The organism is Rathayibacter sp. AY1A3 (assembly GCF_002930975.1).
Taxonomy (GTDB): Bacteria; Actinomycetota; Actinomycetes; order Actinomycetales; family Microbacteriaceae; genus Rathayibacter.
In genome coordinates this window covers 1-52,834 of sequence record NZ_PSTO01000023.1, presented here as the reverse complement: position 1 = coordinate 52,834, position 52,834 = coordinate 1, and the positions used below count along the sequence as shown (strand labels likewise).

Sequence of the window (52,834 nt, the reverse complement as noted above, 5' to 3'; positions counted from 1 at the left end):
ACCCCCGCCCCCCCCGTCGAGAAGGACACGCCATGCCAGCAATCGTCATCACCGGCGCCCAGTGGGGCGACGAGGGCAAGGGACGCGCCACCGACCTCCTCGGCAGCCGCGTCGACTACGTCGTGAAGTTCAACGGCGGCAACAACGCCGGGCACACCGTCGTGGTGGGCGACGAGAAGTATGCCCTGCACCTGCTCCCCTCCGGCATCCTCACCCCGGGCGTCGTCCCGGTCATCGCGAACGGCGTCGTCGTCGACATCGAGGTGCTGTTCCACGAGCTCGAGGCGCTGAGCGCGCGCGGGGTCGACGTGTCGAAGCTGCTCGTCAGCGCCAACGCGCACGTCATCACCAGCTACCACCGCATACTCGACAAGGTGACGGAGCGCTTCCTCGGCAAGCGCCAGATCGGCACCACCGGCCGCGGCATCGGCCCGGCGTACGCCGACAAGATCAACCGCGTCGGCATCCGCATCCAGGACCTCTTCGACGAGAACATCCTCCGCCAGAAGGTCGAGGGCGCCCTCGACCAGAAGAACCACCTGCTGGTGAAGGTCTACAACCGCCGCGCGATCCTGGTCGAGCAGGTGCTGGAGGACCTGCTGCAGTACACCGAGCGCCTCCGCCCGATGGTCGCCGACACGTCGCTCGTCCTCTCGCAGGCGCTCGACGCCGGCAGGACGGTGCTGTTCGAGGCCGGCCAGGCCACGATGCTCGACGTCGACCACGGCACCTACCCGTTCGTCACCTCCTCCAACGCGACCTCGGGAGGAGCGGCCACCGGGTCCGGAGTCGCGCCGAACCGCATCGACCGCGTCATCGCGGTGATCAAGGCGTACACGACCCGCGTCGGCGCCGGACCGTTCCCGACCGAGCTCTTCGACGAGTGGGGCGAGTACCTCCGCCGGCAGGGCTTCGAGTTCGGCACCACGACCGGCCGCCCGCGCCGCTGCGGCTGGTACGACGCCCCGATCGCCCGCTACTCGGCGCGGATCAACGGGGTCACCGACTTCGTCCTCACCAAGCTCGACGTGCTCTCGGGCCTCGAGACCATCCCCGTCTGCGTCGCCTACGACGTCGACGGCGTGCGCCACGACGAGGTCCCGGTCTCGCAGAGCGACTTCCACCACGCGAAGCCGATCTACGAGGAGTTCCCCGGCTGGCAGGAGGACATCTCCGGCTGCCGCGAGTTCTCGGACCTGCCGCAGACCGCGCAGGACTACGTGCGCGCGCTCGAGGCGATGAGCGGCGCCCGGTTCTCGGCGATCGGCGTCGGGCCGGAGCGCGAGCAGGTCGTCGTGCTGCACGACCTGCTCGACTAGAAGCGGCGAGGAGTCGAGCCGGGCAGCCCTCTCGGAGGCGGCCGACGTGTTCACAACCGAGGAAGAACGTCGGGGACCTCGCGGAGTGACGCGGATCCCGGGCCCTCTCGACGAATCCTTCCTCCGGTGTGGACACGCCCGCCGCCGAGCGCGCCGGATAATCGGCGCATGCAGATCTACGCCGACCTCCCGGCCGTCCGCGCGCGGCAGATCCTGGCCGACGCCCTCGCTCTCGGCGTGGCCGTCGTGGCGATCGCCGCGGGGATCGCGGTCGGCTCGCTGATCGCCGGCCTGGCCGAGATCGGCCGTCGGCTCGAGAGCGCCGGCAGCGGCTTCGGCTCGACCATGAGCGACGCCGGGACCACCCTCGGCGGCATCCCCCTGCTCGGCGACGCCGTGCGCGCGCCGTTCGACGAGGCGAGCGGGGCCGGCTCCGTGCTCGCCGCCGCCGGACGCGACCAGCAGCAGCTCGCGAGCGCCCTGGCCGTGGTCGCCGGGCTCGCCGTCGGGGGCCTCCCGCTCCTGCTCCTGGCCGTGCTCTGGCTCCGGCCCCGGCTCCGCTTCGCCCGCCGGACCGCCGAGCTGCGCGCCCTCGGCTCGACCGGCGGCGGAACCGAGCTGCTGGCCCTGCGCGCGCTCACCCAGGCGTCCCCCCGCGACATCCTCGCCGCGCACCCGGAGGCCGCCGCGGGCTGGCGGACCGGCGACCCCGCCGTCACCGCCGCGCTGGCGGCCCTCGCCCTCCGCCGGGCGGGGCTCCGGCCCCGCTGACCCCGCAGGACCACCGCGGGTCCGCCGGAGGGATGACGCCGCGAGCCACTGCGGACGACGCCGGCGACACGGGTGCCTCCGTAGCGTCGAGGACATGCAGAACCAGACCTCCTCCGTCGTGGCGCGCGTCGAGGGCGTGCGCAAGCTCTACGGCAGCACGCCGCCCGTCGTCGCCCTCGACGACGTCACGCTCTCGATCGAGCGGGGCGAGTTCACCGCGGTGATGGGCCCCAGCGGATCCGGCAAGTCGACGCTCATGCACGTCCTCGCCGGCCTCGACACCGCCTCCTCCGGCCGCGTGTTCCTCGGGGACGCCGAGATCACCTCGATGAGCGACGCCGAGCTGACCGTGCTCCGCCGCCGCAGCGTCGGCTTCGTCTTCCAGGCCTTCAACCTCGTCCCCACGCTCGACGTGCGCGGAAACATCCGCCTCCCGTTCGAGCTCGACGGCCGCTCCGTGACCGGCGACGAGGAGCAGTGGATCGCCCGGCTGATCGAGTCCCTCGGGCTCCGCGAGCGCCTCACGCACCGGCCCCACGAGCTCTCGGGCGGGCAGCAGCAGCGCGTGGCGATCGCCCGCGCCCTCGCCACCCGGCCGCAGCTGATCTTCGCCGACGAGCCCACCGGCAACCTGGACTCGCGCACCGGCCGCGAGGTCCTCAGCCTGCTCCGGGCCTCCACCCGCGAGTACGGCCAGTCGATCGCCATGGTCACCCATGACCCGATCGCGGCGGCCTACGCCGACCGCATCGTCTTCCTCCGCGACGGGGCCGTCGTCGACGACCGCCGCGGGATGAGCGCCGAGGAGATCTCGCGCGCGATGCTCACGATGGAGGGCGCGGCGTGAGCGGCGTGCGCACGGGCTCGAGCCAGGGCGGGGGCGCCATCGTCACCGTCGCCGCACTCGCCGCGGCGTTCGGCGCCGTGCTGGTGCAGGTCATCGCCGACATGGTCGCGGCCTTCGCGGCGGCGGGGATCGACGGCATCGGCCAGGTCGCCCTCATGCTCGGGATGGTCGGCGCCGTCTTCTTCGGCATCGCGGTGTTCGTGGGCGGGATCGTCACGGCCAACGCGGTCTCGACCGTCATCGCCGGGCGCACCCGCGAGATCGCCCTGCTGCGCCTGCTCGGCGCCTCCGGCCGGTCGCTGCGCAGCGGGATCGTCCGCACGGGCCTCCTGCAGGGGCTCCTCGGAGCGGCGATCGGCCTGGTCGCCGGCGTCGCTCTCGTGGCGCTCGCGGCGGAGATCGCCATCCGGAGCGGCACCCTGCCCCGCTTCGACTACCCGCTCGTCTCGCCCGGCCTCGTGCTGCCGCTGATCGCCGTGGTCGCCTCGACGGTCATCGCCTCGTGGTCCGGATCGCGCCGCGTGCTCGCGGTCGCGCCGTCGCAGGCCGCCGGATCCTCCGCCGAGCCCCGCTACGAGGAGCTGCGCGGCCGCACCGCCCGCAACGTCACGGCGATCGTCTTCGTCGTGGTCGGCGCGCTGCTGCTCGCCGCCGGCGTGGTGTTCGGGCTCGCCAACCCCGGTGGCGTCCTGCTCGGGCTGGTCGGAGGCATGGCGTCCTTCACCGGCGTGATCCTCGGGGCGCCCGTCCTGCTCCCTCCGCTCACGGCCCTCGTGGGCCGCGCCTTCGGCCGGGGCCCCGTCGCCCGACTGGCGTCCGCCAACGCCGTCCGCAATCCGGCGCGCAGCGCCCGCGCCGTCATCGGACTGGTCATCGGAGTGTCGCTGGTCACGATGTTCGCGGTCGCCGCCGCCACCTTCGGCACGATCATGGAGCGCTCGGGCGAGACGAACCCCGAGGTGATCGCGGCGTTCGAGCAGTTCATCCAGGTGAGCACCGCGGTGATGAGCGTCCTGCTCGGCTTCTCGGTCGTCCTGGCCGCCGTCGGCATGGTCAACACGCTGTCGCTCAGCGTGCTGCAGCGCCGGCGCGAGCTGGGCCTGCTCCGCGCGCTCGGCTTCACCGGCTCGCAGGTGCGGTCGATGGTGGTGCTCGAGGCGGCGCAGATGATCATCGCTGCCGCGGTGCTCGGCATCGTGCTCGGGATCGTCTACGGCTGGTGCGGCGCGATCTCGGTGTTCGGCTCGCTGCCGGGCATCGGACTGATCCCGCCGACCGTCCCGGTGCCGATCCTGGTGGCGGTGCTCGTGGTGGGCGTCGTGATCACGGTCGTCTCGGCCGTGCTGCCCGCCCGCCGCGCCACGAAGGTGTCGCCGGTCGCCGCTCTCGCCGTGGCCTGAGGGCCGGCGCCGCGGAGGACCCGCAGCCGGAGGGCCGGCGCCCTCACACCACCGAGAACCCCGCGGCGAGGGGCTCCCGCCCGCTCAGCGCGAGCAGGAGCTCCTCGCCGCGTCCGGCTCGAGCGGCCAGCCCACCGGTCAGCGCGCAGCACGCCTCGACGGCCTCGGCGGGCAGCACGTGCGGGATCCCGGTGGCCCGCGAGAGGTCGAGCGTGTGCACGACCAGCTCGAGCAGCCGGGTCCGGAGGTACTCGTCCAGCTCGATCGCGTGGCCGCCCACGGCGACGAGGCGGCCGGGACGCTGGGCGGCGACCAGCTCGACCGCGCGGCCCGCCGCCTCCGCCAGCGCCTGAGCCGGCCTGTCGCCGAGCAGCAGCCCCGCCTCGACCCCGCGCCGCGCCACCGCCGCGGGGTCGGCGACGTTCCCGGCCAGCGCGGCGTAGTAGTCGAGCGCGTCCTCGATGGTCGGCTCGGGCGGCTCCGGAGCGAGGAGGTACGCCTCGACCGTCAGCACCGCCCGCGACGCGTGGCCCGCGAGGCCGCGGACGTCCCAGACGCCGAGCCCCGGCTGCTCCCACTGGTCCTCCCGCACCTGCGCGAGCAGGCCGACGAGGGCGGCGGCGGCGGACTCGAACAGCGCGGCGGTGCTCATGGAGCCATGCTGGCACGGTGCCCCACACTGATCGCATGAGCAGCCCCCGCCGCCCCGGTCCCGTCACGCTCGTCGGCCGCTCGATCGTCCTCGAGCCGCTCGCCGTCGAGCACGTCGAGCCGCTCGGGCGGGCGATCGGGCGTCCGGAGGTGTTCGCCGGCGGCTACGGAGGAGGACCGTCCGGCCTCCCCGGCACCCCGGAGGAGTTCCGCGCCTTCGTCGACCGCTACTACCCCTGGGGCACGGGCCTGCCGTTCGCCGTGCTGCAGGAGGGACGCGTCGTCGGCACGACCTCGCTGGCCGACTTCGACGAGGCGCGCGAGGCGGCCCACCTCGGCTGGACGGCCTACGCGCCCGAGACGTGGGGCACCGTCGTGAACCCGCAGGCGAAGCGGCTGGTGCTCGGGCTCGCCTTCGACAGCGGCTACGAGCGGGTGAAGCTCCAGGCGGATGCGGTGAACGCGCGCTCGCGGGCCGCGATCCTCCGTCTCGGCGCCGTGTTCGAGGGGGTGCTCCGCCACGACCAGCGGCGGGCCGACGGCTCGTGGCGCGACACTGCCGTCCACTCGATCCTCGCGGCCGAGTGGCCGGCCGTCCGCGACGCGCTCGACCGCCGGATCGACGCGGCGCTAGCGCTCCCCGCCTCGACCGCGCAACCGCTGACCGGGCGGCCGCCCGAGGAGTAGGAAGGAGGCATGGAACGCATCCACTACGCCGGCAGCTCCGTGCTGACGGGTACCGCCATCGCGCGGTCGCTGCTGGCCTACGCGGAGGCGCTGGCGCTCACCAAGGGGTCGATCACGGTCGACATCCCGATCCGCCAGGAGTCCGGCCGGCCCGGACGGGCGGCGCTGCTGATCGGACCGGCGAGCCAGCTGTTCTCGGAGTCCGAGGACGACGGAGCCGAGGAGCTCCTCGACGAGGAGCTCGTCGAGCGCTTCACCCGCGAGACGGCCCGCCTGGGCGTCTCGCACCCCGTGGCCGAGGAGGACGGCGGCGCCGGGCCCCTCTCCGCCGTCGACACCGAGATCCCGCACTTCCACGGCGAGGACGACTCCTGGTGAGCATCCGGGGCGCCGGTAGGATCGACACTCACGACTCCGCCCGATCCTTCGCGGACGGGCGACTTCCCGAACGGAGAACCGCCTGATGGGGCGACTGATCTACGACTCGACCCTCGAGGCCGACTTCGACGACCGTCTGCTGGCGCACCTGCAGATCGTGATCGGCTCGAAGCTCGCGCGCAACGAGTCCTTCTACTTCTCGTGGAAGGACTCGCAGGCGGTCGGCGACGGACGCACCTCGATCTGGCTGCACCCCGCCATCCCGTTGCGCTTCAAGTACCACGGCGGCCGTGCCCCGAACATCAACCCGGACTGGATCCGACAGCTGCTCGCCGACTCGCACACGGCGCACGGGCTGCGGATCAGCGAGGAGCCCCACGGGACCGCCCGTCAGAGCGAGGAGAGCATGCTGTGAAGCGCGTCGAGATCATCTACGGCGGAGCGCCGTTCAGCCTGAGCGAGACGTCGGCCGCGGAGGTGCGCGAGAGCATCGACCGCGCCCTGGACGGCTCCGCGTCGCGCTGGATCACGGTGAACCAGGGCGAGGGCGAGCCCCGCGAGACCTCGATCCTGATCACGCCGGGAGTGGCGTTCTCGGTCGCCGACGTCGCGCACTGAGGTCGACGCCGCGGTCACGGTGACCGCCGGGGCTCGCGCTGCAGGCTCGGTCCGGGGCGCTCGCACCGCCGGCCCGCCTCGGAACGACTGCCGTCCTCAGCGCACCCGCGCCGTTCAGCCCGCCAGCACGCGCGGGAACTCCCCCGGGATCTCGCTCGCGAGGTACCCGGCCGGGCCGATCCGTGCGGAGAGGCGCGTGTCCGCCTCCGTGTGCAGGAACGCGCCCCACGCGGCCGCGCCCATCGGATCGACGCCGCGCCCGCGCAGGCCCGCCGTCGTTCCGGCGAGCACGTCGCCGCTGCCAGCGGTGGCCAGCCCGGGGTGCTCGCCCTCGATCCGCACCGCGTCGCCGTCGGGCGAGGCGATCGTGTTGAACAGGCTCACCACCGCGCCGTAGCGCTCGGCGACCGCGAGGGCGGCCCGCTCGACGTCGTCGACCTCCTCGCCGAGGAGCCGGGACGCCTCCTCCGAGTTCGGGGTCAACAGGAGCCTGCCCGCGAGCCTCCGCGCGAGACGGCGCTGCCCGGGCAGGACCCCGAGCGGGAAGGCGTCGAGGTGCACGGCCGGCACGTCGTCGAGGAGCGGAGCGAGGGCACGGAGGGTCGCGGCGGTCGCGCGCGGGTCGTCCAGGCCGGGTCCGATCAGGGCGACGTCGGCGGAGGAGAGCTCGCCGGCCAGGACGTCGAGCCCGCGGCCCGAGACGGAGCCGGTGCGCGTCTCCGCGAGCGGGACCACTCCGCACTCCGGCAGCGCGGCCGCGGTGGCCGACGCGACCGACTCGGCGACGCAGAGCGTGATGCGACCCGCGCCGGTCCGCAGCGCGGCGATCCCCGCGAGGATCGCGGCGCCGGGCGTCTTGCGGGCGCCGCCGACGACGACCACGTCGCCGCGGGAGTGCTTCGAGCCTCCGGGCTCCGGGAGGGGCCAGCGCTGCTCGAGCAGGGCGCGGGAGACGAGGTCACTCATGAGGGTCTCCTTCTCCGGCCGCGCGGTCGTCGTGCCGGGTGACGGGTGCGCCGGAGCGCTCGAGGTGGGACGTGCGGTTGAAGAGCTCGAGGCGCCACGCGTCGCCGTCGCGGACGAGACGGGTGACGGAGCCGTTGGCGACGGGCGTCGAAGCGCCGATGTCGAGCAGCTCGTGCTCGGAGAGGCCCTCGAGGACGTAGCGGAGGACGAGGACGACCGCGTCGTGGCAGAAGAGGATCGCCGGCCCGGGAGGCGCGGCGACGGCGAGGTGGTCGACGAAGGCGCGGACGCGGAGCGCGAGGTCCGTCCAGGCCTCGCCTCCCGGCGGTCGGTAGTAGAACTTGCCGAGCCACTCGCGCCGCGCCGCCTCCTCGGGCATCCGGGCCCGCACGCCGGCGGAGGTGAGGCGGTCGGTGACGCCGAGGTCGCGGTCGCGCAGGCGCTCGTCGGGGCGCAGCCGCAGGTCGATGCCGGCCTCGCCGAGGGCGAGGCGGGCGGTCGCGGAGGCGCGGCGGTAGGGCGACGTCCAGGCGGAGGCGGGTCGCGCCTCCTCGGCCAGCCAGCGGCCGAGCGCGCGCGCCTGCTCCTCGCCGGCGGGGGAGAGCTCGACGTCGGGGTCGCGGCGGTCGACGGCGATCTCGTGAGCCCCCGAGGCCTCGGCGGCGCTCGCCGCGATGTTGGCGAGGCTCTCGCCGTGACGGACGAGGAGGAGCTCGGTCGGGCCGGTGGAGGAGGCGGGCATGGCTCCACGCTCCGCCTCGCGGGCCGGAGGCGCCAGGGGGTTCCGCCGCGGCGACGCGGGTTGCTACGGAGGGGTTCCGCCGCCGTCAGGGCGCCTCTCCGTCGGCGCGCTCCTCCGCAGAGACCGCCGTGACGACCGCGGTGAGCGTCTCGGGGTCGCTCAGGATGCGGAAGTGCCCGCCGGTCTCGATCCGGACGTTGACCGCGCCCTCGAGCATGCTGCCCTCGGGGATGTGCGGATCGAAGAGGCCGAACACGGAGGTGATCCGCGCGTTCGCTCCGGAGCGGCTCGACAGCAGCAGGGTCGTGGCGTCGCGCGGCGAGAAGGCGCGCAGGCTCCGGAGGACCAGGTAGGGCGCGTAGCGGGAGCCGCCGAACGGGGTCGCCACGGCGACCATCCGGTCGACCCGGCCGTCCGGGTCGAGCTCGGTCATCACGTACTTGCCGATCAGTCCGCCCTTGCTGTGGGCGACGATCACCACGTCGCGGAGCCCGTGCTCGGCGAGGTAGGCGGCCACGTCCTCGGCCGTCCGGGCGACCGGGCGGCCGTTGCGGCCGAGGCTCGTCAGCACGTGGAGAGGGTGCCCGCGCTCGTGCAGCGGATCGATGATCGGGCGGAGGAAGGACCAGGTCTCCCAGATCCCCGGCAGGACCACGACGGGCCGCCGGTCGCCGTCGAGGTAGTCGTCCGGGGCACGGCGCGAGAGGACGCCGCGCACCTGCCAGGCGACGGCGTAGGCGTAGTCGCGGATCCACCAGACGGCGTCGCGCACCAGGCGCCGGAGCCGGCTCATGCGGCAGGCTCCGACCGGAGGGGCAGCGGGGCGGCGGGCCTCTCGCCGAGCGCAGCGGCGAAGCGGAGGATCTCGCGGGCGAGCGCTCCGGGCTCGGTGCGGGGGACGACGTGGCGCGAGCCGGCGAACTCGACGAGCCGCCCCTCGCGCGCGCGGGCCGTGAGCCGCTCGCACCAGTCCCGGGTGGCGATCGGGTCGTCGTGGCCGCGGGCGACGAGGACCGGCACCTCCAGCTCGGCGACGCGCTCCTGCACCGGATGCCGCAGCATCTCGGGCAGCTGGCGCAGGTACCAGCGCAGGCCGCCGCGCAGGTAGTCGGCCAGCAGGATCGCGTCGACGCCCACCGGCTCGCCGAGGCAGTCCCGCAGCAGCGCGAGCCCCTGGCGGACCGCTCCGGGCCGCTGCGGATCCACCACCGGCCCGATGAGCACCGCACCGCCGACCAGGCCGGGCGCGCGCAGCCCCAGCTCGACCGCCACCTGCGACCCCATCGAGTGACCGACGACGACCGCGCGCGAGACGCCCAGTCCGCGGAGGACCTGCTCGACCTGCCGCGCGTGGTCCTCGAGGCCGATCCTCCGCCGCGGTCGCGCGTTCGCGCCGAAGCCGGCGAGGTCGACGCCGATCACCCGGCCGTGCCGCTTCAGGCGGGCGGCGAGCGGCGAGAAGGTGTGGTGCGACATCCCGATCCCGTGGATCAGGACGAACACCGCGCCCGCTCCGGCCGGACCGGTGTCGACCGTCCGCAGCGTGACGCCCTCGACCTCGTGTCGCACGGGGAGGACGCGGCGGGGCGGTGTCGGCAGCATCGTCCCAGGCTAGGGATCGTCGGCCGGCCGCGCGGGGGGATGCGCCCGCTCCCGCCGTGGTCTAGGCCGCATCCGCCCTGGGGAGGAGCGTTCACCCCGCCGGCCGCCGGCGGTCCCCGCCGAGCGTCCCGTCGTCCCCGCTGTCAAGCGGCTCCTCCCCGGCGGCGCCCCTGCCTAGCCTCGGAGGAGGGGGTCGGCGCGCGCCGCTCCCGGAGGGATGACGCCATGCGGATCGCGATCGTCGGGGCGACCGGCAACCTGGGGACGGCGCTGCTGCGGCGCCTGCACGGCGAAGCCGGGGTGGAGGAGATCGTGGGCATCGCCCGCCGGGCCCCTCGGCTCCGCTCGGAGGAGTACCGCGACGTGCGCTGGGTCGAGATCGACCTCGCGTCGAGCGTCGCCCCGCGGCGGCTCCGCGAGGCCTTCGCCGGCGTCGACGCCGTCGTGCACCTCGCCTGGGCGCTGCAGCCCAGCCACGACGAGCCGTTCCAGCGGCTGGTCGACGTCGGAGGCACTGCGGCCGTGCTCGAGGCGGTCGCCGCCGCGGGAGTCGGCCAGGTCGCCGTCGCCTCGTCCGTGGGCGCCTACAGCGCCGCGCCGAAGTCGATCCGGGTGACCGAGGACTGGCCCACGGGCGGCCTGCACACCTCGACCTACAGCCGCCACAAGGCCGCGAACGAGCGGCAGCTCGACGCCTTCGAGGAGCGGCACCCCGAGATCGTCGTCACACGCCTGCGCCCGGGGCTCGTCTTCCAGCGCGGAGCGGCGACGGAGATCGCCGGGCTCTTCGCCGGTCCCCACTACCCGACGCGGTGGCTGAAGGCGGTCCGGATCCCGGTCCTGCCGCTGCCGCGGAGCATCGTCTTCCAGGGCGTGCACGCCGACGACGTGGCCGACGCCTTCTGGCGCGCGCTCGACCGGCGCGCCGGCGGGGCCTTCAACATCGCGGCCGAGCCGGTCCTCACTCCGGAGCGGCTGGCGCACGCCTTCGGCGCCCGCCTGGTCACGGTGCCGTTCGGGCTGCTCCGCTCCGTCGTCACCGCGACCTGGCACCTGCGCCTGCAGCGCACCGACGCGGGCTGGCTCGACATCGCGGGCAACGTCCCGGTGATGTCGACCGAGCGCGCCCGCGCCGAGCTCGGCTGGGCGCCGACCCGCACGGCCGAGGAGGCGCTCGCCGAGCTCGTGGCCGGCCTGGCCGACCGCTCGACCGTCCCGGGCTCGCCCCCGCTCCGGGGATGATCCGGCCGGTCGTCGATCGGAGGCGAGCCCTCCCGGTCAGTCGGCGACGCGGATGAGCACCTTTCCCGTCGCGCCCTGCTCGACCGCGTCGTGGGCGGCCGCGGTCTCCTCGAGCGGGAACCAGGTCAGCGGGAGGCCCGCCTCCTCGCCCACCGGGAGCGCGCCGTCGACGAGGGCCGCGGTGATGTCCTCGGCCGCGGCCTGCAGCGCCTCCTCGCCCACGGTGTAGAGCAGCAGGCCCTGCCAGCGGGCGTTCTTCGCGAAGCTCGCGACGATCGGCACGGTGAACTCGTCGCCGTTGTTGTTCGCGTAGTACCCGATGCTGCCGTGGTTGGCGAGCACCTCGACGTCGAGCGCGGCGTTCTGAGCCGGGGCGACCTCGACCACGTGCTGGACGCCCTCGGGGGCGAGCTCGCGGATCCGGTCGGCGAGCGCGTCGTCCGGGTACTGCAGTACGTGCTGCGCGCCGGCCGCACGGGCGAGCCGCTCCTTGGAGTCACTGCTCACCGTCGCGATGACGGTCGCCCCGGCCCAGACCGCGAGCTGGATCGCGGCGTGCCCGACGGCTCCGGCGCCGCCCTGGACCAGGACGGTGCGGCCGGCGAGGGCGCCAGGCGCGAGGCGGGAGGGGCCGTGCTCGTGCACGGTGAGGGCGCGGTGGGCGGTCATCGCGGGGACGCCGAGGCTCGCGGCGACGTCGATGCCGACGCCCTCGGGCAGGCGCACGACGTGCTCAGCGGCGAGCACCGCCGACTCCTGCGCGGTACCGGTGGGGCGGCGGTGCGCGGAGAGGTACATCCAGACCCGGTCGCCGACGGCCAGGCCCTCGACGCCCTCGCCGACCGCCTCGACGACACCGGCGCCGTCCTGGTTCGGCACGACCTCGTCGAACGCGAGGTCGCCGTCTGCGCGCGCCTTCCAGTCGGTCGGATTCACGCCCGACGCCAGGACGCGGACGCGGACCTCGCCGGCGCCCGGCGCCCGCTCCTCCCGGTCGACGAGGGAGAGGACGGAGGAGTCACCGGTGCGGGAGTAGACGATCGATCGCATACGGAGGGCAAGGAGCGCGGGCGGCGGTGTATTCCCGGCGGCACGACGAAGGGCGGCGGGCCCGGAGGCCCACCGCCCTGTCAGCGCCGACGGATCAGTGCTGCACGTCCTCCTGGACGGCGTGCTTGGCCTCGCGGGCCGAGTCCTTCACGTCGTCGGTGGCGGAGGTGCCCGCCTCCTTGACGTTCTGCGCGGCGTCGGTCGCGGTCTCCTTGACGGAGGCGAACGCCTGCTGCGCGGGCTCGCGGAGCTCGCTCGCCGCCTCCTTGGCCGCGTCGGTCACCTTGTCGACGACCGGCTGGGCCTGCTCCTTGACGCGGCTCGCCGCCTCCTTCTCCTTGCTGGAGGCGGGGATGAGCGAGGCGACGAGGAGTCCGGCGCCGAGGGCGATGAGCCCCACGGCGAACGGGTTGCCCTCGGCCTTGGCCTTCGCCGAGCCCGCACCGCTCGAGAGCGAGTCGGAGGCGTCGTGCGCCGAGCCCATCACGCGGTCGCGGACGGAGCCCACGGCCGACTTGACCTTGTCGGTCTGACGCTGCGCGATGGCGGACGGGCTGACCTTCTCGGCCAGCGCGTCGACGTCTCCGCCGAGCTCGAGGCGCGTGCGCTCGATGTCCGCCCGGATCTCCTCGGGTGTCTTGTTCTGTCCTGCGTCGTACGTCATCGTCCTGCCCCGTTCGGCTTGAGGGTGTCGGGAATCTTCTTGAGGGAGTCGACCGTCTCGGGAGCGCCGTCGACCTGCTTCAGGCTCTTGCGGCCCACCGCGTAGAGGATCGCGGCCACGATCGCCCAGATGACGGCCACGACCACTCCGGACCAGCCGTTGCCGATCAGAGTGCCCAGGCCCCACCAGAGGGCGATCGAGAGGAAGAGCACGGCCATCAGCGCGGCGTAGCCCGCCCCGCCGAGGAGGCCCGCTCCCTTGCCCGCCTTGCCGGCGGACTCCTTGAGCTCGGCCTTGGCGAGGGCCATCTCCTGGCGGATCAGCGTGGAGAGGTCGCGCGAGATCTCGCCGAGCAGATCGCCCAGCGACGTCGACCCGGCCCGCTGGTCGGGCGTCTCCGTCGAGCGGTGGACGCCCGTCGGGTCGGTCACAGCCGGCCGCCGTTCGGGAAGCCGCCGTCGAGCGGGTCGGCGACGGGCTCGGTCGGCGCGTAGTCGCGCTCGAGGGAGCTCGAGCCGACGGTGCCGTAGGCGGACGCGACGGGCGCGTCGTACGCGGAGGCGTCGGAGTACGCGGTGGTCGAGGCGGGGGCGTCGAACTCGGGCCCGTCGGTGCGGGTGCTCGTCGCCTCCTTCTCGTCCTTCGCCTCGGCGGTCAGGGCGCGGATGAGGCGCCCGCCGACGAGTCCCGTCGCCGCGGCGATGAGGATGAAGGCACCCGGGCGGCGGCGGGCGAACGCGCGGACGTCGTCGAGGAGCTCGGACGGGTCGCGGTTCTCGAGCCACGAGGCCACACCCTGCACGCGGGTGGCCGCCTGGGAGACGAGCTTCGCGGCGGCGTTGTCGCTGCCGCCCTCGCCGTTGGCCAGCGCGGTCAGGTCGTCGCTGAAGGCGCGGGCGCCCTTGGCGGCGTTCTCCTTCTGGGCGTGGGCCTGCTCGGTGAGCTGGGTGCGGCTCTGGTCGTAGAGGTCCTTGACCTGGACCTTGGCCTCCTGGACCACGTTGGCGGCCTCGTCCTTGCCGGTCGAGAGCACTTCGCTCGCGGCCTGCTTGGCGTCGCCGGCGACGGCGCCGGCCTGGTCCTTGGCGGTGCCCGCGGCGGCGCTCGCCTTCTCCTTCGCGGAGTCGGCCGTGCCGCCCGAGGAGGAGCCGGAGGAGGTGTCCGTGGAGGCGACGTGCGCCCCGCTGTCGATGGGGGTCTCGGTCGCGCCGAAGTTCGCGGCGCCGTCTCCGAACGGAGGTGAAGCGGGATCGATGTTCGACATCGTCTGTCCCTTCCAGGATCGAGTGGGGAATGAATGCGTGCCGGCGTCGCCAGTCTGTTCGGGCCCTCGAGTACCGGGAAGGGCATAGCGGCTGACCCCCCGATGGGGCTACCATCCCGCGCCCACGAGGGCGGGTCCCGAGGGCCCGTGGATCGACTGCTCCGCCGCCGCGTCAAGCCCCTTCTGACCCGCGAACAGGGCTCCCTACCGTCGAGAGGACAGACATCGGACGTCCGCACCCGGATCCGCCCGGCTACCCCGGAAAGGCAACCAGTCATGTTCTTCCACCGTCAGGAACTCCAATTCACGTCCACGCCCTCGAAGCCCGACGCGGTCTTCGCCCGCCGCTTCCAGGAGGTGCTCGGCGGCCAGTACGGCGAGATCACCGTGGCGATGCAGTACGGCTTCCAGGCCTGGAACGCCCACGACCCGGGCAAGTACCGGGACCTGCTCTTCGGCATCGGCGCCGAGGAGTTCGGCCACGTCGAGATGATCGCCGTGATGATCGCCCAGTTGCTCGAGAAGGCCCCGGTCGAGCAGTCCGAGGACGCGATGAAGAAGGACCCCGTGCTCGCGGCGGTCATCGGCGGCTCCGACGTGCAGCACGCCATCGTGGCCGGCGCCGGCGCGCGCCCCGTCGACAGCATGGGCAACCCGTGGCAGGGCTCCTACATCACCGCCAGCGGCAACCTGCTGGCCGACTTCACCGCCAACGCGAACGCGGAGATGCAGGGCCGGCTCCAGGTCGCCCGGCTGTACCACATGACCGACGACCACGGCGTGCGCGACCTCCTGTCGTTCCTCCTGGCCCGCGACACCATGCACCAGAACCAGTGGATCGCGGCGGCCGCCGAGCTGCGCGCGGAGGGCCGGGAGGACCTGCCCGTGCCCTCGAACTTCCCGATCTCGAAGGAGGAGCGCTCGGTGTCGTACGAGTACATCAACTTCTCGGACGGAGCGGCGGCCTCCGAGGGCAGCTGGGCCTCGGGCCCGACCCCGGACGGCAAGGGAGAGTTCAGCTACCGGGTCGCCGAGCCCGGCGGCAACGTCCCGATGCCCCCGCCCACGCAGCCGGACGAGCGCCTCTACGGCACCGACCCGAAGCCGAACATCGTCGAGAAGGCAGTGGGGGCCGTCAAGGACGCGGTGACGGGCAAGTGAGCGCCGCACGGATCCTCGGGGCGCTCGGCGCCTCCGCCCTGACGATCGGCCTGCTGGCCGGTTGCACCGGCGACGCCCAGACGCCGATCCAGTCGGGGAGCGCAGTGCCCACCAGCGCCGACGACGGATCGTCGCAGACGCCCACGAACGCGCCCTCGCAGTCCGCTCCGTCCGAGTCCGCCACCCCGGCGACCTGATCCCGCGCCCTCGACCGGCCGGCACCGGTCGAGGGCGCGAATCATCGCAGTCCAGCGGGCGCCCGGGCAAGCCCCTTCCCGCTCCCAGGAAGCGGGCAGTTCCCGGTCCTACGGTCGTGCCAACGATCAGCGAAGGAGGCACCACCATGGGGCTCGATGACAAGATCAAGAACGCCGCTCAGGACATCGCCGGCAAGGCGAAGGAAGCCCTGGGCGACCACAAGAACGACGACAGCCTGAAGGCCGAAGGCCAGAAGGACCAGGCCGCGGCCTCGGCCAAGAAGGCCGGCGAGGACGTCAAGGACGTCTTCAAGTAGGTCTCGGCAGTACCGCGAAGGCGGCGCTCCCCTCGGGGGGCGCCGCCTTCGCTGTTCCCCGGCTAGGGGTGCAGGACGACCTTGATGCAGCCGTCCTCCTTCTTCTGGAAGGTCTCGTAGAGGGCCGGAGCGTCCTCGAGCGGCGCCCGGTGGGTCACGAGGTCCATCACGCCGAGCGGATCGGAGGAGTCCTCCACCAGCGGCAGCAGGTCGTCGATCCAGCGCTTCACGTTGCACTGGCCCATCCGCACCGTCACCTGCTTGTCGAACATCGACTTCAGCGGCATCGGGTCGGCCTCTCCGCCGTAGACCCCGCTCAGCGACACGGTGCCGCCGCGGCGCACCAGGTCGAGGGAGGCGTGCACTGCGGCGAGGCGGTCGACGCCGACCGTGTCCATCGCCTTGCGGGCGATCGGGTCGGGCAGGAGCCCCGCCATCGACTGCGCGAACGAGCCGACAGGCGAGCCGTGCGCCTCCATGCCGACCGCGTCGACGACGGAGTCGGGGCCGCGCCCGTCCGTGAGGTCGCGCAGCTGCGCGGCGATGTCATCGGACAGGTCGAACGTCTCCACGCCGTACCGCTCGGCCATCGCACGCCGCTCGGCGACGGGCTCCACGGCGAGGACGCGGTAGCCGCGGTGGGCGCCGATCCGCGCCGCGAACTGGCCGACCGGGCCGAGTCCGAAGACGACCAGGGTCCCGCCGTCGGGCACCTGCGCGTACTCCACGCCCTGCCAGGCGGTGGGCACGATGTCGCTGAGGAAGAGGTAGCGCTCGTCCGGCAGGTCCGTGCCGACGACGATCGTGTTGTAGTCGGCCAGCGGCACGCGGAGCAGCTCGGCCTGCCCTCCGGGGACCTGGCCGTACATCTTCGTGTAGCCGAAGAGCGCCGCTCCCGAGCCGTACTCGGTGACCTGCGTCGTCTCGCACTGCGACTGCAGCCCTCGGCGGCACATGAAGCACTCGCCGCAGGCGATGTTGAAGGGCACGACGACGCGGTCGCCGGGCTTCAGGGTGGTGACTCCGGAGCCCACCTCCTCGACGACGCCCATCGGCTCGTGGCCGAGCACGTCCCCGCGGTCGATGTAGGGCCCGAGGAGGCGGTAGAGGTGCAGGTCGGAGCCGCAGATCGCGGTCGAGGTGATCCGGACGATCGCGTCGGTCGGCTGCTGGATGCGGGGGTCGGGGACGGTCTCGACCGAGACCTTCTCGATGCCCTGCCAGGTGAGTGCTCGCATGCTCGTGTCCGTTCTCCGGCTCGCGCCGGTCGGGGTCGGTGTCTCTCCACCGCACACCCGGAGGGCGCCGAGGGGGAGGGGCTTGACGCTCCCCGGAGCGTTCCCGAGGGGGATTCCCGGGAGAACGCACGGACGTGCATCCCGCGTTCACCCGACTCACGGCGGCCGAGTGGTGGGATGGGGGGATGGATGCTCTCTACACCGCCATCGCCCACGCCTCCGGTGGAGGACGCGACGGCCACGTCCGCACCGAGGACGACCGTCTCGACCTCGACACCCGCGCCCCGCAGGAGCTCGGCGGCTCCGGCGAGGGGACCAACCCCGAGCAGCTGTTCGCGGCCGGCTACTCCGCCTGCTTCCTCAGCGCCCTGCACGGAGCCGGTCGCCAGCTGAAGATCGACACGACCGACGCGGCCGTCTCGGCCAGCGTCTCGATCGGGAAGAACGACTCCGACGGCTTCGGCCTCTCGGTCGAGCTCGACGTCTACGTGCCGAAGGCGAGCTCCGAGGACGCGCAGAAGGTGGCCGATGCGGCGCATCAGCTCTGCCCGTACTCCAACGCCACCCGCGGCAACATCCCCGTGCAGATCAACCTGGTCGACTGACCGGGCCCTCTCGACGGCCCCTCCCGGACTCCGGGCAGGGGCCGTCGTCGTGTCCGGGGGCGGTCCGTTAGGGTCGGGGCATGACCGAGGAGCTGTCGCACGAGGAGCCGTCGCACGAGGAGTCCCTGGCGCGGGCCGAGCTCGTGCAGATCCGTCAGAGCATCGACAACATCGACGCGGCGCTGATCCACCTGCTCGCCGAGCGCTTCAAGTTCACGCAGAAGGTCGGCCGGCTGAAGGCCGCGCACGGGCTGCCCGCCGCGGACCTCGAGCGCGAGGCGCGCCAGATCGCGCGGCTGCGGGCGCTCGCCGAGGAGTCGCACCTCGACCCGGCGTTCGCCGAGAAGTTCCTCGGGTTCATCGTCGCCGAGGTCATCCACCACCACCAGCGCATCGCCGACGGCGCCGAGAACTGAGGCTCAGCCCTCGATCCGCAGCAGCCCCGCCGTGCGCTCGCGCAGCACGCCGAGCAGCAGCGGGTAGTCGGGGAAGAGCTGGTCGCGCCGCAGCGTCGGCACCCGCAGCCCGAGGGGAACCTCCGTGATGCGGCCGTTCGTCTCGGTGAGGGTCAGGCGGAGGCTATGGCTCCCCGTCGGGCTCGAGGCGACGACCGAGCGCAGAGCCTCGAGCGGGAAGATCAGCCCGTCGATCTGGATGGCCGACTCCGACACCACGATCGAGCCCGGCAGCCCGGGCCGCAGCGCCAGCCGCGCGGCGACCAGCCCGAGCGGGAGGGAGAGCGCCACGACGACCGCCCCCAGCGCGATCTGCGCGCGGTCGCCCGACGGGGATCCCGCGAGGGCGACGGCCAGGACGCCGGCGGCGAACGCCTCCGTGGCGACGACGACCAGGGCGACCGCCCGGCGCTGGAGCGGAGCGCGGTGCGGCCGGAAGCGGACGGCCGAGGCGGGCCCGGCCAGAGCGGGCGGCAGGGCGTCGCGGACGCGGGCGGCGGCGCCGAGGTCGACGAGCAGGGCGGCGAGGTCCTCCGGGCGGAAGTGCGCGCAGCGGACCTCGACTCCGTCGCCGCGGCACCAGGCGACGAAGCCGTCGCCGTCGGCGGACTCGAGGAAGCGGACCGACCGGCGGGGCCACTGCTCGCGGCGGCGACGGCCGCGCATCAGCACGACCTGCGTCTCGGTCGTCATCACGCGGGTGGGGGAGACGACGAAGAGCGAGACCGCCGAGGCCAGTCCGATGACGACGGTGAGGGCGAGGAGGCCGAGCGCGAGCACCGACTCGTCGAGGACCCCGCGGCGGTCCGCGAGGACGGCGAACGGGATGAGCACGGCCGCGAGGCCGGCGCCGAGGAGCCGCAGGAGGAGGGCGCGGAGGCGCCGCAGGACCGATGGGCCGTACACCCGTCGCGTCCGGATCGCCATCGGTTCCGACTCCATCGCGTCAGGCTAGCCCCGGCCGGGATCGGTCGCCCGGAGAGGCGCGTCGGTGGCGCGATCCTCGCGCCACCCGTCCCCGGTTCGGGGGAGGAGTGGCGCGAGGCGCGGCCTACGCCTCCGCGGTGCGGTGCAGGGCGCGGACCGAGACGACCCGGCGACGGGCGATCGCGGCGACGGTGAGCAGCAGCCCGAACAGCAGCCAGATCACCAGGCCGACGACGGCGCCGGCCGTGCCGTCGGTGCCCTCGACCACTCCGGACAGCGCGTTCTGCGCCGCCGAGAGCGGCAGGAACCCGAGCACGTCGTCGAACAGCCCGGGGACCGTCGAGATGATGCCCGCGCCGAGCGCGATCACCGCCGCGACCATCGCGAGGAAGCGGCCGATCCCTCCGAGCAGGGCGACCAGCCCCTGGTTCACCGCGGCGAACGAGGCGCCGGTGAGCATCGCCAGAAGGGCGAAGCCGACCCAGCGGCCCGGCTCCAGGCCCGCGACCCCGCTCATCACGATCGCGACCGCGAGTCCCTGCACCACGCCGATCACGAGCGCCGGCACGTAGGAGGAGAGGGCGAGCGCGGCGGAGGAGCGGGTCGAGGAGAGCGCGCGGTGCGAGAACGCCGCGAGCACCAGGAACGTCGCGAGGGCGCCCAGCCAGAGGGCGATCGTCGCGAAGAACGGGACGCTGGAGGCTCCGAACAGGTCGGTCGCGCTGCTCGCGTTCTCGACCGGGTCCGAGACGACGTCGGCGAGGTTCGTCGACTCCGACTCGGTGTAGGTCGGGAGCTGCGCGACGGCGGCGTCGAGGCCGGTCGCGAGCGTGCGGGTGCCGTCGGCGAGCTGCACGGCGCCGTCCGAGACCCCGCTCGCGCCGTCGGCGAGCTGGTCGGCTCCGTCGGCGGCGGAGGAGGCTCCCGTCGCGAGGTCGGCGGCGCCGCCCGCGGCCGTGGTCGCGCCGGTCGCGAGGTCGCGGGCGCCGGCCGCGGCGGTGGTGGCGCCGGTCGCGAGCTGCGCGGACCCGGCCGCCGTGGTGTCGAGGCCGTCGGCGAGCTGGGACGCTCCGCCCGCGGCGTCGTCCGCGCCGTCGGCGAGCTGCGTCAGGCCGCCGGACAGCTGTCCGATGCCCCCCGAGAGAGTGCGCGCGCCGGTGGCGGACTGCCCGACCGCGTCGATCAGCGAGGGCTGCCCGTCGCCGCCGAGGCGGATGCCCGCGTCGATCCCGGCGACGGCTCCCGCGGTCGTCGTGGCGAGGGTGGTCGCGCCGGTGGGTCCGTCCGCCGAGGCGATGACGGCGCGCGCGGCGAGGCACTGCGTCGTCTCGCAGCCCTCGAGCGCGGCGCTGAGCGCCTCGAAGGTCCCCGCAGTGGCGGCGGCGGCGCCGGCGCTGAGGGCGGCGACCTGCTGGGTCCCGTCGCCGGTCCTCACCACTCCCTCCCTCAGCTGGTCGAGCCCGTCGGCCAGGTCGGAGGCGCCGCCCTGCAGCGCGGTCGCCCCGGTCGCCGAGTCGCGGGCGCCCGTCGCGAGCTGTCCCACTCCGCCGGAGAGGCCGCGCGCACCGGTGGCCAGCTGCGCGACTCCGCCGGACAGATCGGAGGCCCCGGTGCCCAGCTGCCCCACGCCGTCGGCGAGGGATGAGGCTCCGGTGCCGATCTGCCCGACGCCGTCCGAGAGCGAGGAGGCGCCGGTGGCGAGCTCGTCGATCCCGTCGGCGAGGCTGCTCGTGCCGTCGGCGAGGGTCGAGGCCCCGGTGCCGAGCTGGTCGGCGCCGTCGGCGAGCGTGCCCGCGCCCTCGGCCGCCTGGCCGATCTGCTCGTTGAGGGTGTTGAAGCCGACGTAGACGTTCTCGAGGTAGGCCGTGGTCAGCTGCGTGTTGAGCAGCGAGGTGGCGGTGCTGGTCACCGTGGCCGAGATGGCGTCGTCGACGAGTTTGGCCTTCTCGCTGGTGGCGATGTCGATGGTCGCCTTCGTCGCCTCCGCGGCGTCGCCCGAGTACGAGGTGGCGGCGGCGGAGAAGGAGGAGGGGATCGTCACGACGGTCGCGTAGCTGCCGTCGGCGAGGCCCTTCGCGGCGTCGTCCTTGTCCGTGAGGACCCAGGTGAAGTTGCCCGTCGAGTCCGAGCCGGAGACGTTGGGCACCGGGGTCGTGCTCGCGGACGGCGTCGCGCTCGCCGAGGGGGTGGAGGAGGGGGCGTCCGAGCTCGCGGAGTCGGTGCCGCCCGTCACCAGGCCGGCCGCGAGCTGGCGCCCGAGCGGCACGGTCTGCCCGTTGATCTCGACCGGGGTGTCCTCGTTGACCACGGCGGCCGTGATCGTGTCGAGTCGCTCGGTCGGGTTCCACAGCGCCCACACCAGGAGGCCGCCGATGACGAGGGGGACCAGGACGATCCCGAGAAGGGTCAGCCAGGACACCTTCTTGACGCCGCGGGGGCGTTCGAGGGAGAGGAGAGCCATCTGTCAGAGGACCTTTGCGATCGCGCGGCGCTCGGCCGCGGGCGAGACCGCGAGCACGCCGCGGTCGGAGGGGAGGAGGTCGTCGAGCGCCTCGGCGTCGACGGAGGAGGCGACCACGGTGAACGCGTCGTCGGCGGCGCGGGCGGCGTCGAGCTCGGCTCGGATCGCGCCGCGCAGCTGCGGGTCGGTGACCGTGTCGAGGTCGTCGAGCACCAGGATCGGCGGGGCCGACTCCAGAGCCGACCGGACGTCGGCGACGGGGTCGGCGGCTCCGGCGAGGCGCACCAGCCCGACCCGGCCGCGCACGGCGGCGGAGCGGATCGGCACGACCAGGCCCGCGACCTTCAGGCGCCCGGAGTCGGGGGCGAGCCGGCCGGCGATGCTCAGCAGCAGCGCGGTGCGGCCGGAGCGGTGCGGCCCGTGGACCACGAGGGAGGAGCCGGGCGCGACCCGCAGCGAGACGCCGCTGTAGACGGGACCGTCGGGTCCGTCGAGGCGGAGGTCCTCGGCCGCGATCACGTCGGTGGATCCGGGCTCCGGCCAGTCGGCCAGCGCGAGCTCCTTCGTGAGGCCCTCGCCCTCGACGTCGAAGGACGGCAGGACGCGGTCGAGCCAGCGCGGCATGTGCCAGGCGCGGTCGCCGAGCAGGTGCAGCACGGCGGGCACCAGCGTCATCCGCACGATGAACGCGTCGACGAAGACGCCCACGGCGAGCCCGAGCGCGATCGGCTTGATGTTGGTGTCCCCCTCCGGCACGAAGGCGGCGAAGACCGAGAACATGATGACCGCGGCGGCCGTGACCACCTTGGCCGAGCCGACGAAGCCCGACTCGACGGCGGCGCGCGCCGGCCTCCCGTGCACGTAGTCCTCGCGCATCCGCGAGACCAGGAACACCTCGTAGTCCATCGCGAGGCCGAAGAGCACGCCCATCAGGATGATCGGCATGAAGCTGATGATCGGGCCCGTCTTGTCGACGTGCAGAGCGTCCGAGAACCATCCCCACTCGAACACCGCCGCCACGGCGCCGAAGGACGCACCGACCGACAGCAGGTAGCCCAGCGTCGCCTTGATCGGCACCCAGAGCGAGCGGAACACCATCGTCAGCAGCACCAGCGACAGGCCCACGACGAGCAGGCCGAACGGCAGCAGGGCCTTGGCGAGAGTGTCCGAGATGTCGATCCCGACCGCGGTCTGGCCGGTCACTGCGAGGTCGACGCCGTACTCCTGCTGGAAGTAGTCGTGCTTGTCGCGGATCTCGGCGACCAGCGCCTTGGTGGCCTCGGAGTCGGGGCCGCCCTCGGGAATGACCTGGATGATGCCGGTGTCGGCGGTCTCGTTGGGCGTCGCGAGCGGCACCGAGGCGACTCCGTCGAGCTTCTCGATCTCGCCCTTGAGGTCGTCCATCAGGCCGAGCGGATCGGTCGAGCCGATGATCGTGCCGGTGACGATGAGCGGGCCGTTGTAGCCGGCGCCGAAGTTCTCGGCGAGCAGGTCGTAGGTGGTGCGCGCGGGAGTGCCCTCGGCCTGGTAGCCGGCGTCCGGCAGGGCGAGGCGGAGGCTGAGCGCCGGGATGCTCGCGACGCCGAGCACGCCGATCACCGCGATGATCGTCACGATCGGGAAGCGCGTGACGACCCGGACCCAGCCGCGGAAGAACCCGCGCGGGACCTCGGCGTGCACGTGGCCGCCGGGGGAGGCGGTCGCCGCCTCCTCGTGCGCCTCGGTGTCGACGTGGGTGCCCGCGGCGGCGGCGGCCTTCGCGGCCTTCTTCTTCGCGCGGCGCTCCTTCGGGCGCAGCCGCGCGCCGGCGAAGCCGAGGAGGGCGGGGGTCAGGGTGAGCGCGATGACCACGGCGATCGCGACTCCGCCCGCCGCTGCGACGCCCATCGTGGTGAGGAACGGGATGCCCGCGACCGAGAGGCCGACGAGCGCGATGATCACGGTCAGGCCCGCGAAGACGACGGCGGAGCCCGCGGTCGCGGTCGCCCGCGCGGTCGACTCCTCCGGGTCCATGCCCTGCTTCAGCTGGTCCTGGTGGCGGCTGATGATGAAGAGGGCGTAGTCGATCCCGACCGCCAGGCCCAGCATCAGCGCCAGGAGCGGCGTGGTCGAGGAGATCGAGGCGAAGCGGGTGGCGATGAAGATGGCCGACATCGAGAGGGCGACGCCGAGCAGTGCGGTGACCAGCGGCATGCCGGCGGCCAGGAACGAGCCGAAGGTGAGCACGAGGACGACGAGGGCGACCACGAGGCCGATCGCCTCCGTGATGGTCACGCCGGGGAGGTTCTGGGCGAAGAGGTCGCCGCCGAGCGAGACCACGGACCCGGCGGGCAGCGCGTCCTGGAGGGTCGTCGCCTCGGCCTTCAGCGCGTCGCGGCTCTCGGGGCTCGTGGTGGTGGCGGAGCCGTCCATCTGCGCGGTGATGACGAGGGCGTTCCCGGCGTCGGAGATCGTGCCGGAGACGCTGTCCGAGTACGGGTCCGTGACGGCCGCGACCTCGTCGACGTCGCCGAGCGCGGCGACCGCGTCGCTGACGGGGCCCTTCACGTCGGCGTCCTGGACGCTGCCTCCGTCGGGCGCGACGACCACGTACCGCGCGGACGTGCCGCTGACCTGGGGGAAGGTGCGCTCGAGCTGGTCGAGGGCGGTCTGCGACTGCGTGCCCGGGATGGAGAACGTGTTGTCGGTGCCCTGGTTGAGCAGCAGCGCTCCTCCTCCGCCCGCCACCACGATCAGCAGCCACAGGACGGCGACGAGGCGGTGGGCGCGGTACACGCGACGACCGAGACGGTAGAGCAGCGACGACACGCGGTCTCCTGACGATGGGTGGGGAGGGTGGCGATACGTCTCTGTACCAGGGCGGAGCCGGGCTCCGATACACGAGCGTATCCGATACAGGACCGTATTCGATACGTGAATGTATCGGATAAGGTGAACGGCGTCGAAGGTGTTGACAGGGCGGGCAGGAGGCTGGTGATGACGGCGATCGACTCCACCCCTCCCGAGACCTCCCGCCGCGGCCGCACCCGCGAGCGCCTGCTCGACGCGGCCTACGACGTCTTCGCCGAGACCGGCGTGCACAGCGCGTCCGTCGAGCAGATCTGCGAGCGCGCCGGGTTCTCGCGCGGCGCCTTCTACTCCAACTTCTCCAGCAAGGAGGAGCTGTTCTTCGCGCTCATGGAGCGGGAGAACGGCGCCCGGGTGACCGCCCTCGTCGAGCAGATGGACCGCACGATCCCGCGCGTCGTCTCGGCCGACGAGCCGCTGACGGCCGAGACGCTGGCCGTGGTCATCCTCGACTTCCTTCAGGGTCCTGCCACCGACAACCGCCGCTGGTGCGTGGTCGAGTCGGAGTTCGAGCTGCTCGCGCTCCGCGACCCGCGGATCGCTCCGCAGTACCGCGACTTCCGCGCCGGCTTCGACGCCTCGCTCGTGCAGATCGTGCACGGGGCGCTGCGCCAGGTGCGCCGCGAGTTCTCCCTCGAGCCCACGACCGCCGTGCGCCTGCTGGTGGCGGGCTACGACGACGCGGTCAAGCAGTCGATCCTCGAGGACGAGTCGGAGCCCGCGTCGCTCGAGCGCCTGCGGGCGACGCTGACGGCGATCGTCCTCGCGATCTCGTCCGCCGACGCCTGAGCCGGGCCGGCTCTCGCGGCCGCCGCCGCCGTACCCGCCGGCCGGCTCCGCACCCGGCGGCCGAGCGGCCGCTGGGGAGTGCCGGGTCCGGTCCCCGCTCCTCCGCCCGCGCGACGAGGATGGACCCATGGAACTGCGACAGCTCGAACACTTCCTCGCCGTCGCGAAGGAGCAGCACTTCACCCGCGCCGCGAGCGCCCTGCAGATCTCGCAGTCGGGCCTCTCGGCGTCGATCCGCGCGCTCGAGAGCGAGCTGGGCAGCCCCCTCTTCACCCGCAGCACGCGCCGGGTCGAGCTGACGCCGGCCGGTCGGGCGATGCTCGCGGAGTCGGAGCGATCGGTCGCCAGCGCGCTCGCCGCCCGCGACGCGGTTCTCGCCGTGCAGGGGGTGCTCCGCGGGAGCCTCGCGGTCGGCACGGAGGAGTGCCTCGGCGGCGTGCACCTGCCGCGTGAGCTCGCGACCTTCCGCGAGCAGCACCCGGGAGTCGCGCTCCGGCTGATCCACGAGGGGTCCGGCACGCTGCTCGACTCCGTCGCCGCCGGCCGCCTCGACCTGGCGCTGGTCGCCGACATCGGAGCCGTTCCGGGCGGCGTGCGGACGATGCCGCTGGCGAGCGAGGGCTTCGCGGTGCTCGTGCGCCCGGGTCACCCGCTCGCGAGCCGCGTCGGCTGCCGCATCCCGGACCTGGCGGGCGAGACGATCGTGGGGCTGCAGGAGCACTGGGCGGCGAGTCACCTCGCGGCGCGGGCGTTCGCGGCGCACGGCCTCGCGTTCGAGGTCGAGCTCGAGGTGAACGACGTGCACACGCTGCTCGACCTGGTCGAGTACGGCATGGGGATCGCGGTCGTGCCGGCGCACTTCGCCGAGAAGCGCCCGGCCGGGCTGCGGGCGGTGGCGCTCGCCGATCCGCTCCTGGTGTGGCGGACGATGGTGGCGGTGCCGGAACGTCCGAGCGCCGCGGCCCGCGCGTTCGTCTCGGCCCTCCCGCAGCCGCTGCAGGACGCGGTCTGAGTCGGAACGCGCTCGCAACGGAGGAGGGACCAGCGCCGAGATCCCGCGATCCGCGTCGGACCGGTGCCTCGACCGGATCCCTCCTCCGTCATGAACGGGCTCAGTCGAGCGAGGCCAGCTCCTCGGGCGTGAGCTCCAGGTCGGCCGCCGTGGCGGAGTCGCGGATGCTCTCGGGGCGGGAGGCGCCCGGGATCGGCAGCACGACCGGGGCCTTCGCCAGCTCCCAGGCGAGGCAGACGACCTGCGGCGTCACGCCGCGGGCCTCGGCGACCGCCGCGAACGCGGAGTAGCGCGAGCCGAGCTCGCCCGCCGAGGAGATGCCGCCGAGCGGGCTCCACGGCAGGAACGCCAGTCCGAGCTCGGCGCAGAGCTCGAGCTCCGGCTCGCTGGAGCGGAACGACGGCGAGAACTGGTTCTGCACCGAGACCAGGCGCTCGCCGAGGATGCCGTGCGCCTCGCGGATCTGGTCCGGGTCGGCGTTCGAGATTCCCGCGCGGAGGACGACGCCCTCGTCGAGCAGCTCGGCCAGCGCTCCGATCGAGTCGGCGTAGGGGACCGCCGGGTCGGGCCGGTGGTACTGGTAGAGGCCGATCGCGTCGACGCCGAGGCGCTTCGCGGACGCGCGGGCCGCCTCCTTGAGGTACTCGGGGCGGCCGTCCTGGTCCCAGGGGCCGGGCTCGCGCCGCAGGTGGCCGCCCTTGGTGGCGACGAGCACGGCGGAGGTGTCGCCGCCGTAGCTGCGCAGCGCCTCCGCGATCAGCAGCTCGTTGTGGCCGAGGTCGTCCTGGGTGGCGAGGTGGTAGGCGTCGGCCGTGTCGATCAGGGTCACGCCGGCGTCGAGGGCGGCGTGGATCGTGGCGATCGAGCGCTCGCGGTCCGGGCGGCCCTCGATCGACATCGGCATGCCGCCGAGTCCGATCGCGCCGACCTGGAGGTCGCCGAGAGTGCGCTGCTTCATGAATGCTCCTTCGCAGTGGGGTGGGTGGTCACCAGGCGTAGTCCTCGGGGGCTGTCCGGTGGCCGGGGAAGATCTCGTCGAGGCGCGCGAGGGCCTCGGCGTCGAGGGTGATGTCGACGGCGGCGACGGCGCTCTCGAGCTGCTCGAGCGTCCGCGGCCCGGTGATCGGACCGGTGACGGCGGGCTGGTGGAGGAGCCACGCCAGCGCCAGCTCGCCGGGCGCCTCGCCGCGCTCGCGGGCGAACGCCTCCCACTGCTCGAGCGCGGGACGGTGCTCCTCGATCGCGGCGAGGGTGCGCTCGGAGGAGCGGCGCCCGCCCTCCGCGGTCTTCTCGAGGACGCCGCCCAGCAGTCCGCCCTGCAGCGGCGACCAGGGGATGACGCCGAGCCCGTAGTGCAGCGCGGCGGGCAGGACCTCGCGCTCGACGTCGCGGACGAGCAGGTTGTAGATCGACTGCTCGGAGGCGAGGCCGGTGAAGTGGCGGGCGCGCGCCGCCTCCTGCGCCTGGGCGAGGTGCCAGCCGGCGAAGTTGCTGGAGCCGACGTAGAGGACCTTGCCCTGCTGGACGGCGACCTCCATCGCCTGCCAGATCTCGTCCCAGGGAGTCGTCCGGTCGACGTGGTGGAACTGGTAGAGGTCGATGTGGTCCGTCTGCAGGCGGCGGAGGCTCTCGTCGAGCGCGCGGCGCAGGGTGAGCGCCGAGAGGCGGCCGCCGTTGGGCCAGGAGTCGCGGCCGCGCTCGGCTCCGGGAGCGGCGAACTCGCCCATGTCGCCGAAGACCTTGGTCGCGAGGACGGTGCGCTCGCGGCGCTCGCCGCCCTGCGCGAACCAGCGGCCCACGATCTCCTCGGTGGCGCCGCGGCCGGCCTCGCCTCCGTAGACGTTGGCGGTGTCGAAGAAGTTGACGCCGAGCTCGTGCGCGCGGTCCATGATCGCGAACGAGTCGGACTCCTCGGTCTGCATGCCGAAGTTCATGGTGCCGAGGACGGTGCGGGAGACGGACAGGCCGGTGCGACCGAGGTGCGTGTACTGCATGGTCCCAGTCGACTCCGGTTCGGGCCGCGTGTCCAACAGGTGCTCGGCATGGGTGCGATCGACGGGGGAGGTCAATCGGGGGCGCGCCGTCCAGGGGCCGCCCGAGCCCCGCCTCGGTCGGGCCTGCGCGTCGGCCGGGTCCAGCGGCCTCGACCGGATCGCCCGCAGCCCGCTGGGCGCGGTGGCGCCCGGCCGCCCGGGTGCCGGGTTAGAGTCGCGGAATGGTCCGGACGACGCAGCGCCTCGTGATCGCCCTCTCCGCCGTGGTCCTGCTCGCCGGCTGCACGGCGGAGGCGACGAGCCCCGCCGCCCCACCCGCCGAGCCGACCGCCTCCACCGCACCGCCCGCCGCCGGAGCCGACTCCGCGCCGCGGCCGGTGCCGAGCGTCTCGACCACTCCCGCACCCGTCGAGGACGTCTCGGGCGAGTGCGTCGTCCAGGCGCTCGACGAGGGGACGCTCGACGGCGTCGACCTCGAGCGCGTGCGCGACCGCGGCACCCGCGTCGGCGCGACCGGGACGGCGAGCACCGCCTCCGACGGCGCCCCGGCCTCCTACCTGGTGGCAGCGGGCGACATCAGCGAGCGGATCGCGGACCGGTTCTGCATCAGCTCCGACTACCTCTCCGCGCTGAACTCGGTGCGCCGCGACGGCGTCGACATCGACAGCCTCTACGGCGGCGACACCCTCAACCTCCGCCCGACGACCGTCCTGAGCGTCGGCGACCAGAACGGCCGCGTCCTCGACAACGCCGAGCCCGACGACCTCCCCGCGCAGACCGGCTGACGCCGCTCCCGCCCGCGCCCGCCGCCACTCCTCCCGCCTCGCAGCAGCACGCGACCACCGCGGAAGGCGCGGATCCGACGGCACCTACACGGCGCTCAGCCCAGGACGCCGATCAGGACCGCCGACACGGCGACGGTCGCCGCGAGCCCGGTCGTCCGCGAGTGGCGGCGCGCCGGGTCCTCGAACCACGGCAGCCCGTCCCAGCGCAGCACGGCGCCGGCCGCCCCGGCCGCGGTGAGAGCCACCAGCACGGCCCAGGGGAGCAGCGTCAGCGCCGACCAGTCGACGAGCGCCCGCCCGAGCAGCAGCACGGCGACGGCCTCGACGCCGCGGGCGAGCGTCCGGACGCGGTCGCGGTCGAGGAACCCGGCCGCCCGGCGCCGGGGGATGCTCCCCAGGGCGAAGCGGCCGACGGTGAACGCGACGACGAGCAGGACGAGGATCGAGGCGATCATCACGACTCCTCCCCGGCGCGCTGCAGCAGGCGCAGACCGAGCTCGTCGACCGAGCTCGCCGTGTCCCCGTTGACGAACACGGCTAGGCCGCGCTCCCGGTCCATCGCGAGCATCGTCGAGTAGCCGGAGGTCCCTCCGTTGTGCCAGGTCACGGATCCGCCGTCCTCCGACTCCGAGGTGAACCAGCCGAGGCCGATCCGCGCCCCGTCGGCGTCGAACCGCGGATCCAGGAGGCTCGCCGCGGGCACCCCCAGCGCGGGGTCGTCGGTGAGGAGGGCCAGCGCGTAGCGGGCCATGTCCGCCGCCGTGGAGCGGACGCCGCCCGCCGGCGCGTAGCCCGCCATCGTCCACGCGTCGACGGACCGCCCGCTCGCCGAGAAGCCGGTCGGCGCGTCGGCGGGGAGGGCGTCCGCGGTCTCCGGGACGGAGGTCGCGGTCATCCCGAGCGGATCGAGGACGCGCTCGCGGAGGAGGTCGGCGTAGTCGCGGCCCTCGGCGCGGGCGAGCGTCTGGCCCAGCACCGCCGCACCGAGGTTCGAGTAGGCGTGCACGTGCTCGCCCTGGTCCGCCTCGGCGGCCTGCCGGAGGACGTCGTCGGCCGACCAGCCCGCGTAGGGGTCCGTGCCGCGCAGCTGGGCGACGAGCGTCGAGGCGAGGTCGCCGACACCGGTGGGGAGGCGCGGCAGGCCGGAGCGGTGGGTCGCCAGCTCCTCGAGCGTCCCGGTGAAGCCGCCGACGTCGGCGTGCTCGGCGGCGGGGTCCTCGAGCCCGACCGTCCCCTCGGAGGCGCTCCGGGCGAGGAGGAGCGCGGTCATCGTCTTCGTGACCGATCCGATCTCGACCTCGGTCCGCTCGTCGGCTCCGAGTCCGCCGTAGCGCACGCCGTCGGGCGTGATCACGGCGGCGACGAGGTGGTTCCGCGCGCCGTCTCCGACGTCGGTCCGGAGCCACCCGGCGATCTCGGCGTCGCCGGTCGCCTCGGTCGAGAGTGTGGGAGCGGAGGGACGGAGCAGCATTCCGCCGAGCAGGACGACGGCCGCGGCGGAGGCGGCGGCGAGGGCGAGGCGGCGGCGGGTCATCGGGGTCCTCCGGAGGCGAGCAGGATCACGAGCAGGGGGACGAGGCGCTCCGGCGGGACGCCGTAGCGACCGCGGCCGCGCGCCTCCAGCCAGCCGGCGGCGACCAGCTGGTTGACGTGGTGGTAGATCTGCCCGGTGGTGCCCGCGCCCTCGCTCTCGGCGAGCTGCGCGACGGTCTCGACTCCGCCGGCCACCGCCTGCAGGAACCGCAGACGCACGGGGCTGCCCAGCGCGGCGAGCGCGGTCGGCCCGGGGCTCGCTCCCCAATCGCGCTCGAAGAACGCGTCGGTGCTGAGGCCGTACTGCCACTCGACGGGGCCGGCCGGAGTGGCGACCGAGCCGGCGAAGACGACTCCGCCGGGAGAGGGCAGGCGCTCGCGGAGAGCGGTCAGGGCCCAGAGCGGATCGTCGGTGGCGGGCGCGGCGGGGGTGTCGGCGCGCTCGAGGCGGTCCAGCCGCGCTCGGAGCTCGTCGACCTCGCCGGCGAGGTCTCGGGAGGAGGTCATGCCTCCACTATTGCAAACATTCCGTAATCACGGAACTCCGGAGCGGAGCCGGTACCGCAGGAGTCGCGGTGGTCCAGCTCGACCACCGCGACTCCTGCGGACTCGGATCGCCCGGAGGCTCAGCCGAAGTGGCGCGGCAGCACGGCGCCGTTCACCGAGCGCAGCTCGTCCAGCGGCAGCGTGAAGAGGCCCTGCACCTCGACCGCGGGGGTCGCCGCGTCGGTCACGCCGATGCGCAGCACCGGGTAGCCCCGGCCCTCGCAGAGCCCGCGGAACTTCACGTCGTCCTCGCGCGGCACCGACACGAGCACGCGGCCGGTCGACTCCGAGAACAGCGCGGCCGTCGCGTCGACGCCGTCGCGCTCCATCAGCTCGTCGAGCCAGATGCGCGCCCCGACGCCGAAGCGCAGCGCCGACTCGGCCAGCGCCACCACGAGCCCGCCGTCGGCGAGGTCGTGGGCGGAGGCGATGAGCGACTCCTTCGCGCCCGCCGAGATCAGCTCGGCCAGCGCGCGCTCGGCGCCCAGGTCGAGCTGCGGGGGCAGCCCGCCGAGGTGGTCGTGGATCGTGCCGGCCCACGCCGAGCCGTCGAGCTCGTCGCGGGTGGTGCCGAGGAGGTAGAGGTTGTCGCCCTCGTCCTGCCAGCCGGAGGGGATACGGCGCGCGACGTCGTCGATCACGCCGAGGACGCCGACGACCGGGGTCGGGAAGATCGGCACGTCGCCGGTCTGGTTGTAGAACGAGACGTTGCCGCCGGTGACGGGGATCTCGAGCTCGAGGCAGGCGTCGGCGAGCGCGCCCACGGCCTCGCGGAACTGCCACATCACCTCGGGGTTCTCGGGGCTGCCGAAGTTGAGGCAGTCCGAGACGGCGACCGGGGTCGCTCCGGTGACGGCGACGTTGCGGAACGCCTCCGCCAGCGCCAGGCGGGCGCCCTGCGCCGGGTCGAGCTGGCACCAGCGCCCGTTCGCGTCGGTCGCGACCGCGAAGCCGAGGCCCGACTCCTCGTCGACGCGGACCATGCCGCCGTCGTCGGGATAGCTGAGCGCGGTGTTGCCGAGCACGTAGCGGTCGTACTGCGAGGTGATCCAGCTCTTGTCGGCGAGGTTCGCCGAGCCCAGGAGCGCCAGGGTCTCGGCGCGCAGCGCGTCGCCGCCGGTCGAGCGGGGCAGTCGGGAGGAGGAGTCGGCCTGCAGCGCGTCGAGCCAGGAGGGGTACTCGATCGGGCGCTCGTAGACCGGGCCGTCGACCGCGACGGTGCGCGGGTCGACGTTGACGATCTCCTCGCCGTGCCAGTTGATGATGAGGCGGCCGGAGTCGGTGACCTCGCCGAGCACGCTGGTCTCGACGTCCCACTTGCCGACGACCTCGAGGAACGCGTCGAGCTTCTCGGGCGTGACGACGGCCATCATCCGCTCCTGCGACTCCGACATGAGGATCTCCTCCGCCGTGAGCGAGGGGTCGCGCAGCAGCACCGAGTCGAGCTCGATGAACATGCCGCCGTCGCCGTTGGAGGCCAGCTCCGACGTGGCGCACGAGATGCCCGCGGCGCCCAGGTCCTGGATGCCCTCGACGAGGTCCTTGCGGAACAGCTCGAGGCAGCACTCGATGAGCACCTTCTCGGCGAACGGGTCGCCGACCTGCACCGCGGGACGCTTGGTCGGTCCGCCGTCGGCGAAGGTGTCGGAGGCGAGGATCGACGCGCCGCCGATGCCGTCGCCTCCGGTGCGCGCCCCGAACAGCACGACCTTGTTGCCGACGCCGCGGGCGTTCGCGAGGTGCAGGTCCTCGTGGCGGAGGACGCCGACGGCCAGCGCGTTGACGAGCGGGTTGCCCTGGTAGACCGAGTCGAAGTAGGTCTCGCCGCCGATGTTCGGCAGGCCGAGGCAGTTGCCGTAGAAGGAGATGCCGGCCACGACGCCGTGCACCACGCGCGCGGTGTCGGGGTCGTCGATCGCCCCGAAGCGCAGCGCGTCCATCACCGCGACCGGCCGGGCGCCCATCGAGATGATGTCGCGGACGATGCCGCCGACCCCCGTCGCCGCACCCTGGAAGGGCTCGATGTAGCTCGGGTGGTTGTGGCTCTCGATCTTGAAGGTGACGGCCCAGCCCTCGCCGACGTCGACCACTCCGGCGTTCTCGCCCATGCCGACCATGAGGTTCTTCTTCATGGCGGGGGAGACCTTCTGCCCGAACTGGCGGAGGTACATCTTCGACGACTTGTAGGAGCAGTGCTCGCTCCACATCACCGAGTACATCGCGAGCTCGCCGCTCGTGGGGCGGCGGCCGAGGATCTCGCGGATGCTCGCGTACTCGTCGGGCTTGAGTCCGAGGGCCGCGTAGGGCTGCTCCCGCTCGGGCGTCGCCTCCGCGTTCGCAGTGGTGTCGGGAACGGCGGTGCGGCTGTCTGCCATGTGCTGGAGGCTCCAGGGGAGGGGGACGGGATGCGCGTCGATCCTACCCGCCGCGGTCGCCGGGGCCCGGGCCCTCCGGTGGAGCGGTGCGGGCAGCGGCGCCTAGGATCGGGCGGGTGAAGCGGGCGGCTCTGATCGGGACCGTGCTGTGGGGGCTCTACCAGTGCTTCGGGAACCTCGGAGCGGCGAACATCTCGTCGGACGAGCCCGTGTACCTCGCCGCGGGGTGGGACTACCTGCACGGCGACGTGAGCGCGAACCTCGAGCATCCGCCGACGGCGAAGTACCTGATCGGGCTCGCGCAGGTGCTGCTCGGCGAGGGGCTGCTCGCGGGCAGGATCGCCGCCGGCGCGGCCGCGTTCCTCACCGGGGTGGTGCTCTGGCTCTGGTTCCGGCGCGAGCTCGGCCCGACGCTCGCGCTCGTCCCGGCCGGCCTGTTCTTCCTCCTCCCGCGCACTGCCGTGGGCGCCGGCACCCGGATCGACCGCCTCGCGCTCCTGGAGCCGTTCATGGTGCTCTTCGCCGTCGCGGCGATGGCGGCGGCGTGGACCTGGTCGCGCGCCTCGCCGGGCAGGCGGAGCGGCTGGCTGATCGCGCTGGCCGGTGCGCTGCTGGCGCTGTCGATCACCTCGAAGCTGACCACCGCGGTCCTCGCGCCCGTGCTCCTGCTGCCGCTGCTGTGGTCGGGGAGCAGGGCCCGGGCTCTGCGGGGCGGCCTCGCCCTCTCCGTCGCGTTCGTCGTCACCGGGGTGCTCGCCTACCTGCCGGTGCACCCGGTCGAGGCGGTCCGGTACCTGCTCGAGTTCCAGTCCGAGCACAACGCCGACGGCCACCTGATCGAGGTCGCCGGGACCGCGTACGTCTTCCCTCCGTGGTGGGCGAACCTCTGGTTCATGCTCGTCGGCATCGGGCCGGCGGCGCTCGCCGTGCTGCTCCTCGGGACCCTGCTGGCCCTGCTCGCTCCGCGGCGCCGCGCGCTGGTGCTCTACCTGGGCGCCGCGACGCTGCTCCTCCTCGTGTTCCACCTGGCGATCAGCTCGGTCGCGCTGCCGCACTACTACGCGGCGTGGGCGTGGCTCCTCTGCGCGCTGGCGGGCGTCGGCATCGCGGACGCGCTGCGCGGCGGGATCGTGCTGCCCGTGCCCCTCGCCCGCGGCGCCGGCGCGGTGCTGCTGGCCGCCTCCCTCGTGATCGCGATCGCCACCTCGGCGGGGATCGCCCAGGAGCGGCCGACCGGGATCGCGCGGGTGGCCGACGTGCTGCGCGAGCGCGGCCTCGACGGCGGCCTGGTCCTCGCGCAGGGCATGTCCTCGGGCGTCTACGTGCCCTACATCGGCGACCGGGTGACGACCGATCCGTCGTCCGCAGGGATCGTCGCCATCGCGATCGAGCGGTCGGCGCGCTTCCCCGTCGATCCGCGCGTGTCCGCCTACCTCGAGTCGGCGCGGCCCGAGACGGTGCGGCTCGACGACCTCACCCTCGTGCTGGTCGACGGACCGCTGCCGTGACCGCTCACTTCGAGCGGCAGGCCCCCGGATCGACGGCGTCCGTCAGCGAGGCGGCCTGCTCGACCACGGGAGTGAGGACCGAGAGCGGGATGGCGTAGCCGACGTTGTCGACGGAGGCGGCCTTGCCGAAGACGACGCCCGACACGGTGCCCTCGAGAGAGAGCAGCGGGCCCCCCGAGTTGCCCTGGTTGACGACGGCGGCGAGGGTCAGGACCTCCCGTGAGGTCGGTGCTCCGTCGACCATCAGCGAGACCGTGGCGTCGGAGGAGATCTCGGCCGAGCCGAGGGTCAGCGGGCCGCCGAAGGGGTAGCCCGCGACCACCGCGTCGTCCCCGGCGGCGACGGCGTCGTCGAGCGGGAGCGGGGAGGCGTCGAGCCCGTCGACGGCGATCACGGCGAGGTCGGCGGCCGGGTCCAGGTAGACGACTCGGCCGGTGCGCGGGGCCTCGCCCGGCGCCTCGACGACCGGCTGCGAGACTCCGCCGACCACGTGCGCGTTGGTGATGACGCGGTCGTCCGAGACGACGAAGCCGCTGCCCGTCACTCCGACGTCGCAGGCCCAGGCCGTGCCGGAGACGCGCACGACCGAGCGGGTGGCGGCGGCGACCTCCGGGTCGTCGGTCGAGACGTCCGGGATCGCGGGCGCCTGGGTCGGTGCGTCGAGCGCCTCGACCACCCAGGAGGTGCCCTCGTCGACCACGGTCGACTGCAGCTGGGCGAGGAAGGCGCGGACGGGGGAGGGGGTGAGGTCGTCGATCGTGCGGATGACCGTCGATCCGGCGACCGAGGTCGTGACGAGGGGGACGCCGAGGAGGGAGACGGCCGAGGTGACGGCGATCCAGACCAGGCCGGAGATCGCGACGCCGGCGACGCCGCCGGCGAGCCGGTCGAGCAGGCCGAGCTTCACGCGGTCGGCTCCGCGGCCGATGACCGCGCCGAGCGTCGCTCCGATCGCGTAGCCGACGCCCAGCAGCAGCACGGCGGTGCCGATCACGGCGAGCAGGCGCCACTCGCTGCCGGCCGCCCACGACGAGACGGCGGGCACGGCGAACGATGCGCCGATCGCGCCCGCGACGATCCCGGCGAGACCGCCGAGGGTCCGGAGCAGACCGCGCCGCAGACCGTCGACGAGCGCGCCGATGAGGCTCAGCACGACGATGACGTCGACGATCACGGATGCACCCACGCGGAACTCCTGCCGGTGTCGGGGACGGGTCCTCCAGCATGACCGACGCGGGATGCGCGGACGCCCGGAGGCGGCTGGCAGTGCGCGGCGGCTGAGGTGCGGGGGACGGCGGCGGCGGCGCGGGAGCCGGACACCGCCGGCCGCGCGCTGCCGCCGAGAGGGCGGTGCCGCCGGGAGGGCGGTGCCTCTTAGAAGAACGAGATGCAGTACGGCGTCGCGACCGGCGCGAACAGGCGGTCCATCCGCCCCGCCTCGCCCGTGACGCGCGCCAGCCCGGCCTTCACCAGGATCGACGGCCGCACCGAGCCCAGCAGCAGCGAGCCCAGGTCGGCCACGTCCAGCGCGAGCTCGGCCTCGTCCCCGGTGCGCTCCACGGTGGCGGAGCCGCCCGAGGCGGTGAGGCGGTAGCGGCCGTCGGAGAGCCCGAGCCCGTCGGCCACCTCGACCACGACCGAGCCGTCAGCGGTCCACGGCCGGGCCGAGAACGCGGCGGCGACGTCGAGGATCCGCAGCCAGATCAGGTCGCCCACGTGGCTCACCTGCACCACGCGCGCGTCGCGGAGCGCCCAGGTCAGCGGATCGTCCACCGGCGCCATGTCCCAGGTCACCGCGGAGGCGAGGTCGACCGCGCCGAGGTAGCCCCAGAGCGCGAGATAGGCGTCGGCGCCGGGTGCGACGAGGTCGACGATCTCGAGGGTCTTGTCGTCCTCGGGCCCGACCGCGCGGTAGGTCACGAAGCCGTCGAGCGTCCCCTCCTCGTCGAGGTGGACGGCCGAGCGGACGTCGAGGCCGGGCGTGGTCTCGCCGGACGCGGTGCCGACGGAGTTCGCCTCGTAGCGCGACTGGCGGGTCAGCGAGCCGGGGGTCGACGCCTGGAACGCGGCGAACACCGCGGGGATGCGCGGCTGCAGCCAGCTCGTCGCGACCACCTCGACGCGGCCGGCGGGCTCGGTCTGCAGGCCGAAGCGCGGCCCGGTGTCGACGCGGATCGAGCGGGTGAAGGCCGAGCGGCCGAAGCCGAACCGGCGGTAGATGGAGGCCTCGCTCGCCGTGAGCGCGGCGACCGGGGTGCCGGCCTCCTTCGCCAGGCGCAGGTCCTCGGTGATCATCGCGCGCAGGATGCCGCGGCGCCGGTGCGTGGGCCGCACGGTCACCTGCGACACCAGGTGCGCCGGCAGCTCGCGTCCCCCGCCGACCTGCAGGGCCCCGGGGAACGCCGCGTAGGTGCCGACCGGCACGCCCGCGCCGTCGAGCCCCTCGGGGGCGGAGGAGTCGACGACCGCGGTGAGCACGCGCTGGTCGGCGACCATGTGCTCGGCCCAGTCGCGCAGCTTCTCCGGCGTGAACTCCTTCTCGTGGAAGCCCGCGTTGATCGCGGTGGCCCACGCGGCGGTGGCGGCATCGGGACCGCCCTCGTCGTTCAGGGCGGCGGGGAAGCGGCGGAGGTCGAGACCGGTGAGAGGCATCCGTCCAGCCTATTCACCCGGGGTGCGCGGGGGCTGAACCGGTGCGCGAACGGTCACCGCGACGGGCGCGCCCGTAACGCGGACCGCCGTCAGAGCACGGTCCACCGCTTCTCGAGCGCCGCGTCCACCGCCTCCGCGAGCTCGTCCAGCCGCCGGGAGTCGAGGCGCCCCTGGTCCGCGGCCGCGCGGATCCGCCCGCTCATCGCTGCGATCGCCGAGCGTCGCCGCGGCAGGGTCGCGGTGAACGCGCAGTCGCGCAGCAGCACCAGCAGCTCGCCCGCCCGGCCCTGCGCCTCCGCGAGGACCTCGAGCCGCCGCTCGAACGGCGACTCCGGGACCGTCACGCGCAGGAACCCGTCCGGATCCTGGAACGCCGCCGGCGGATCCGGGACCCGCGCGAGCAGCGCCAGAGCGGAGCCCAGCTCGTCCAGACCGCCCTCGTGCGCCAGCTCCCGCAGCCGCGAGTCCACGTCCTCGGCCGGCCCCGCCCCGAGTTCCACCGTCCGCAGCACGAGCGCGTCGAGCCGACGCTCCTCCTCCTCGCCCGGGACCGACGGAGTCGCCGACCACCACGAGAGCACCGGAGTCGCGGCCACCGCGTGCTCGCCGATCCGCCGCTCCAGCGCGATCAGCAGGTCCTCCCGCGCGGCGAGCGCCACCAGCGCGTCCACGTCGACGTGGAGCAGGGTGCCCGAGGCGGGCGGCGCCACCAGCCGGCGTCCGGAGGGAGGGACGGTCTCCGCCCGCGTCCTCGCCCCGGGTCCGCGCTCGCTCGCCCGCAGGATCTCCTCCTCGAGGGTCCGCCGGGGTCGTCGTCGTCCGCTTCCTCGCGCCATGCCGTCACGCTACCGTCGGCCGCATGACCCGGTTCCTCGCCCTCCTCCGCGGAGTGAACGTGAACGGCCGCACCGTCCGCAGCGCCGAGCTCGCCGAGACGGTCGCCGGGATCGGCGTGGACCGGGTGCGGACGGTCCTCGCGAGCGGCAACGCGGCCTTCGACTCCGACCGCCCGGCCGCCGAGCTGAAGCCCGCGCTCGAGGCGGCGCTCGCCGAGCGGTTCGGCTACGACGCCTGGATCGTGCTCGTGACGCAGGAGGCGCTCGCCGCGGTGCTCGCCGCCTACCCGTTCCCGCGGATCGACGAGGAGGCGCATCCGTACGTCGTCTTCGGCTCGGACGAGGAGGCGCTCGACGCCGCGCAGGCCGCGATCGGCGAGCCGGATCCGGCGGTCGAGCTCGTCGCCCGGGGCGCCGGTGTCCTCTACTGGCGCTGCCCGCGCGGCTCCTCGACGGACACTCCGGTCGCGAGGATCCTCGCCCGTTCCGCCTACCGCTCGAGCACCACGACCCGGAACCTGCGCACCGTCGAGAGGCTCGCGACGGCGTGACGTCCGCGGCCGCGGCAGGGCCGTCTCCGGGCTCCGCGAGCGGCGCCTCGGGGCGCCTCCGACCTCGGGAGGCGAGGAATCGGGGCTGAGAGCACGCACATTCTTTGGTTAGGCTGTCCTTAGTGCCGGTCCACTCGGACCCTGCGCCGCCTCCCGCACAGCCTCTCGAAAGGGACCCATGCCCCGCGCCACCACGCCCCTCGCCCTGCTCGCCGCCACCGCGCTGACGATCGGCCTCGCCGGCTGCAGCGGCTCGGCCGCCGGAGACGACGCCGCCGCCGACAGCGGCTTCACGCCGATCACGATCGAGCACGCTCTCGGCACCACCACCATCGAGTCGGCCCCCGAGCGCGTGGCGACCGTCAACTGGGCCAACCACGAGGTCCCGCTCGCGCTGGGTGTCGTCCCCGTGGGCATGGCCGCCGCCAACTTCGGCGACGACGACGGCGACGGGCTCCTCCCCTGGGTGAGCGAGAAGCTCGACGAGCTCGGCGCCGAGACCCCCGTCCTCTTCGACGAGACCGACGGCATCGACTTCGAGGCCGTCTCGGACACCGACCCGGACGTCATCCTCGCCGCCTACTCCGGCCTCACGCAGGAGGACTACGACACCCTGAGCGAGATCGCCCCCGTCGTCGCCTACCCCGAGACCGCCTGGGGCACCTCCTGGCGCGACATGATCACGCTGAACAGCGAGGCGATGGGCAGGGCCGACGAGGGCGCCGCCCTGATCACCGAGCTCGAGGGCGAGATCGAGGAGAAGGTCGCCGCGCACCCGCAGCTGGCCGGCACCTCGGCGATGTTCCTCACCCACGTCGACCCGACGGACCTCAGCCAGGTCAGCTTCTACACCTCGCACGACACCCGCCCCGCGTTCTTCGAGGACCTCGGCATGGCCACCCCGGGCAGCATCGCCACCGCCTCCGCCGCGACCGACAAGTTCTCGCTCACGCAGAGCGCCGAGCAGGCCGACGCCTTCAGCGACGTCGACGTGATCGTCACCTACGGCGACGACGAGCTCGTGAGCACCCTCAAGGCCGACCCGCTGCTCTCGCAGATCCCCGCGGTCGCCGACGACGCCATCGTGCGCCTGCCCTCCACCCCGCTCGGCACCGCCGCCAACCCGACGCCGCTCTCGATCTCGTGGGTCCTCGACGACTACCTGGACCTGCTCGACGAGGCCGCCGCCAAGGCCGCGCAGAGCACTCCGGCCGCCTGAGCCGGGACCCGACCCGCGTGACCCTCGCCGCTCCTCCCGCCGCCTCGGGCGTCGCCGCCGTGCGCCGCCCGAGGCGGCTGCGCGCCCTCTGGCTGCTCGCGGCCGTGGCCGTGCTGCTCGCCGCCGCCGTGGTGTCGGTGCTGGTGGGGTCGCGGGAGGTGGCGTGGAGCGACGTGGTCGCCGCGTTCGGCGGGTCCACGGACGGGTTCGCGCAGGCCGCGGTCGCCAAGCGCATCCCGCGCACCGTGCTCGCCGCGATCGCGGGCGCGGCCCTCGGCGTCGCCGGCGTGCTGATGCAGGGGGTGACCCGCAATCCGCTGGCCGACCCCGGCATCCTCGGGGTGAACACCGGAGCCTCGCTCGCGGTCGTGACGGGCATCGTCTTCTTCGGGCTGACGAGCTCCGCCGCCTACGTCTGGGTCGCGATCGGCGGGGCCGCGGTCGCCGCGGTCTTCGTCTACACGGTCGGTTCGCTCGGGCGCGGCGGCGCGACTCCGCTCAAGCTCGCCCTGGCCGGCGCCGCCACCTCGGCCGCGCTGGTCTCGGTGATCAGCGCGATCGTCCTGCCGCGCGCCGACATCGCGGGCGGCATCCGCTCCTGGCAGATCGGCGGAGTGGGCGGCGCGACGTCCGCGAGCATCGCGCAGGTGCTCCCCTTCCTCCTGGCCGGCATCGTCCTCTGCGTGCTCTCGGCCAAGAGCCTCAACACCCTCGCGCTCGGCGACGAGCTCGCCGCGGGCCTGGGGGAGCGGGTCGCCCTCGCGCGCGGCGGGGCCGCCCTGGGCGCGGTCGTGCTCTGCGGAGCGACGACCGCGGTCACGGGGCCCATCGGCTTCGTCGGCCTGGTCGTCCCGCACGCCTGCCGCCTCCTCGTCGGTGTGGACCACCGCTGGCTGCTGCCGTTCTCGGCGGTGACCGGCGCCGTGCTCCTGATCGCCGCCGACATCGTCGGCCGCGTCGTCGCGCGCCCGAGCGAGATCGACGTGGGCATCGTCACCGCGCTGGTCGGCGCCCCGGTGTTCATCGCGATCGTCCGCCGCCAGAAGGTGCGCGAGCTGTGACCGCGCTGCTCGAGGCGCCCTCCGCCACCGCCCGCGCCGTCGCGGCCGGCCGCCGCCGCCGCGGGGCCCGCCGCCGGATCGTCGTCGCCGTCCTCGCTGTCCTGATCGCGGCCGTCCTCGCCGTCTCCCTGCTGGTCGGCCAGACCGTCTACTCGCCCGACGAGGTGCTGCGCGTGATCCTCGGCGAGCAGGTCCCCGGGGCGAGCTTCACCGTCGGGCGCCTCCGCCTCCCGCGCGCCGTCCTCGCCCTCCTGGTGGGCCTGTGCTTCGGGCTCGGCGGAGTGAGCTTCCAGACCATGCTCCGCAACCCGCTCGCCAGCCCCGACATCATCGGGATCAGCGCCGGGGCGAGCGCCGCCGCGGCCTTCGCCATCGTGACGCTCTCGCTCGGGGCCGCGCAGGTCTCGGCCCTCGCGATCGTCGCGGGACTCGTGGTCGCCCTGCTCGTCTACGCCCTGTCCTACCGCAGCGGAGTCGCCGGCACCCGGCTGATCCTGATCGGCATCGGGGTCGCCGCGATGCTCGACTCCCTCACCGCCTACGTGCTCTCGCAGGCCGCGGCGTGGGACCTGCAGGAGGCGTCCCGCTGGCTCACCGGGAGCCTCAACGGCGCGAGCTGGAGCGAGGTCGTGCCGGTCCTCGCCGCGGTCGTCGTCCTCACCCCCGTCCTGCTCTCGCGCTCGCGCGACCTCTCCGCCACGCAGCTCGGCGACGACACCGCCTCCGCGCTCGGCATCCGCGTGAACGCCACCCGCCTCGTCGTGATCGTCGCCGCGGTCGGGCTGATCGCCTTCGCGACGGCCGCCGCCGGCCCGATCGCGTTCGTGGCCTTCCTCTCCGGCCCGATCGCCGCCCGCCTGATCGGGCCCGGCGCGTCGCTCCTCATCCCCTCGGCCCTCGTCGGCGCGCTGCTCGTGCTCGTCGCCGACTTCGTCGGGCAGTTCGGGCTGGGCCTGCGCTACCCGGTCGGAGTGGTCACCGGCGTCCTCGGGGCGCCGTACCTCGTCTACCTCATCGTCCGCAGCAACAGAGCGGGAGGCTCACTGTGACCACCGCGCACACCCTGACGGCCGAGGGGGTCACCCTCGGCTACGGCGACCGGACCGTCGTCGACGGCCTCGACCTCGTCGTCCCGCCCGGCCGCATCACCGCGATCGTCGGAGCGAACGCCTGCGGCAAGTCGACGCTCCTGCGCTCGATGTCGCGCCTGCTCGCGCCCCGCTCCGGCGCCGTGCTGCTCGACGGCAGGGCCGTGCACCGGACGCCGGCGAAGCAGCTCGCCCGCACGCTCGGCCTCCTCCCGCAGTCGCCGATCGCCCCGGAGGGCATCACCGTCGCGGATCTCGTCGGCCGAGGCCGCCATCCGCACCAGGGGATGCTGAGCCGCTGGAGCGCCCACGACGACGAGGCCGTCGCGACCGCGCTCGACGCGACCGACACCGCCGCCCTGGCCGACCGCTCCGTCGACGAGCTCAGCGGCGGGCAGCGCCAGCGCGTCTGGATCGCGATGGCCCTCGCGCAGGAGACCGACGTGCTGCTGCTGGACGAGCCGACCACCTTCCTCGACGTCAGCCACCAGATCGAGGTGCTCGACCTGCTCGTCGACCTCAACCGCACCCGCGGGACGACGGTGGTGATGGTGCTGCACGACCTCAACATGGCCGCCCGCTACGCCGACCACCTCGTGGCCATCGCGCACGGCGCGGTGCACGCCTCCGGCACCCCGGCCGCGGTGCTCACCGAGGAGACGGTGCTCGCCGTGTTCGGCCTCGACAGCCGCATCATCACCGACCCGACCTCGGGCACTCCGCTGATGCTCCCCCTCGGGCGGCACCGCCTCGCCCCCGAGCGGATCGACGCCCCCGGCGGCGCGCAGATGACGGACGTGTAAACGGTTCCACACGGCGGCCGGGGGGCGTATACGATACCTGCAGTCCGCGGCGGACGACCGTCATCGGCGGAACCGCCGAACGCCTGCCCCCGATCAGAGGTCCTCCCCGCCGTGACTGCATCCCCGACGCGCCCCGACGCCTCCGCCCTCCGCGGCGTCCGCGCGCTCCTGTTCGACCTCGACGGCGTGCTCACGCCGACCGCCGACGTCCACATGCAGGCCTGGTCGCGGCTGTTCACGGAGTACCTCTCCTCGCGCGGGATCGCCGAGGGCTACACCGACGCCGACTACTTCCGGTACATCGACGGACGCCCGCGGTACGACGGCGTCCGGGCGCTCCTCGCCTCGCGCGGCATCACCCTCCCCGAGGGTGCGCCCGAGGACGACCCGTCGCTCGAGACCGTCTGCGGGCTCGGCAACCGCAAGAACGACGCCTTCAACCGCACCCTCGCCGAGACCGGCGTCGCTCCCTACCCGGGCTCGCTCCGCTTCGTCGACGCCGCGATCGCCGCGGGCGTGCAGGTCGCCGTCGTCACCTCCTCCCGCAACGGCGTGCCGGTGCTCGAGGCGGCCGGCCTCCGCGACCGCTTCGAGGTCGTCGTGGACGGGCTCCTCGCCGCCGAGCGCTCGATCGCCGGCAAGCCCGCGCCCGACACCTACCTCTACGCGGCCGAGCTCCTCGGCCTCCTGGCCGCCGAGTGCGCCGTCCTCGAGGACGCGCACTCCGGAGTCGCGGCAGGCCGCGCGGGCGGCTTCGGCCTCGTCGTCGGCGTCGACCGCGGAGTCGGGGCCGACACCCTGCTCGAGCACGGCGCCGACCTGGTCGTGGACGACCTGGCCGAGCTGCTCCCCTTCCTCCCCACCGCTCCCGCCCCCGAGGACGCCGCATGAACCCCATCACCTCCGACCCGCTCGACCGGAACCGCTTCCCGATCGACGAGTGGGCCCTCGTCGAGACCGAGTTCGCCTCCGAGCTGCAGGGCCGCACCGAGACGCTCTTCGCCACCGGCAACGGCTACCTCGGCCTCCGCGGCAACGTGGAGGAGGGGCGCGACGGCTACGCCTACGGCACCTTCATCAACGGGTTCCACGAGACCTGGCCCATCCGCCACGCGGAGGAGGCGTTCGGCTTCGCCCGCGTCGGCCAGACCATCGTCAACGTGCCGGACGCCAAGATCATCCGCCTCTACGTCGACGACGAGCCCTTCGTGCTGAGCGAGGCCGACGTCCTCGCCTACTCGCGGCGCCTCGACTTCGCGAACGGCGTGCTCACCCGCGAGCTGGAGTGGCGCACCCCCTCCGGCAAGCGCGTCCTGATCCGCTCGCGCCGCCTGGTCTCGTTCACCGACCGGCACCTCGCGATCCTCGACTACGAGGTCGAGATGCTCGACCACGACGCGTCCGTGCTGATCTCGAGCCAGATCCTCAACCGCCAGGACGGCGTCGACGAGTACCACGCCCCCTCCGGCAGCGAGGGGGCCGGCTTCGACCCGCGCAAGGCGGAGTCGTTCGAGGACCGCGTGCTCCAGCCGCGCCTCAAGCGCGTCAGCGGCACCCGCTACCTCCTCGGCTACCGGACCACCAACTCCCAGATGACCGTGGCCTGCGGCGCCGAGCACCAGCTCGAGACCGAGAACGAGTGGGACCAGACCTCCCAGATCGACGACGACCTCGCCAAGCACGTCTACCGCGTGAAGGCCAAGGCCGGCCGGCCGGTCCGCCTGGTCAAGACGCTCACCTACCACACCTCCCGCGGCGTGCCCGTGCGCGAGCTCGCCGACCGCTGCGACCGCACGCTCGACCGCGCCCGCGAGACGCCGGTCGAGGAGCAGTTCGTCAAGCAGCGCGAGTGGCTGGACGACTTCTGGACCCGCTCCGACGTGCAGCTGGACGGCCAGCCCGCGATCCAGCAGGCCACCCGCTGGAACCTCTTTCAGCTCGCCCAGTCCACCGCCCGCACCGACGGCGGCGGAGTCGCGGCCAAGGGCGTCTCGGGCTCCGGCTACGGCGGCCACTACTTCTGGGACACCGAGGTCTACGTCCTCCCGTTCCTCAGCTACACGGCGCCCCTCGTCGCCCGGAACGCCCTGCGCTTCCGGCAGAACATGCTCGAGGCAGCCCGGGCGCGCGCCTCCGAGCTCAACCAGCGCGGCGCGCTCTTCCCCTGGCGCACCATCAACGGGCAGGAGTCGTCGGCGTACTACGCCGCCGGCACCGCTCAGTACCACATCGACGCCGACATCTCCTACGCGCTCATGCAGTACGTGGGTGCCACGGGCGACGACGACTTCCTCGCCCGCGGAGCGATCGACATCCTCGTCGAGACCGCGCGGATGTGGGCCGATCTGGGCTTCTGGCGCAGCAACGGCGACGACCACTTCCACATCCACGGAGTGACGGGGCCGGACGAGTACACGACCGTCGTCAACGACAACCTGTACACGAACGTCATGGCCCGGGCGAACCTCCGCTCGGCCGCCCGCGCCGTCGAGCTGCTGAAGGCCGTCGAGCCCGCCGCGTACGAGCGGATGGCCGACCGCCTCGCTCTCGACGAGGGCGAGGTGCTCGAGTGGGCGCGCGCCGCCGAGAAGATGCACATCCCCTTCGACGCGCGGGCGGGCATCCACCCGCAGGACGCGGCCTTCCTCGAGAAGGAGCTGTGGGACCTCGAGAACACCCCCGCGAGCAAGCGCCCGCTGCTGCTGCACTTCCACCCGCTGGTGATCTACCGCTTCCAGGTGCTCAAGCAGGCCGACGTCGTGCTCGCGCTGCTGCTGCAGGGCAACGAGTTCACCGCCGAGCAGAAGCGCGCCGACTTCGAGTACTACGACGCGCTGACCACCGGCGACTCGACCCTCTCGGCCGTCGTGCAGTCGATCATCGCCGCCGAGGTCGGCTACAGCGACCTGGCCCGCCACTACTTCCTGTCCGCGCTGTTCGTCGACCTCGCCGACCTGCACCGCAACACCGCGGACGGCATCCACGTCGCCTCGACGGGCGGCGTCTGGAGCGCCCTCGTCTACGGCTTCGGCGGGATGCGCGACCACGGCGGCCGGATCACGCTCGACCCGCGCCTGCCCGACGACTGGGACCGCCTCGCCTTCCGCATCACCCTCCACGGCACGCGCGTGCGCGTCGAGGTGACGCAGGCCGAGGTCCTGCTGACGGTCGAGACCGGCGACTCCGCCGCGATCACCGTCCGCGACGAGCGCGTGCACGTCGCCGCGGGCAGCCCCGTGCGCGTCCCGCTCACGCACCAGGGCCGCCGCCTGCACGGAGCGCCGACCACGTCCGACATCGAGGGCACCCGCCGCTCCGACGGCACCGTGATCACCGCCTCGATCCCCACCATCTCGATGACCCCCGAGCCCGAGGTCCTGACCGGGCCCTGAGCGGCGCCGCGAACATCGCCCATCACGCACGAGACCCCCGGCCGGAACCGGGGGTCTCGTGCGTCGCGGGCGGGCGGAGCCGGCCGGACCGGATGCGTCAGGCGGAGGCGAGCAGCGACTTCAGCGCCGACGTGAAGAAGGTCAGCCCGTCGACGCCCGAGCGCATCGCGGCGGCCGTGTCGGGCCCGAAGCCCTCCTCGACGGCGTGCTCCGGGTGCGGCATGAGCCCCACCACGTTGCCGCGGCGGTTGCTGATGCCGGCGATGTCGTTCATGGAGCCGTTCGGGTTGTGGCCGAGGTAGCGGACGACGACGCGTCCCTCCGCCTCGAGCTCGAGCAGCGTGTCGGCCGAGGCGATGTAGCCGCCCTCGCCGTTCTTCAGCGGGATCGTGATCTCCTGGCCGGGCTCGAAGCCGTTCGTCCAGGCGGTCTCGGTGCTCGCGACCATCAGGCGCTGGTCGCGGCAGACGAAGGATCCGATGTCGTTCGCGATCAGGCCGCCGGGCAGCAGGTGCGCCTCGGTGAGCATCTGGAAGCCGTTGCAGATGCCGAGGACCGGGGTCCCGGCGTTCGCCGCGTCGACGACCTCGCGCATGATCGGGGAGTGGGAGGCGATGGCGCCGCAGCGCAGGTAGTCGCCGTAGGAGAAGCCGCCGGGCAGGACGATCGCGTCGACGCCGTCGAGGTCGTGGTCGCCGTGCCACAGCGCGACCGGCTCCGCACCCGCGAACCGGACGGCGCGCTGGGCGTCGCGGTCGTCGAGCGAGCCGGGGAAGGTGATGACGCCGATCCTCATCGGGCGGCCTCCGCCGGGTAGTGGATCCCGACGACGTCCTCGATCACCGAGTTCGAGAGCATCTCGTCGGCGATGCGCTGCACCGAGGCGCGCACCTCGTCGGTCACCTCGTCGACGGTGATCTCGAAGCGCTTGCCCACCCGCACGCCGTGGAGGGCGGAGTGGCCCAGTCGCGCGAGCGCGCCGGCGACGGCCTTCCCCTGCGGGTCGAGCAGCTCGGCCTTGGGCATGACTTCAACGACGATCGTGGGCACCGTGTTCTCCGGAGTCTCGGGGGAGTGCGGTCTTCCGCGCGACCATCGTACCCGCGGGGGTCCCCGCGGTCGGCGGCGCTCAGGAGGTCGTGACGCGGATCGCGTTCGCCCAGGGGTCCTCGAAGGCGAGGGTGCGGCCGTCGTCGCGGGTGGCGACTCCGGAGCGGGCCAGCCGCTCGCCGAGCGCGCCGAGGTCGTCGGCGCCGGGCACCACGATCTCCACCTGTCCGAGGCCGAGGGCCTGCTGCCGGCGTCCGGCGCCCGCCGAGTTCCAGGTGTTCATCGCCATGTGGTGGTGGTAGCCGCCCGCCGAGACGAAGAGCGCCTGCCCGCCGTACGCGATCGTCGTCTCGAAGCCGAGCCGGTCGACGTAGAACTCCTTCGCGGTGGCGACGTCGCCCACGCTCAGGTGCACGTGGCCGACGGAGGCGCCGCCGAGGCGCGGCTGCGCGATCGACTCCTCGGTGAGGTGCTCCTGCAGGAACGCGTTCGGGTCGAGGAAGAGCGTGCTCATCTCGATCCGCCCGTGCGTCCACGACCACTGCGTGCGGTCGCGGTCCCAGTAGAGCTCGACGCCGTTGTGCTCGGGGTCGTCGAAGTAGAAGGCCTTGCTGACCAGGTGGTCGGAGCTGCCGGTGAAGGAGCCGGGGTGCCGGGTCGCGACGCTGTACACGGCCGCGGCGAGCGCCGCCTCCGATTCGAAGAGGATCGCCGTGTGGAAGAGGCCGGCGCTGCGCGGCGAGGCGTGCACCAGCTCGGGCGCGTGCTGGAGGATCACGGCCGGCACTCCGCCGCGGCCGAGCACCGCGACCGGTCCGTCGTGCGAGAGCAGCTCGAGCGTCACGGCGTCGCGGTAGTAGGCGATCATCCCGTCGAGGTCGGCGACGCGGAGGGTCACCGCGCCCATCGCGGTGTCGGGAGCGAGCAGGTCGGGGGAGGAGGTGGTCACGGCGGAGACGCTACCCGCTTTTGGTTGACGCTACAACCATTCAGAGGGGCGAGCGCTCATAGGAACCGCATAAGCAGCGTCCAGGCGGCGCCGGGAGGCCGGGCGTGGAATGGGAACCGGTCGCCGTCAGGGGCGGCCCCGGCACGAGGACGACACCATGAACGAGCGACACGAATCCGACGAGCGAGAGCTCACCGACCAGCCCGCCACCACCGAGGCGACGGGCGCCGACGAGGTGCGCGCGCTGCGCGCGGACGACCGTCGTCGTCGTCGGGCGCTGATCGCCGGCGGCCTCGGCCTCGCCGTGCTGATCGGAGTGACAGCAGGCGGAGTCGCCACCGCCGGCCGCACCGAGGCGGCCTCCTCCGCCTCGGCCGGCGCCGCCACGATCGTCTACCCCGGCGGCTCGCGCGGATCCTTCGGCGGCGGGTACGTGATCGTCCCCTCCTGGGGCGGCTCGACGCAGGGCGGCTCCTCCCCGTACGGCTCGTCGCAGGGCGGCTCCTCCGCCTCCGAGCCGGCCACCGGCGCGACCGACGCCGTGGCCGCGAGCACCGCGCAGACCGCCGGGGTGGTCACGATCACCTCCGAGCTCACCTACCAGGGCGCCCGCTCGGCCGGCACCGGCATGATCCTCACCTCCGACGGCATGATCCTCACCAACAACCACGTCGTCGAGGGCGCCACCGCGATCTCGGTCACGGTGGAGTCGACGGGCCGCAGCTACACCGCCCGCGTCGTCGGCACCGACGCGACGAACGACGTCGCCGTCCTGCAGCTGGAGGACGCCTCCGGCCTCACCCCCGCCTCGCTCGACACGGACGGGGTCGCTGTGGGCGACACCGTGACCGCCGTCGGCAACGCGGGAGGGACGGGCGACCTGGTCGCCGCCACCGGCACGGTCACGGGTCTCGATCAGCAGATCACCACCCGCTCCGAGTCGGGGATCTCCGCCGAGACGCTGACCGGGCTGATCCAGACCGACGCCGACATCGTCTCCGGCGACTCCGGCGGCCCGCTCGTCGACTCCGCCGGCCGCGTCGTGGGGATGGACACCGCCGCCTCCAGCGGGACGGCCGACATCACCGGCTTCGCGATCCCGATCTCGAAGGCCCTGGACATCGTGGCCACCATCGAGGCGGGCGCCGACACGGCCACCGTCGAGATCGGCTATCCGGCCTTCCTCGGCGTCTCCCTCTCCTCCGGCACCGCGTCGCCGACCTCGCGCGCGCTCGCGACCACCGCGTCCGGAGCAGTGATCGGCGGAGTCGTCGAGGGCGGGCCGGCCGCGCAGGCGGGCCTCGAGGCGGGGGACGTCGTCACCGCGGTCGACGGGGTCGCCGTCGCCTCGGCCGACCAGCTGTCCGCCTCGCTCGCGCAGCGCGAGCCCGGGGAGTCGGTGACGATCTCGTGGACCGACTCCGCGGGCGCCGCCCGCTCCGCCCAGGTCGTGCTGGTCGAGGGTCCGGTCGCCTGATCGGAGCCTCCGCGTGGCCGCCGGAGCGTTCCCGGCCGTTCACCCGGATGAGCGCGCCACGCCGCCCGTTGTTTTGATCCGCTCAAGACAACTCGGGTAGTGTCCTCGGCATGACGACAGTGGACGAGCGGCTCCGAGCCTCCGGGCTCAAGGTCACCGCCACCCGGCGCGCGGTGCTCCTCGCTCTCGAGGAGCACCCGCACTCCGGGGTGGACGCGGTCCTGGCCCGAGTGCGCGAGGGCCTCCCCGAGGCTTCGGCCCAGGCGGTCTACGGAGTGCTCTCGGCGTTCACCGACGCCGGGATCGTCCGCCGCATCGAGCCGGAGGGCCACCCCCGCCGGTTCGAGCTGCGGGTCGGCGACAACCACCACCACGTGGTGTGCCGGCGCTGCGGGGCCGTGGCCGACGTCGACTGCGTCGTCGGGGAGGCGCCGTGCCTGCATCCGCAGACCGCGAGCGGCTTCGCCGTGGACACCGCCGACGTCACGTTCTGGGGCACCTGCCCCGACTGCCTGGCCCTGGCCCACTGACCGACATCCGCTACACCGCAGCGGCGGGCTCCGTGCCCCTCGCCGACAGGAGGAACATGACCGAGGAACGATTCACCACCACGAACTCCGGAGCACCGGTCGCGAGTGACGACCACTCGCTGAGCGTCGGAGCCGACGGACCCCTCGCGCTCCACGACCACTACCTCGTCGAGAAGCTGGCCCAGTTCAACCGTGAGCGCATCCCGGAGCGGGTCGTCCACGCCAAGGGCGGCGGAGCCTTCGGACGCTTCACCACCACCGCCGACGTCAGCGCCTACACGCGTGCCGCGCTCTTCCAGCCCGGAGTCGAGACCGAGATGCTCGCGCGGTTCTCCACGGTCGCCGGCGAGCAGGGCTCGCCCGACACCTGGCGCGACCCCCGCGGCTTCGCGCTGAAGTTCTACACGAGCGAGGGCAACTACGACCTCGTCGGCAACAACACCCCCGTCTTCTTCATCCGCGACGGCATCAAGTTCCCCGACTTCATCCGCTCGCAGAAGCGCCTGCCCGGCAGCCACCTGCGCGACCACGACATGCAGTGGGACTTCTGGACCCTCTCGCCCGAGTCGGCCCACCAGGTCACATGGCTCATGGGCGACCGCGGCCTCCCCTCCTCGTGGCGGCACATGGACGGCTTCGGCTCGCACACCTACCAGTGGATCAACGCCGCCGGCGAGCGCTTCTGGGTCAAGTACCACTTCAAGACCGACCAGGGCGTCGAGATCCTGAGCCAGGAGCAGGCCGACCAGATCGCCGGTGAGGACGCGGACTTCCACATCCGCGACCTGTCCTCCGCGATCGACCGCGGCGACTTCCCCTCGTGGACGCTGTCCGTGCAGGTCATGCCGTACGAGGACGCGAAGAGCTACCGGTTCAACCCGTTCGACCTCACCAAGGTCTGGCCCCACGCCGACTACCCGCTGATCGAGGTCGGCACCATGACGCTCGACCGGAACCCCGAGAACTACTTCGCGCAGATCGAGCAGGCGGCGTTCGCCCCCTCGAACTTCGTGCCCGGGATCGCGGCCAGCCCCGACAAGATGCTCCTCGCGCGCATCTTCAGCTATGCCGACGCGCACCGCTACCGCGTGGGGACCAACCACGCGCAGCTGCCGGTGAACGCGCCGAAGTCGCCCGTGCACTCGTACTCGAAGGACGGCCCCATGCGGTTCGACTTCCAGAAGTCCGAGGTGCCCGTCTACGCGCCGAACACGATGGGCGGCGCCCACGCCGATCCCGCCCGGGCGGCGGAGTCGGCCGGCTGGGAGACCGACGGCGAGCTGACGCGCGCCGCGGCGACCCTCCACCCGGAGGACGACGACTTCGGTCAGGCGGGGACGCTCTACCGCGAGGTCCTCGACGACGACGCGCGCGCCCGCCTGGTCGCGAACATCGCCGGCCACGTGTCGAAGGTCACCCGTCCGGAGCTGCGGCAGCGCGTGCTCCAGTACTGGGCGAACGTCGACTCGTCGCTCTCGCAGCGCGTCGCCGAGGCGCTCGAGCCCTCGGCTCCCGGTGCGGACGTCTCCCCCGAGGCGGTCGGCATCGGGGCGTAGTCCCGGCATCCCCTCGAGGAGCGCGCGGTACCGGAGCGATCCGGGTCGCGCGCTCCTCGTCGTTTCCGGGGAGGGTCCTTCCACTCGGTGGAGTCGGATCCCGCGCGCGCGGGTGCCCGCCTCGGTCCGATGCAGCCGGCTCGGACCCCGGATCCGCCCGCGGAACCGGGCGCCGACGGGGAGGACCCCTGATCCCGACACGCCCGGGATGTGCGAATTCGGCCCGTCGTTTGACAGCACCGCGATCGCTGCGTAACTTATTCCGAGTCGCCACAAAGGCCGCAGGGAAACGGAAAGAGCAGCAGCTCCTACGTCCCGGCCTCAATCGGGACCATCCACTCGGTAAGACAGCTTTTCGGAGCAGGTCTGCCGCACGGATGTAAAGCCTTCGCAGGATTCCTCGGATCCAGCAACTTCGCCGCCCGGCGCAGGACTCAGGTCCTGAACCGAGCAACGTCGGAGCGCCTATGAGCGTGACGGCATCGCGAAGAAGCCGGATTTGACACGGCCTGCGGATGTGCTAAGTTATACAAGTTGCCACGGCGACAGGGAGAAAGAAACGCCTCCTAGTCTACCGAGAAGACGCGTATGACGCAAGCAACATTATCTTCGATCACTTCCGTTGTGAAGCACCGTTCTGGTGTGGAGGCGGGATGTGTCCGATTCTTGAGAACTCAACAGCGTGCACTATGTTCAATGCCAATTTTATACCCCGGCCT

At 73.4% G+C, this 52,834-nt stretch carries 53 protein-coding genes; 28 read left to right on the top strand and 25 right to left on the bottom strand.

Going from position 1 to position 52,834, the window contains the following annotated elements; translation table 11 throughout:
* Nucleotides 1-32 precede the first annotated feature (32 nt).
* From C5C10_RS11745 to C5C10_RS11730, 4 genes are all read left to right on the top strand, one after another.
* Nucleotides 33-1,319 carry an adenylosuccinate synthase gene (locus C5C10_RS11745; RefSeq protein WP_104329308.1) on the top strand — a complete coding sequence of 429 codons (1,287 nt, stop codon included), beginning with the start codon at nucleotides 33-35 and terminating at the stop codon, nucleotides 1,317-1,319.
* Nucleotides 1,320-1,487: 168 nt separating this feature from the next.
* Entirely contained in the window at nucleotides 1,488-2,090 is a 603-nt protein-coding gene (locus C5C10_RS11740) for a hypothetical protein (protein ID WP_104225708.1), read from the top strand.
* 94 nt (nucleotides 2,091-2,184) lie between these two features.
* Nucleotides 2,185-2,937: an ABC transporter ATP-binding protein gene (locus C5C10_RS11735; protein ID WP_104222781.1), complete on the top strand. Its 753-nt coding sequence runs from the start codon at nucleotides 2,185-2,187 to the stop codon at nucleotides 2,935-2,937.
* Complete coding sequence (locus C5C10_RS11730) at nucleotides 2,934-4,337, top strand: FtsX-like permease family protein (RefSeq protein ID WP_104329307.1); 1,404 nt, start codon at nucleotides 2,934-2,936, stop codon at nucleotides 4,335-4,337. Before C5C10_RS11735 ends, C5C10_RS11730 begins: the two co-directional genes overlap by 4 nt.
* A gap of 43 nt (nucleotides 4,338-4,380) precedes the next feature.
* Here the strand turns inward: C5C10_RS11730 and C5C10_RS11725 are convergent, their stop codons facing one another.
* Entirely contained in the window at nucleotides 4,381-4,989 is a 609-nt protein-coding gene (locus C5C10_RS11725; RefSeq protein ID WP_104274505.1) for a maleylpyruvate isomerase N-terminal domain-containing protein, read from the bottom strand.
* Nucleotides 4,990-5,024: 35 nt separating this feature from the next.
* Between C5C10_RS11725 and C5C10_RS11720 the strand changes: the two genes are divergently transcribed.
* The 4 genes from C5C10_RS11720 (at nucleotide 5,025) to C5C10_RS11705 (ending at nucleotide 6,671) form a co-directional block, all read left to right on the top strand.
* Nucleotides 5,025-5,675: a GNAT family N-acetyltransferase gene (locus C5C10_RS11720; protein WP_104329306.1), complete on the top strand. Its 651-nt coding sequence runs from the start codon at nucleotides 5,025-5,027 to the stop codon at nucleotides 5,673-5,675.
* A gap of 9 nt (nucleotides 5,676-5,684) precedes the next feature.
* Entirely contained in the window at nucleotides 5,685-6,053 is a 369-nt protein-coding gene (locus C5C10_RS11715) for a hypothetical protein (protein WP_104222777.1), read from the top strand.
* Nucleotides 6,054-6,138: 85 nt separating this feature from the next.
* Nucleotides 6,139-6,468 (top strand): ATP-dependent DNA ligase, encoded by a 330-nt coding sequence (locus tag C5C10_RS11710; protein WP_104222776.1) that lies wholly within the window; start codon nucleotides 6,139-6,141, stop codon nucleotides 6,466-6,468.
* Nucleotides 6,465-6,671 (top strand): hypothetical protein, encoded by a 207-nt coding sequence (locus C5C10_RS11705; RefSeq protein WP_104222775.1) that lies wholly within the window; start codon nucleotides 6,465-6,467, stop codon nucleotides 6,669-6,671. The genes C5C10_RS11710 and C5C10_RS11705 overlap by 4 nt, the downstream gene beginning before the upstream one ends.
* 114 nt (nucleotides 6,672-6,785) lie before the next feature.
* On the opposite strand, the gene C5C10_RS11700 is transcribed toward C5C10_RS11705, so the two are convergent.
* From C5C10_RS11700 to C5C10_RS11685, 4 genes are all read right to left on the bottom strand, one after another.
* The gene (locus tag C5C10_RS11700; RefSeq protein WP_104329305.1) at nucleotides 6,786-7,637 is read right to left on the bottom strand and encodes an NAD(P)H-hydrate dehydratase; all 852 of its coding nucleotides are present in this window, start codon (nucleotides 7,635-7,637) and stop codon (nucleotides 6,786-6,788) included.
* Nucleotides 7,630-8,379, bottom strand: a complete 750-nt coding sequence (locus tag C5C10_RS11695) for a histidine phosphatase family protein (RefSeq protein WP_104250670.1) — start codon at nucleotides 8,377-8,379, stop codon at nucleotides 7,630-7,632. Before C5C10_RS11695 ends, C5C10_RS11700 begins: the two co-directional genes overlap by 8 nt.
* Nucleotides 8,380-8,464: 85 nt before the next feature.
* The gene (locus C5C10_RS11690) at nucleotides 8,465-9,172 is read right to left on the bottom strand and encodes a triacylglycerol lipase (protein ID WP_104239324.1); all 708 of its coding nucleotides are present in this window, start codon (nucleotides 9,170-9,172) and stop codon (nucleotides 8,465-8,467) included.
* Nucleotides 9,169-9,981: an alpha/beta fold hydrolase gene (locus tag C5C10_RS11685; protein WP_104329304.1), complete on the bottom strand. Its 813-nt coding sequence runs from the start codon at nucleotides 9,979-9,981 to the stop codon at nucleotides 9,169-9,171. Before C5C10_RS11685 ends, C5C10_RS11690 begins: the two co-directional genes overlap by 4 nt.
* Before the next feature lie 225 nt (nucleotides 9,982-10,206).
* Here C5C10_RS11685 and C5C10_RS11680 point away from each other — a divergent pair, with 225 nt between their 5' ends.
* Nucleotides 10,207-11,223, top strand: a complete 1,017-nt coding sequence (locus C5C10_RS11680; RefSeq protein WP_104222770.1) for an NAD-dependent epimerase/dehydratase family protein — start codon at nucleotides 10,207-10,209, stop codon at nucleotides 11,221-11,223.
* 36 nt (nucleotides 11,224-11,259) lie between these two features.
* Here the strand turns inward: C5C10_RS11680 and C5C10_RS11675 are convergent, their stop codons facing one another.
* From C5C10_RS11675 to C5C10_RS18220, 4 genes are all read right to left on the bottom strand, one after another.
* Nucleotides 11,260-12,273 (bottom strand): NADPH:quinone reductase, encoded by a 1,014-nt coding sequence (locus tag C5C10_RS11675; protein WP_104329303.1) that lies wholly within the window; start codon nucleotides 12,271-12,273, stop codon nucleotides 11,260-11,262.
* A gap of 94 nt (nucleotides 12,274-12,367) precedes the next feature.
* Nucleotides 12,368-12,937: a DUF3618 domain-containing protein gene (locus tag C5C10_RS11670; protein WP_104222768.1), complete on the bottom strand. Its 570-nt coding sequence runs from the start codon at nucleotides 12,935-12,937 to the stop codon at nucleotides 12,368-12,370.
* On the bottom strand, nucleotides 12,934-13,368 hold the full coding sequence (locus tag C5C10_RS18225) for a phage holin family protein (RefSeq protein WP_104329302.1): 435 nt from the start codon (nucleotides 13,366-13,368) through the stop codon (nucleotides 12,934-12,936). The genes C5C10_RS11670 and C5C10_RS18225 overlap by 4 nt, the downstream gene beginning before the upstream one ends.
* Nucleotides 13,365-14,201, bottom strand: a complete 837-nt coding sequence (locus C5C10_RS18220; protein WP_104225698.1) for a hypothetical protein — start codon at nucleotides 14,199-14,201, stop codon at nucleotides 13,365-13,367. Before C5C10_RS18220 ends, C5C10_RS18225 begins: the two co-directional genes overlap by 4 nt.
* Nucleotides 14,202-14,477: 276 nt before the next feature.
* On the opposite strand from C5C10_RS18220, the gene C5C10_RS11655 reads away from it, so the two are divergent.
* The 3 genes from C5C10_RS11655 (at nucleotide 14,478) to C5C10_RS11645 (ending at nucleotide 15,876) form a co-directional block, all read left to right on the top strand.
* Nucleotides 14,478-15,362 carry a manganese catalase family protein gene (locus tag C5C10_RS11655; protein WP_104222765.1) on the top strand — a complete coding sequence of 295 codons (885 nt, stop codon included), beginning with the start codon at nucleotides 14,478-14,480 and terminating at the stop codon, nucleotides 15,360-15,362.
* Nucleotides 15,359-15,559, top strand: coding sequence for a hypothetical protein (locus C5C10_RS11650; RefSeq protein WP_104329301.1), 201 nt, complete (start codon nucleotides 15,359-15,361; stop codon nucleotides 15,557-15,559). The genes C5C10_RS11655 and C5C10_RS11650 overlap by 4 nt, the downstream gene beginning before the upstream one ends.
* Nucleotides 15,560-15,705: 146 nt before the next feature.
* Nucleotides 15,706-15,876, top strand: coding sequence for a CsbD family protein (locus C5C10_RS11645; protein ID WP_104222763.1), 171 nt, complete (start codon nucleotides 15,706-15,708; stop codon nucleotides 15,874-15,876).
* Between the two features lie 62 nt (nucleotides 15,877-15,938).
* Here C5C10_RS11645 and C5C10_RS11640 read toward each other — a convergent pair whose 3' ends face one another.
* Complete coding sequence (locus C5C10_RS11640; protein WP_104247475.1) at nucleotides 15,939-17,114, bottom strand: zinc-dependent alcohol dehydrogenase; 1,176 nt, start codon at nucleotides 17,112-17,114, stop codon at nucleotides 15,939-15,941.
* Between the two features lie 185 nt (nucleotides 17,115-17,299).
* Here C5C10_RS11640 and C5C10_RS11635 point away from each other — a divergent pair, with 185 nt between their 5' ends.
* On the top strand, nucleotides 17,300-17,719 hold the full coding sequence (locus C5C10_RS11635) for an organic hydroperoxide resistance protein (RefSeq protein ID WP_104222761.1): 420 nt from the start codon (nucleotides 17,300-17,302) through the stop codon (nucleotides 17,717-17,719).
* A gap of 80 nt (nucleotides 17,720-17,799) precedes the next feature.
* The gene (locus C5C10_RS11630; protein ID WP_104329300.1) at nucleotides 17,800-18,135 is read left to right on the top strand and encodes a chorismate mutase; all 336 of its coding nucleotides are present in this window, start codon (nucleotides 17,800-17,802) and stop codon (nucleotides 18,133-18,135) included.
* Nucleotides 18,136-18,138: 3 nt separating this feature from the next.
* On the opposite strand, the gene C5C10_RS11625 is transcribed toward C5C10_RS11630, so the two are convergent.
* From C5C10_RS11625 to C5C10_RS11615, 3 genes are all read right to left on the bottom strand, one after another.
* A complete protein-coding gene (locus C5C10_RS11625; protein ID WP_146082160.1) occupies nucleotides 18,139-19,116 on the bottom strand; it encodes a hypothetical protein in 978 nt (325 codons plus the stop codon).
* Between the two features lie 109 nt (nucleotides 19,117-19,225).
* Nucleotides 19,226-21,562, bottom strand: a complete 2,337-nt coding sequence (locus tag C5C10_RS11620) for a YhgE/Pip domain-containing protein (protein ID WP_104329298.1) — start codon at nucleotides 21,560-21,562, stop codon at nucleotides 19,226-19,228.
* Nucleotides 21,563-21,565: 3 nt separating this feature from the next.
* Nucleotides 21,566-24,370, bottom strand: coding sequence for an MMPL family transporter (locus C5C10_RS11615; protein WP_104222757.1), 2,805 nt, complete (start codon nucleotides 24,368-24,370; stop codon nucleotides 21,566-21,568).
* Between the two features lie 168 nt (nucleotides 24,371-24,538).
* On the opposite strand from C5C10_RS11615, the gene C5C10_RS11610 reads away from it, so the two are divergent.
* The gene (locus tag C5C10_RS11610) at nucleotides 24,539-25,198 is read left to right on the top strand and encodes a TetR/AcrR family transcriptional regulator (protein ID WP_104234269.1); all 660 of its coding nucleotides are present in this window, start codon (nucleotides 24,539-24,541) and stop codon (nucleotides 25,196-25,198) included.
* A 127-nt stretch (nucleotides 25,199-25,325) separates the two neighbouring features.
* Nucleotides 25,326-26,210, top strand: coding sequence for a LysR family transcriptional regulator (locus C5C10_RS11605; RefSeq protein ID WP_104222755.1), 885 nt, complete (start codon nucleotides 25,326-25,328; stop codon nucleotides 26,208-26,210).
* A gap of 100 nt (nucleotides 26,211-26,310) precedes the next feature.
* Here the strand turns inward: C5C10_RS11605 and C5C10_RS11600 are convergent, their stop codons facing one another.
* Together C5C10_RS11600 and C5C10_RS11595 are read right to left on the bottom strand one after the other, a co-directional pair.
* Nucleotides 26,311-27,168 (bottom strand): aldo/keto reductase, encoded by an 858-nt coding sequence (locus C5C10_RS11600; RefSeq protein WP_104239446.1) that lies wholly within the window; start codon nucleotides 27,166-27,168, stop codon nucleotides 26,311-26,313.
* Between the two features lie 28 nt (nucleotides 27,169-27,196).
* Nucleotides 27,197-28,204, bottom strand: coding sequence for an aldo/keto reductase (locus C5C10_RS11595; RefSeq protein WP_104222753.1), 1,008 nt, complete (start codon nucleotides 28,202-28,204; stop codon nucleotides 27,197-27,199).
* 221 nt (nucleotides 28,205-28,425) lie between these two features.
* Here C5C10_RS11595 and C5C10_RS11590 point away from each other — a divergent pair, with 221 nt between their 5' ends.
* Nucleotides 28,426-28,989, top strand: a complete 564-nt coding sequence (locus tag C5C10_RS11590) for a hypothetical protein (RefSeq protein WP_104222752.1) — start codon at nucleotides 28,426-28,428, stop codon at nucleotides 28,987-28,989.
* 95 nt (nucleotides 28,990-29,084) lie between these two features.
* On the opposite strand, the gene C5C10_RS11585 is transcribed toward C5C10_RS11590, so the two are convergent.
* From C5C10_RS11585 to purL, 4 genes are all read right to left on the bottom strand, one after another.
* Entirely contained in the window at nucleotides 29,085-29,444 is a 360-nt protein-coding gene (locus C5C10_RS11585) for a hypothetical protein (RefSeq protein WP_104329297.1), read from the bottom strand.
* Entirely contained in the window at nucleotides 29,444-30,523 is a 1,080-nt protein-coding gene (locus C5C10_RS11580) for a serine hydrolase (protein WP_104329296.1), read from the bottom strand. The genes C5C10_RS11585 and C5C10_RS11580 overlap by 1 nt, the downstream gene beginning before the upstream one ends.
* On the bottom strand, nucleotides 30,520-31,029 hold the full coding sequence (locus tag C5C10_RS11575; RefSeq protein ID WP_104329295.1) for a winged helix-turn-helix domain-containing protein: 510 nt from the start codon (nucleotides 31,027-31,029) through the stop codon (nucleotides 30,520-30,522). Before C5C10_RS11575 ends, C5C10_RS11580 begins: the two co-directional genes overlap by 4 nt.
* A 119-nt stretch (nucleotides 31,030-31,148) precedes the next feature.
* The gene (gene purL, locus C5C10_RS11570; RefSeq protein ID WP_104222748.1) at nucleotides 31,149-33,443 is read right to left on the bottom strand and encodes a phosphoribosylformylglycinamidine synthase subunit PurL; all 2,295 of its coding nucleotides are present in this window, start codon (nucleotides 33,441-33,443) and stop codon (nucleotides 31,149-31,151) included.
* Nucleotides 33,444-33,559: 116 nt separating this feature from the next.
* On the opposite strand from purL, the gene C5C10_RS11565 reads away from it, so the two are divergent.
* The gene (locus C5C10_RS11565; protein ID WP_181073449.1) at nucleotides 33,560-34,951 is read left to right on the top strand and encodes a glycosyltransferase family 39 protein; all 1,392 of its coding nucleotides are present in this window, start codon (nucleotides 33,560-33,562) and stop codon (nucleotides 34,949-34,951) included.
* A 4-nt stretch (nucleotides 34,952-34,955) separates the two neighbouring features.
* On the opposite strand, the gene C5C10_RS11560 is transcribed toward C5C10_RS11565, so the two are convergent.
* The 3 genes from C5C10_RS11560 to C5C10_RS11550 form a co-directional block, all read right to left on the bottom strand.
* The gene (locus C5C10_RS11560; RefSeq protein ID WP_258060556.1) at nucleotides 34,956-36,137 is read right to left on the bottom strand and encodes a MarP family serine protease; all 1,182 of its coding nucleotides are present in this window, start codon (nucleotides 36,135-36,137) and stop codon (nucleotides 34,956-34,958) included.
* A 188-nt stretch (nucleotides 36,138-36,325) separates the two neighbouring features.
* Nucleotides 36,326-37,603, bottom strand: a complete 1,278-nt coding sequence (locus C5C10_RS11555; RefSeq protein WP_104329293.1) for a GNAT family N-acetyltransferase — start codon at nucleotides 37,601-37,603, stop codon at nucleotides 36,326-36,328.
* An 89-nt stretch (nucleotides 37,604-37,692) separates the two neighbouring features.
* On the bottom strand, nucleotides 37,693-38,439 hold the full coding sequence (locus C5C10_RS11550; RefSeq protein ID WP_104329292.1) for a DUF2254 family protein: 747 nt from the start codon (nucleotides 38,437-38,439) through the stop codon (nucleotides 37,693-37,695).
* Nucleotides 38,440-38,462: 23 nt separating this feature from the next.
* Here C5C10_RS11550 and C5C10_RS11545 point away from each other — a divergent pair, with 23 nt between their 5' ends.
* From C5C10_RS11545 to C5C10_RS11515, 7 genes are all read left to right on the top strand, one after another.
* Entirely contained in the window at nucleotides 38,463-38,990 is a 528-nt protein-coding gene (locus tag C5C10_RS11545) for a DUF1697 domain-containing protein (protein ID WP_104247463.1), read from the top strand.
* 178 nt (nucleotides 38,991-39,168) lie between these two features.
* On the top strand, nucleotides 39,169-40,209 hold the full coding sequence (locus C5C10_RS11540; protein ID WP_104222743.1) for an iron-siderophore ABC transporter substrate-binding protein: 1,041 nt from the start codon (nucleotides 39,169-39,171) through the stop codon (nucleotides 40,207-40,209).
* A 17-nt stretch (nucleotides 40,210-40,226) separates the two neighbouring features.
* Entirely contained in the window at nucleotides 40,227-41,270 is a 1,044-nt protein-coding gene (locus C5C10_RS11535) for an iron ABC transporter permease (protein ID WP_104329291.1), read from the top strand.
* The gene (locus C5C10_RS11530) at nucleotides 41,267-42,319 is read left to right on the top strand and encodes an iron ABC transporter permease (RefSeq protein ID WP_258060555.1); all 1,053 of its coding nucleotides are present in this window, start codon (nucleotides 41,267-41,269) and stop codon (nucleotides 42,317-42,319) included. Before C5C10_RS11535 ends, C5C10_RS11530 begins: the two co-directional genes overlap by 4 nt.
* Nucleotides 42,316-43,161, top strand: coding sequence for an ABC transporter ATP-binding protein (locus C5C10_RS11525; RefSeq protein ID WP_104222740.1), 846 nt, complete (start codon nucleotides 42,316-42,318; stop codon nucleotides 43,159-43,161). Before C5C10_RS11530 ends, C5C10_RS11525 begins: the two co-directional genes overlap by 4 nt.
* Nucleotides 43,162-43,272: 111 nt before the next feature.
* A complete protein-coding gene (locus C5C10_RS11520; RefSeq protein ID WP_104329290.1) occupies nucleotides 43,273-44,052 on the top strand; it encodes an HAD family phosphatase in 780 nt (259 codons plus the stop codon).
* Nucleotides 44,049-46,553: a glycoside hydrolase family 65 protein gene (locus tag C5C10_RS11515; protein ID WP_104329289.1), complete on the top strand. Its 2,505-nt coding sequence runs from the start codon at nucleotides 44,049-44,051 to the stop codon at nucleotides 46,551-46,553. Before C5C10_RS11520 ends, C5C10_RS11515 begins: the two co-directional genes overlap by 4 nt.
* Before the next feature lie 97 nt (nucleotides 46,554-46,650).
* On the opposite strand, the gene purQ is transcribed toward C5C10_RS11515, so the two are convergent.
* From purQ to C5C10_RS11500, 3 genes are all read right to left on the bottom strand, one after another.
* Nucleotides 46,651-47,349 carry a phosphoribosylformylglycinamidine synthase subunit PurQ gene (gene purQ / locus C5C10_RS11510; RefSeq protein WP_104222737.1) on the bottom strand — a complete coding sequence of 233 codons (699 nt, stop codon included), beginning with the start codon at nucleotides 47,347-47,349 and terminating at the stop codon, nucleotides 46,651-46,653.
* Nucleotides 47,346-47,603 carry a phosphoribosylformylglycinamidine synthase subunit PurS gene (purS, locus tag C5C10_RS11505; protein WP_104222736.1) on the bottom strand — a complete coding sequence of 86 codons (258 nt, stop codon included), beginning with the start codon at nucleotides 47,601-47,603 and terminating at the stop codon, nucleotides 47,346-47,348. Before purS ends, purQ begins: the two co-directional genes overlap by 4 nt.
* 79 nt (nucleotides 47,604-47,682) lie before the next feature.
* On the bottom strand, nucleotides 47,683-48,510 hold the full coding sequence (locus C5C10_RS11500; RefSeq protein ID WP_104239376.1) for a VOC family protein: 828 nt from the start codon (nucleotides 48,508-48,510) through the stop codon (nucleotides 47,683-47,685).
* A 199-nt stretch (nucleotides 48,511-48,709) separates the two neighbouring features.
* Between C5C10_RS11500 and C5C10_RS11495 the strand changes: the two genes are divergently transcribed.
* The 3 genes from C5C10_RS11495 (at nucleotide 48,710) to C5C10_RS11485 (ending at nucleotide 52,115) form a co-directional block, all read left to right on the top strand.
* Nucleotides 48,710-50,029 carry a S1C family serine protease gene (locus C5C10_RS11495; protein WP_104329288.1) on the top strand — a complete coding sequence of 440 codons (1,320 nt, stop codon included), beginning with the start codon at nucleotides 48,710-48,712 and terminating at the stop codon, nucleotides 50,027-50,029.
* 110 nt (nucleotides 50,030-50,139) lie between these two features.
* Nucleotides 50,140-50,559 (top strand): Fur family transcriptional regulator, encoded by a 420-nt coding sequence (locus C5C10_RS11490; RefSeq protein ID WP_104222735.1) that lies wholly within the window; start codon nucleotides 50,140-50,142, stop codon nucleotides 50,557-50,559.
* 56 nt (nucleotides 50,560-50,615) lie between these two features.
* Nucleotides 50,616-52,115, top strand: a complete 1,500-nt coding sequence (locus C5C10_RS11485) for a catalase (protein WP_104269005.1) — start codon at nucleotides 50,616-50,618, stop codon at nucleotides 52,113-52,115.
* The last annotated feature ends 719 nt before the right edge of the window (nucleotides 52,116-52,834 follow it).

Bases quoted from the DNA above. Each gene is read 5' to 3' on its own strand.
- C5C10_RS11745 (WP_104329308.1), top strand. From the start codon at position 33: ATGCCAGCAATCGTCATCACCGGCGCCCAGTGGGGCGACGAGGGCAAG.
- C5C10_RS11740 (WP_104225708.1), top strand. From the start codon at position 1,488: ATGCAGATCTACGCCGACCTCCCGGCCGTCCGCGCGCGGCAGATCCTG.
- C5C10_RS11735 (WP_104222781.1), top strand. From the start codon at position 2,185: ATGCAGAACCAGACCTCCTCCGTCGTGGCGCGCGTCGAGGGCGTGCGC.
- C5C10_RS11725 (WP_104274505.1), bottom strand. From the start codon at position 4,989: ATGAGCACCGCCGCGCTGTTCGAGTCCGCCGCCGCCGCCCTCGTCGGC.
- C5C10_RS11720 (WP_104329306.1), top strand. From the start codon at position 5,025: ATGAGCAGCCCCCGCCGCCCCGGTCCCGTCACGCTCGTCGGCCGCTCG.
- C5C10_RS11715 (WP_104222777.1), top strand. From the start codon at position 5,685: ATGGAACGCATCCACTACGCCGGCAGCTCCGTGCTGACGGGTACCGCC.
- C5C10_RS11710 (WP_104222776.1), top strand. From the start codon at position 6,139: ATGGGGCGACTGATCTACGACTCGACCCTCGAGGCCGACTTCGACGAC.
- C5C10_RS11700 (WP_104329305.1), bottom strand. From the start codon at position 7,637: ATGAGTGACCTCGTCTCCCGCGCCCTGCTCGAGCAGCGCTGGCCCCTC.
- C5C10_RS11695 (WP_104250670.1), bottom strand. From the start codon at position 8,379: ATGCCCGCCTCCTCCACCGGCCCGACCGAGCTCCTCCTCGTCCGTCAC.
- C5C10_RS11690 (WP_104239324.1), bottom strand. From the start codon at position 9,172: ATGAGCCGGCTCCGGCGCCTGGTGCGCGACGCCGTCTGGTGGATCCGC.
- C5C10_RS11685 (WP_104329304.1), bottom strand. From the start codon at position 9,981: ATGCTGCCGACACCGCCCCGCCGCGTCCTCCCCGTGCGACACGAGGTC.
- C5C10_RS11680 (WP_104222770.1), top strand. From the start codon at position 10,207: ATGCGGATCGCGATCGTCGGGGCGACCGGCAACCTGGGGACGGCGCTG.
- C5C10_RS11675 (WP_104329303.1), bottom strand. From the start codon at position 12,273: ATGCGATCGATCGTCTACTCCCGCACCGGTGACTCCTCCGTCCTCTCC.
- C5C10_RS11670 (WP_104222768.1), bottom strand. From the start codon at position 12,937: ATGACGTACGACGCAGGACAGAACAAGACACCCGAGGAGATCCGGGCG.
- C5C10_RS18220 (WP_104225698.1), bottom strand. From the start codon at position 14,201: ATGTCGAACATCGATCCCGCTTCACCTCCGTTCGGAGACGGCGCCGCG.
- C5C10_RS11655 (WP_104222765.1), top strand. From the start codon at position 14,478: ATGTTCTTCCACCGTCAGGAACTCCAATTCACGTCCACGCCCTCGAAG.
- C5C10_RS11645 (WP_104222763.1), top strand. From the start codon at position 15,706: ATGGGGCTCGATGACAAGATCAAGAACGCCGCTCAGGACATCGCCGGC.
- C5C10_RS11640 (WP_104247475.1), bottom strand. From the start codon at position 17,114: ATGCGAGCACTCACCTGGCAGGGCATCGAGAAGGTCTCGGTCGAGACC.
- C5C10_RS11635 (WP_104222761.1), top strand. From the start codon at position 17,300: ATGGATGCTCTCTACACCGCCATCGCCCACGCCTCCGGTGGAGGACGC.
- C5C10_RS11630 (WP_104329300.1), top strand. From the start codon at position 17,800: ATGACCGAGGAGCTGTCGCACGAGGAGCCGTCGCACGAGGAGTCCCTG.
- C5C10_RS11625 (WP_146082160.1), bottom strand. From the start codon at position 19,116: ATGGAGTCGGAACCGATGGCGATCCGGACGCGACGGGTGTACGGCCCA.
- C5C10_RS11620 (WP_104329298.1), bottom strand. From the start codon at position 21,562: ATGGCTCTCCTCTCCCTCGAACGCCCCCGCGGCGTCAAGAAGGTGTCC.
- C5C10_RS11610 (WP_104234269.1), top strand. From the start codon at position 24,539: ATGACGGCGATCGACTCCACCCCTCCCGAGACCTCCCGCCGCGGCCGC.
- C5C10_RS11605 (WP_104222755.1), top strand. From the start codon at position 25,326: ATGGAACTGCGACAGCTCGAACACTTCCTCGCCGTCGCGAAGGAGCAG.
- C5C10_RS11600 (WP_104239446.1), bottom strand. From the start codon at position 27,168: ATGAAGCAGCGCACTCTCGGCGACCTCCAGGTCGGCGCGATCGGACTC.
- C5C10_RS11595 (WP_104222753.1), bottom strand. From the start codon at position 28,204: ATGCAGTACACGCACCTCGGTCGCACCGGCCTGTCCGTCTCCCGCACC.
- C5C10_RS11590 (WP_104222752.1), top strand. From the start codon at position 28,426: ATGGTCCGGACGACGCAGCGCCTCGTGATCGCCCTCTCCGCCGTGGTC.
- C5C10_RS11585 (WP_104329297.1), bottom strand. From the start codon at position 29,444: ATGATCGCCTCGATCCTCGTCCTGCTCGTCGTCGCGTTCACCGTCGGC.
- C5C10_RS11580 (WP_104329296.1), bottom strand. From the start codon at position 30,523: ATGACCCGCCGCCGCCTCGCCCTCGCCGCCGCCTCCGCCGCGGCCGTC.
- C5C10_RS11575 (WP_104329295.1), bottom strand. From the start codon at position 31,029: ATGACCTCCTCCCGAGACCTCGCCGGCGAGGTCGACGAGCTCCGAGCG.
- purL (WP_104222748.1), bottom strand. From the start codon at position 33,443: ATGGCAGACAGCCGCACCGCCGTTCCCGACACCACTGCGAACGCGGAG.
- C5C10_RS11555 (WP_104329293.1), bottom strand. From the start codon at position 37,603: ATGCCTCTCACCGGTCTCGACCTCCGCCGCTTCCCCGCCGCCCTGAAC.
- C5C10_RS11550 (WP_104329292.1), bottom strand. From the start codon at position 38,439: ATGGCGCGAGGAAGCGGACGACGACGACCCCGGCGGACCCTCGAGGAG.
- C5C10_RS11545 (WP_104247463.1), top strand. From the start codon at position 38,463: ATGACCCGGTTCCTCGCCCTCCTCCGCGGAGTGAACGTGAACGGCCGC.
- C5C10_RS11540 (WP_104222743.1), top strand. From the start codon at position 39,169: ATGCCCCGCGCCACCACGCCCCTCGCCCTGCTCGCCGCCACCGCGCTG.
- C5C10_RS11515 (WP_104329289.1), top strand. From the start codon at position 44,049: ATGAACCCCATCACCTCCGACCCGCTCGACCGGAACCGCTTCCCGATC.
- purQ (WP_104222737.1), bottom strand. From the start codon at position 47,349: ATGAGGATCGGCGTCATCACCTTCCCCGGCTCGCTCGACGACCGCGAC.
- C5C10_RS11500 (WP_104239376.1), bottom strand. From the start codon at position 48,510: ATGGGCGCGGTGACCCTCCGCGTCGCCGACCTCGACGGGATGATCGCC.
- C5C10_RS11495 (WP_104329288.1), top strand. From the start codon at position 48,710: ATGAACGAGCGACACGAATCCGACGAGCGAGAGCTCACCGACCAGCCC.
- C5C10_RS11490 (WP_104222735.1), top strand. From the start codon at position 50,140: ATGACGACAGTGGACGAGCGGCTCCGAGCCTCCGGGCTCAAGGTCACC.
- C5C10_RS11485 (WP_104269005.1), top strand. From the start codon at position 50,616: ATGACCGAGGAACGATTCACCACCACGAACTCCGGAGCACCGGTCGCG.